Here is a 54377-nt window from a genome sequence, read left to right as displayed (position 1 = left end):
CCGGGCACGGCCTGTTGGGCGAGTTGATCCGGCATCCGGAACCGCTGATCCTCGCCGACCTCGCCACCCATCCGGCGTCGTCGGGGTTCCCGGCCCACCACCCGCCGATGCACTCCTTCCTCGGGGTGCCGATCAGGGTCCGCGACGAGGTCTTCGGGAACCTGTACATGACGGAGAAGCGGGGCGGGGGCCAGTTCGACGCCGAGGACGAGGCGGTCCTCTCGACGCTCGCCGTCGCCGCCGGGGTCGCGATCGAGAACGCCCGGCTCTACGAGGAGGTCCGGCTGCGCGAACGCTGGCTGGAGGCGGGCGCCGAGGTCACCAGCGGTCTGCTGTCCGGGGTGCCCGAGTCGCAGGTGCTCGACGTGATGGTGGCGCGGGCCCGCGAGATCACCTCCGCCGACCTCGGCGTCGTCAACCTCCTCGTCGAGGGCGGCAAGGAGCTCCGCGGAGCGCTGGCGCAGGGGTTCCACGCCGAGAGCCACCGGGGGATCGTGCTCCCCAGGGAGGGCACGCTGGTGGGGGCGGCGCTGCGCGCGGGCCGGCTCGTGTCCACCCCGGACGTGCGCAAGGACCCGCGGGTGACGTACGTGCCTGAGCGGTGGGACGGTCTCGGGCCCGCGGTGGCCGTGCCCATGGGGACCAGGGGAGGGCTGCGCGGCGTCCTGCTGCTGGCCCGCACGGAGGGCCGGGTGCCGTTCAGCGTGGCGGAGACGGCGCCGCTGCCCGGCTTCGCGGCGCAGGCCGCCGTCGCGCTCGAACTCGCCGACCGGCGGCGGGACGCCGAGCAGATGACCGTGCTGGAGGACCGCGACCGCATCGCCCGTGACCTGCACGACCTGGCGATCCAGCGGCTCTTCGCGACGGGCATGACGCTGCAGAGCGCCCAGAGGTTCGTGACGCATCCGCAGGCGGCCGAGCGCCTGGGCAGGGCCGTCGACGACCTCGACAGCACCATCAAGATCATTCGGTCGACCATCTTCGGCCTGCGCGCCCACGAGGCGACGCCCGCGGGGCCCGGGCTGCGGGTCCGGGCGGTGCGGGCCGTGGAGGACGCGGTGCCGGTGCTCGGTTTCACGCCCGCCCTGCGCATGGAGGGGCTGCTCGACGTCGACGTGCCGGCCGCCGTCGCCGACGACGTGGTGGCCGTCCTCGTCGAGGCGCTGGCCAATGTCGGGCGGCACGCGCGGGCCTCGTCCGCGGAGGCGGCCCTCGTGGTGCGCAAGGGCCGGCTGACGGTCAGCGTGGTGGACGACGGGGTCGGCATCGGCGAGGGGCGGCGCAGCGGGCTGCGCAATCTGGCCGACAGGGCCGAGCGCCTCGGCGGCGAACTGACCGTACGGACACGGGAGGTGGGCGGCACGTGCCTCGAGTGGCAGGTCCCGCTGTCGTGACGCGCGCGGTCCCAGGACGTTTCCGAAGGTCTCGGACAGGGGGAGGGCGATGGACAGGGTGGGGGCTGAGGCCTCGGACAGGGTGAGGGCTGAGGCCTCGGACAGGGTGAGGGCGTCCGTTTTTCCTCACCCTGTCCCTCAGTGGTGCTCGTTGCCCGGCAGCGGGAACTGGGCGGCGAGCACCGCGGCCTGGATCCGGCGCTCCACGCCGAGCTTGGCGAGGAGCCGGGAGATGTTGTTCTTGACCGTCTTCTCGGAGAGGTAGAGGCGCCGGCCGATCTGGCGGTTGGTGAAGCCCTCGCCGATGAGGGCGAGGATCTCGCGCTCGCGCGCGGACAGCGCGGCCAGACGCCGGTCCTCGGCCGGTTCGCCGTCGTCCTCCGGCCCGCGCAAGGTGGCCATCAGCCGGGCCGTCGTCGCCGGATCGAGCATCGAGCGGCCCGCGGCGACCGTGCGGACGGCCGAGACGAGGTCGGAGCCCCTGATCTGCTTCAGCACATAGCCCGCCGCGCCCGCCATGATCGCGTCGAGCAGGGCGTCGTCGTCATCGAAGGAGGTCAGCATGAGGCAGGCCACCTCCGGGAGGCGCGAGCGCAGTTCGCGGCAGACGGTGATGCCGTCGCCGTCCGGGAGGCGTACGTCGAGCACGGCGACGTCGGGGCGCAGCGCGGGCCCGCGGATCAGTGCCTCCTCGCCGGTCGCGGCCTCCCCGGCCACCTCGATGTCGGGTTCGGCGTCCAGCAGGTCGCGCAGACCCCGGCGTACGACCTCGTGGTCGTCCAGGAGAAAGACCCGGATCGGGCCACCGGCCGACGGTTCGCGCTGGTCCTCCTGCATGGCGGCTCCCTGGGGCTGGTCGCTCACGGACGTGCGGTCGTACGGCGCCGGGACGTGGACCCGGAATGGGCGGTGGTCGACAGGAAGACTCCCCTCCGGTGCTCCTGGCGGCCCCCGCCCGACGACGGGCCTCCTCCGGTCGGTCGCGTGGTCCGGTGCCGTGGTCCACGTACAGCATCAGGCCACGGGTGGCCCGTTGGGCAGGGGCCAAGTGGCCCTGTCCAAGGGCCTGTTCGGCTCTCCCGCGGGCGCTCGCGGGATGGCAGCGTCGAAGAGCGACGGACAGCGCGGAAACGAGCGGACAGTTCAGGAACGGCAGACAATTCGGGACCAGCGCACAGTTCAGGAACAGCGGACATCCGGGAACGGTGTGGCACGGAAAACGGAAAGGAGACGAGGAACCGTGGAGCTCCCTCTGATCGTGGGTGCCGACGGCTCGCCGGCGAGTCTGCGGGCCCTTGACTGGGCCGTCGACGAGGCCGTGCGGCGAAAGGCGCCGCTGCGCGTCGTGTACGCGTCGAGCTGGGAGTGGTACGAGGGGCACGAACCGTCCTTCGGGATCGGTGGGGAGTCCGTGCGTGCCGCGGCGGACCACGTGGTCGCCGGGGCCTTGGAGCACGCCCGCCGCCGTGCGCCCGGAGCCGAGGTGACCGGCGCCGTCCTGCCCGAGGATCCCGCGGCGGCGCTGATCCGCGAGAGCCGGCAGGCGGGCGCGGTCGTCGTCGGGAGCCGGGGGAGGGGGCAGTTCGCCGGGCTGCTGCTGGGGTCGGTGAGCCTGTCGGTGGCGGCGCACTCCGCGTCGCCGGTCGTCGTCGTACGGGACGGCGAGTCCGCAGGGGGCGCCGAAGCGGCGCCGGACCCCGAATCCGTACGGGGCACCGACGCGGCACGCCCCGTCGCCGAGGTCACCGTGGGAGTCGGTGACCCCGAGGAGTCCGCCGCGGCGGTGGCCTTCGCCTGCGACGCGGCGGAGCGGCGCGGGATCGCCCTGCGCGCCGTGCGGACCTGGCGGTGCCCGGCGCACGAGGTGCCCGACCGGCCACGGGCCGCCGCGCTCCCCGACCCCCATCAGGCGCGGGCCCAGGAGGAGTTGGACGAGGCCCTGCGCGAACCCCTCCGGGCCCACCGCACCCTCATGGTGCGCCGCGACGTGTTGGAGGGGCACGCCCGCACCGCGCTGCTCGACGCCGCCCGCACCTCCGAGCTGCTCGTGGTCGGGGCACGCCGCCGCAAGGGGCACCTCGGCATGCAGCTCGGCCCCGTCAACCACGCGGTGCTGCACCACGCGGCGTGCCCGGTGGCCGTCGTCCCGCACGACTGACCCGCGCCTCCCGTGGAACCCGTGCGGCACCCCCGCCCCTTGAGAGCAGACCGAGGAGATTCCATGGCACCTCCGTCGAAGGAGCACCTCGCGGCACTCGACGCCCACTGGCGTGCCGCCAACTACCTGGCCGTCGGCCAGATCTACCTGATGGACAACCCGCTGCTGACCGAGCCGCTGCGGCCCGAGCACATCAAACCGCGGCTGCTCGGCCACTGGGGCACGTCGCCCGGCCTCAACCTCGTCCACACCCACCTCAACCGCGTCGTCAAGGAGCGCGGGCAGGACGCCCTGTGCGTCTGGGGGCCGGGGCACGGCGGCCCCGCCGTGCTCGCCAACGCCTGGCTGGAGGGCTCGTACAGCGAGACGTACCCCGATGTCAGCCGTGACGTGGAAGGCATGGCCAAGCTGTTCCGGCAGTTCTCGTTCCCCGGCGGCGTGCCCAGCCACGTCGCTCCCGAGACGCCGGGATCGATCCACGAGGGCGGCGAGCTCGGCTACTCCCTCGCGCACGCCTACGGTGCCGCGTTCGACAACCCCGACCTCCTCGTGGCCTGCGTGATCGGCGACGGCGAGGCCGAGACGGGACCGCTGGCCGCCTCCTGGCACGCCAACAAGTTCCACGACCCCGCGCACGACGGCGCGGTCCTGCCGATCCTCCACCTCAACGGCTACAAGATCGCCAACCCGACGCTGCTCGCCCGGCTGCCCGAGGCCGAACTCGACGCGCTGCTCAAGGGGTTCGGGCACGAGCCGCTGTACGTGAGCGGCGACGATCCGCGCCGGGTCCACCTGGCGATGGCCAAGGCCATGGACCAGGCGCTCGACCGCATCGCCGCCCTCCGGAAGGCCGCCCGCGGCGGCGGCGCGCACAGCCGCCCCCGCCGGCCGATGATCGTGCTGCGCACGCCCAAGGGCTGGACCGGGCCCGCGACCGTGGACGGCCGGCAGGTCGAGGGCACCTGGCGCGCGCACCAGGTCCCGCTCGCCGGAGTGCGCGACAATCCGGACCACCTGGCCCAGCTGGAGGACTGGCTGCGGTCCTACCGCCCGCACGAGCTCTTCGACGCGCACGGCGGCCCGAGCCGGCAGGTCCTGGCCTGCGTCCCGGAAGGGCGCCGCCGTCTCGGCTCGACCCCGTACGCCAACGGCGGTGTCTTCACCCGCCCGCTCCCCGTGCCGCCGCTGGAGCGCTTCGCCGTCCCCGTCGACAAGCCGGGCACGACCCTGCACGAGCCGACGAGGGTCGCGGGCGGGCTGCTCGCCCAGGTCATGGCCGACACCGCGCGGCGCAGGGACTTCCGCGTCATGGGCCCGGACGAGACCGAGTCCAACCGGCTCGGCGCGCTCTTCGACGTCACCGGGAAGGCCTGGCAGGACCAGACCCTCGACACGGACGAGCACCTCTCGCGCGAGGGCCGCGTCATGGAGGTCCTGTCCGAACACCTCTGCCAGGGCTGGCTGGAGGGCTACACCCTGACCGGCAGGCACGGACTGTTCTCCTGTTACGAGGCGTTCGTGCACATCATCGACTCGATGGTCAACCAGCACATCAAGTGGCTGAAGACCGCCCGCTCGCTGCCCTGGCGCGCGCCCGTGCCGTCCCTCAACTACCTGCTGACGTCGCACGTGTGGCGCCAGGACCACAACGGCTTCTCGCACCAGGACCCCGGCTTCGTGGACCACGTGCTCAACAAGAGCCCGGATGTCGTACGCGTCTATCTGCCGCCGGACGCCAACACCCTGCTGTCGGTGACCGAGCACGTCCTGCACAGCCGCGACCACGTGAACGTCGTCGTGGCGGGGAAGCAGCCCTGTTTCGACTGGCTCTCCCTGGACGAGGCGCGGGCCCACTGCGCGCGCGGCGCGGGCGTGTGGGAGTGGGCGGGGACGGACGACGGCTCGCGTGACCCCGACGTGGTCCTGGCGTGCGCGGGCGACGTGCCCACCCAGGAAGTCCTCGCCGCGGCGGGGCTGTTGCGCGAGCACCTGCCCGAACTCGCCGTCCGGGTGGTCAACGTCGTCGACATCGCCCGTCTGATGCCGCGCGAGGAACACCCGCACGGCATGGCCGACTTCGAGTACGACGCCCTCTTCACCCGCGAGCGGCCGGTGATCTTCGCGTATCACGGCTATCCGTGGCTGATCCACCGCCTCGCCTACCGCCGCGCGGGCCACCCCCACCTCCATGTACGCGGCTACAAGGAGGCGGGCACGACGACCACGCCGTTCGACATGGTGGTCCGCAACGATCTGGACCGGTACCGCCTCGTCATGGACGTCGTCGACCGGGTCCCCGGCCTCGCCGTCCGCGCCACGGCCGTGCGCCAGGCGATGGCCGACGCCCGCACCCGCCACCACGCCTGGATCCGCGAGCACGGCACGGACCTGCCCGAGGTCGCCGCGTGGGCCTGGCCCTACTGAGGCCGTTGTCGGACCCCTGTGGCACGGTGTGAGGAGAGGTGGGACGAGCGAAGGGCGCGCAGGGCAGTGGCCGACGAGCTGTTTCCGCGGACCCGCTCCGCGCTCGGCCCCGGCGCGGTGCACGTGCCGGACTGGCTGACGCCCGGGGCGCAGCGGCGGCTGCTCGCCGCCTGCCGGGAGTGGGCGAGGCCGCCCGCCGGGCTGCGCCTCGTCAGGACACCGGGCGGTGGCGCCATGACCGCCCGGCAGTTCGGCCTGGGCTGGCACTGGTATCCGTACGGGTATGCGCGCAGCGCGGTCGACGGCGACGGCGCCCCGGTGAAGCCGATGCCGCCCTGGCTCGCGGATCTCGGGCGCACGGCGGCCGAAGCGGCCGGGTACGGGGGAGCGGAGGATGACGACCTCGACGACCTCGCGTACGACATCGCGCTCGTCAACTTCTACGACGCCGGCGCCCGCATGGGCATGCACCGCGACAGCGACGAGAAGTCCGGTGCGCCCGTGGTGTCCCTGAGCCTCGGGGACACCTGCGTCTTCCGCTTCGGCAACACGCGGACGCGCGCGAAGCCGTACACGGACGTCGAGCTGCGCAGCGGCGACCTCGTGGTCTTCGGCGGTGCCTCGCGGCTGGCCTTCCACGGGGTGCCGCGGGTGCTGCCGGACACCGCTCCGCCCGAGCTCGGTCTCACGGGGCGGCTGAACATCACGCTGCGGGTCAGCGGTCTGATCGACGGCGCGTGAGGGGAGCGCGGCGGCAGCGGTGGGCTAGGCGGCGTCGTGGAAGACCAGGCCCAGCGACCTGCGCAGCCCCGAGCGCACCGTGCTCACCCCGTGCCGCACAGGCCCCGCCGACCAGCCGCGCGCGGAGCGGACCGGGCGGTCGCGGGTGGTGAAGATCAGGCCGTGGCCCTGCCGCAGGACCGTCGACGTGCCCCGCGACTGGGCCCGTGGCCGCTGCTCGACCAGCAGGAACTCGCCGCCCGTGTAGTCGGTGCCCGGCTCGTCCAGGCCGATGACGACCTGGAGCGGGAAGACCATGTCCCCGAACAGGTCGCGGTGCAGGGCGTTCCAGTCGCCCTCCTCGTAGCGCAGCAGGATCTGCGCGGACCTGGCCTGGCCCGCCGCGTGGCACTGCTCCAACCACTCCTCCAGGGAGTCCGGCCAGGGTGCGGGACGGCCCAGGCGGGCCGCCCAGTCGCGGGCCACGGTCAGCAGGCGCGGGTAGAGGGCGGCGCGCAACTCCGCGACCGGGCGGGGGAGGTCATGCGTGAAGTAGCGGTACTGGCCGGAGCCGAAGCGGTGCCGTGCCATGTCGACGGTGGAGCGGAACAGCGCGTCGTCGCCGTACAGCCCCGCGATCTCGCGGCACTCGGCCGGGTCGATCAGACGGGGCGTGAGCGCGCAGCCGTGCGCGTCGAGCTCGGCGGCCAGCGCCGTCCAGTCCGCCGCGTCGACCGCCGCGCGCCGTGCCCGCGTGGTGGTGCTCATGCCGCCTCCAGGTCCAGGAGCCGTTGCTTGCGCTCCAGGCCGCCCGCGTACCCGGTCAGGGAGCCGTCGGCGCCGATCACCCGGTGGCAGGGGCGCACGACGAGCAGCGGGTTGCGGCCGATGGCGGTGCCCAGGGCGCGGACCGTGGCCCGGGAGAGTCCGAGCCGCTCGGCGAGCCGCCCGTAGGTGGTCGTGGTGCCGTAGGGGACCGAGTCGAGGGCGTCCCAGACCTTGCGCTGGAACGCGGTGCCGCTCCCGGCGGCGTACTCGATGTCGAATGCGGTGAGGCTCCCGGCGAAGTAGGCGCGCAGCTGCGCGGTGATCGCCTCGAACGCCCCGTCGTCGCGGACCCAGCCGTCCCGGACGACGGCGCCGCCCTTCTGGCCCGGCATGGAGAGCGAGGCCAGCGCGGTGCCGCCCTTGGCGGTGGCCGACTCCTCGCCCACCAGCAGCAGCTCGCCCAGCGGGCTGTCGATCGTCGTGCAGACGGTCATCGGACTCTCCTCAAGCGATCCAAGCGTTTGGTTGCTGCCTCAATTCTGCGTCTCGCGCGAGGGCGCGGCTGGCGGGATTCGGACATCGCGCTGAGCTCCGCGCCGCCGTCCACCGGCACGGCGGGAGACTCCGCTCACGCTTTATGCAACTAGTTGCACAACGGCTTCGGCCTGGTCTACAACTGTCCTGTGGACATCGCGTACGGAGGGGCCGCATGAGCCGATACCCGAACCTGCTGAACCCGCTCGACCTGGGCTTCACGACCCTGCCCAACCGGGTCCTGATGGGCTCCATGCACGTGGGCCTCGAAGAGGCGCCGAACGGCTTCGAGCGCATGGCGGAGTTCTACGCGACCCGCGCGCGCGGCGGCGTCGGCCTCATCGTCACCGGCGGCATCGCCCCGAACGAGCTCGGCCGCCCCTGGGACGGCGGCGCCAAGCTCACCACCGAGGCGGAGGCCAAGGAGCACGCCGGCATCACCGCGGCCGTGCACGCCGAGGGCGGGAAGATCGCGATGCAGATCCTCCACTTCGGGCGGTACGCCTACCACGACAAGCTGGTCGCGCCGAGCGCCCTGCAGGCGCCCATCAGCCCCTTCGTGCCGCGCGCCCTGGAGGACGACGAGGTCGAGCAGACCATCGAGGACTTCGTGCGCGCCGCCGAGCTGGCCAAGCTCGCCGGGTACGACGGCGTCGAGATCATGGGCTCCGAGGGCTACCTGATCAACGAGTTCATCGCGGCCCCCACCAACCAGCGAACCGACCGCTGGGGCGGCGCCTACGAGAACCGCATCCGCTTCCCCGTCGAGATCGTCCGCCGCACCCGCGAGCGCGTCGGCGCGGACTTCATCATCATCTACCGCCTCTCCATGCTGGACCTGGTCCCCGGCGGCTCCACCCTGGAAGAGGTCGTGCACCTCGCCAAGGAGATCGAGGCCGCGGGCGCCACCCTCATCAACACCGGCATCGGCTGGCACGAGGCCCGCATCCCCACCATCGCGACGTCGGTGCCGCGCGGCGCCTACACCTTCGTCACGAAGAAGGTCATGGGCGAGGTCTCCGTCCCGCTCGTCACCACCAACCGCATCAACACCCCGGAGATCGCCGAGCAGTTGCTGGCCGACGGCGCCGCCGACATGGTGTCCCTGGCCCGCCCGCTGCTCGCCGACCCCGACTTCGTCGCCAAGGCGAAGGCCGAGCAGGCGGACGCCATCAACACCTGCATCGGCTGCAACCAGGCCTGCCTGGACCACACCTTCAACCTGCAGATCACCTCCTGCCTGGTGAACCCGCGCGCCTGCCACGAGACCGAGCTCGTGCTCTCGCCCACCCGCACCAGGAAGCGCGTGGCCGTCGTCGGCGCGGGCCCCGCCGGGCTCGCCTTCGCCGTCTCGGCGGCCGAGCGCGGCCACGACGTCACGCTCTACGACGCCGCGTCCGAGATCGGCGGTCAGCTCAACGTCGCCCGCAGGGTCCCGGGCAAGGAGGAGTTCGACGAGACCCTGCGCTACTTCCGCACCCAGCTCGAACTGCGCGGCGTGCGCGTCGAGTTGAACACCGTCGTCACCGCCGAAGCGCTCAAGGGAGCGGCGTACGACGAGGTGGTCGTCGCCACCGGCGTCACGCCCCGCACCCCCGAGATCCCCGGCATCGACCACCCCAGCGTCGTCGGCTACCTCGACGTGCTGCGCGACGAAGCGCCCGTGGGCGAGCGCGTCGCGATCATCGGCGCGGGCGGCATCGGCTTCGACGTCGCCGAGTTCCTGACCGACGGCGGGGACAAGGCGAGCCTGGATGCGGCGACGTACTTCCGGCAGTGGGGCGTCGACATGGACTACCGGGGCCGCGGCGGCCTGACCGCGCCGCGGCGGCCGAAGCCGCCGCGCACCGTCCACCTGCTGCAGCGCAAGACGTCCAAGGTCGGCCAGGGGCTCGGCAAGACGACGGGCTGGATCCACCGCACCGAACTGCGCCACCGCGGCGTCACGATGGTCGCGGGCGCGCAGTACGACCTCATCGACGACGCGGGCCTGCACATCACCGTCGACGGCGAGTCCTCGGTCATCCCGGTCGACACCGTCGTCCTGTGCTCCGGGCAGGAACCGCGCCGCGGCCTGTACGAGGAGCTCGTCGCGGCCGGGGTCGACGCCCACCTCATCGGGGGCGCGGACGTCGCCGCCGAACTGGACGCCAAGCGCGCCATCAAGCAGGGCACGGAGCTGGCGGCCGCCCTGTGAGACCGGCGCCCGGCACCACCGCGTGCCGGGCGCCCTGTCCCTAGGATTGCCCCCATGTCACTCCCGCACGCGATCCTCACCGCCCTCCTGGAGAAGCCGTCGTCGGGCTTGGAACTGACCCGCAGGTTCGACAAGTCGATCGGCTACTTCTGGTCGGCCACGCACCAGCAGATCTACCGCGAGTTGGGCAAACTGGAGCGCGAGGGGGCGATCCGCGCGCTGCCCCGGCAGGGCGCGACGCGCGGACAGAAGAAGGAGTACGAGGTCCTGCCCGCGGGCCGCGCCGAACTGGCCCGCTGGACGGCCGCGAGCCAGGACCCCAGGCCGCCGCGCGACCCCCTCCTGCTGCGGCTGCGCGCCGCGGCGGTGGTCGGCACGGAGGGGATCCAGGAGGACCTGCACCGCCATCTCGCCCTGCATCGGCGCCAGTTGGCCGAGTACGAGGAGATCGAGCGGCGCGACTTCCCGCCCGGGAAGGACGCCGTCGAGGACCGCCTGCGGCATGTGGTGCTGCGGGCGGGCATCGACCTGGAGACGTTCTGGACGCAGTGGCTCACACGGGCGATCGAGGAGCTCGAGGCCCCGGACTAGCCGGTGTCCCCCTGGCCGCGGGTGGGGCTCAGCCGAGCGTCGCCTCCGTCGGATCCCATGCCACCGGCAGCGGCTGCGGGGTCACGAACTCCGCGGTGAGCGGGACGAACTCCGAGTGCCGGGCCGAGTGCTCGATGGCCGTCATGGTCTGCAGGACGTGCAGGGCGAGCGCGCCGGACGCCCGGTGGGCGCCGCCGCCGCGCAGGGCACGCGCCATGTCGACCACGCCGAGGCCGCGCCCGTCGGTCCGCCCCCGCACCGGAAGTTCACGCCATTCCGCCTCGCCGCTCGGCAGCAGCTTCAGCGGCCCGGTGAACGTGTTCGGGTCGGGCACCGCGAGGGTGCCCTCGGTCCCGGTGATCTCGAAGCGGACGCGGGGGAGCGCGGAGTCGAAGCTGAACGTCGACTCGGCCCGCACCCCGGAGGCGAACTCGACGAGCGCCGAGACATGCGTCGGCACGTCGACGGGGAAGGTGAGCCCCGCCTTGGGGCCGGATCCGACGGTGCGCCGCACGCGCGCGCGTGCGGCCGTCGCGGCCACCTGCGACACACCGCCGAACAGGGCGACGAGGGAGGTCAGATAGTAGGGGCCGAGGTCGAAGAGCGGTCCCGCGCCCGGCTGGTAGAAGAACGCCGGGTCGGGGTGCCAGGCCTCGGGGCCCAGGCCCTGCGTCACGGTCGTCACCGCCACCGGGGCGCCGATGTGCCCTGCCGCCACGGTCCGCAGCGCCGACTGCAGGCCCGCGCCGAGGAACGTGTCCGGGGCGTTGCCCACGAGCAGGCCCCGCTCCGACGCCTCGGCCAGCAGCTTCTCCGCCTCGGCGGGGGCGAGCGCGATGGGCTTCTCGCCGTAGACGTGCTTCCCGGCGCGCAGCGCGGCCGTCGCCACCTCCGCGTGCGCGGCGGGCACGGTGAGGTTGACGACGAGTTCGACGTCGGGCAGGGCGAGCACCGCCGCGGGACCGCCCGACATCGGTATGCCGTGGGCGCGGGCCACGGCGGCCGCCCGCGCCTCGTCGATGTCGGCGACGGCCACGACCCGGACGTCCGGGAAGCCGCTGAGCGTACGCAGGTACTGGGCGCTGATGACGCCCGCGCCGACGACGGCGACGCCGACGGGACCGGATCCCGCAGTGGCTTCCGCTTCCGTACTCATGCCGCCTCCGAACTCATGCCGTCTCCAAGGAAGTGAGGTAGGTGCGGCTCGCCGCGAGCTCGTCGAAGAGGGTGTCCGCGGAGCCCGCGCAGGAGTCGAACTCGACGATCCGCCAGGCGTCCGGCGCGGCGGCGAGGATCTCCGGCACCGGCATGGTGCCGCCGCCGACCGCCACGTTCGCGTCCTCCTTGGTGCCGGGCCCGTCCTTGAGGTGCAGGGCCCGCACACGGTCGCCGAGGCGGCCCAGCAGCCCGGGCACCTGGGCGCCCGCGACCGCCGCCCAGTAGGTGTCGACCTCCAGGAACACGGCGGGGTCCAGGAGCTCGGCGAGGACCTCGACGGCATGGCGGGCGCCGCCCCGGCCGTCCCCGTCGTCGAACCGGGGCTCGATCTCCCACCAGTGGTTGTGGTAGCCGATGCGGATGCCGTGCCGATCTGCCCGCTCCGCAAGGGAGTTGAGCCGCTCCGCGGTCCGTGCGAGCCCGTCGTGGGAGGTGAACTCCTCGGGCGGGATGCCCGCGGGGACGATCGCGAGGTCGGTGCCGAGCGCGGCCACCGCGTCGAGGACGGGTCCCGGCTCGGGGTCGAGGAGCTGGACGGCGTGCGTGCCGGACACGATGAGCCCGAGGTCGCGGGCGATCCGCCGCAGCCCCTCTGGGTCGCCCAGGACGTCGTACGCCTCCACCGCGCCGTACCCCAGACCGGCGAGGCGGCGCAGTGTCCCCTCCCGGTCGGCGGTGAACTGCTCGCGCACGCTGTAGAGCTGAACGCTGAGCGGTCGTGTCATGGGCGCGCCCTTCCCTGTCGGCTGGAAGGACGGTAAGTCGGTTCGGTGCGGTGGGACAAGAGTGCCTGGAGTGTTCACCGGTGCGTTCGGTGCGCTCGGTGCGTCCAGTGGTTCAGGTGGTGCCGCGCGACACTGCCGCCCACCGGCCGCACGACACTGCCGCCCACCCGCCGTGACGGCGGATGGGCGGCAGTGGTGGTGCTCTTGTCGCCGGTGCCCGGGATCAGGTCCGGCCCGCGGCGCCGCGGCGCCGCAGGTACCAGAAGCCGCCGCCCGCGGCCGCGGCCACCAGGGCCCCGCCGCCGACGAGGGTGAGCGTGCCCCGGTCCTCGGTTCCGCCCCCGAGTCCGCCGCGGACGCCGCGCGAGGGCGCCGTCGTGGAGGAAGCCGTCGGCGTGGTGCCGACGGTGACGGTCTGAGGTCCGACCTCCGACTTGTCCTGGCACATGACGAGCACGGTGTAGGTGCCGGCGCTGACGTTCCGCCAAGTGGCGCTGCCGTTCGCGAGCTCGGTCTGCCGGCCGCCGGCGAAGCTGGCGTCGGCGCCGCCCATCAGCGACGCCGTGCCGCCGTTGACGCACGCGGCGGTGGTGGCCTGCACGGTCGAACCGGTGGCGGTCACGCTGATCCCGCCGCCCGCGAACGCCGATGGAGCACCAAGGACCAGCGGCAGCGCGGCGATGGCCGTCGTCAGGCCGGCACGGACACATATCTGAGTAGTACGCATGAGTCTGCCCTCCGGTGGCACGGGAGGCGGTACAACCCATGCGCCGCCGAGAATCGGGGAACGCCCGTGCTACCTGACGAAGAGCCAACGTGCCCGCGCGGGGTCCCGCATGCGGACGACCGCCGGGCAGGTGACGGAATCCATCGTCCGGCGCAGCGGAGACCTGATTGACCGTCACCTCGCGTGCGTCAGGGGGCGGGGACGAGGCCGGCCGCGACGAGCCCGTCGTGCACCGCCTGACCGAGCGTCAGGACCGCGGACTGCGGGCGCACCATCACGGTGAACTCCTTGATCCGGTCGTCCTCGTCGAAGTGCAGCAGGTCGATGCCGTGGATCTCCTTGCCGTTCACCGTCGTACGGAAGAGCAGGACGTCCGACTCCGCCTCGCTGCCGTCGGCGCTCGTGCGTGCCCGTCCCGCGTACGAACCGACGTACCGGAAGTCCTCGAACGTCCGCAGCAGGACGCCGAAGAGCCCGAGCACCATCGGCCGGCCCTCGAAGGGCGTGAACTTCACCGGGCTGTAGAAGCGGATGTCCGGGGTGAACAGCTCCTCCAGGGCGTCGAGGTCGCCCTGCTCGACGGCGGTGCGGAAGCGTGCGGCGGTGGGGTGCGTCATGGTTCCTCCCGAGTGGCGCGGCGGAGGGCCGCGTCTCCGTGGTCTTCATAGTCAAGAATCTGAGTAGTCAGATCGATGACTATGATGGGGGTACGAGGCGGCGCAAGGGAAGGGGAGTCGGGCGATGGCTCTGCGGCACGCGGTGCTCGCGGCACTGCTGGACGGTGAGTACAGCGGCTATCAGCTGGCCAAGGGCTTCGACATCGGTGTGGCCAACTTCTGGCACGCGCTGCCCCAGCAGCTCTACGCCGAGCTGGCCAAGCTGGAGTCCGAAGGTCTGGTCGCGGGGCGGGAGGTGGTCCAGGAGGGGCGCCCGAACAAGCGCCTTTTCACGGTCACCGACGAGGGCCTCGCCGAGATGGAGCGCTTCGCCGCCCGCGCCGCGAAGCCGTCCTTCATCCGCGACGACCTGCTGGTGAAGGTGCAGGCCGTGGACGGCGTCGCCGCCGGTCCTGTGATCGAGCAGCTCACGGAGCGCGCCGCGGTCGCCGACGCGAAGATCGAGGTCCTGGAGAAGCTCCTCGTGAAGCTGCGCGGCGGCGCCGACGAGGGCGACTTCCTGCGCACCGGCGAGCGCGTCGGCCCCTATCTGACGTGTCTGCGCGGGCTCGCCTTCGAGCGCGAGTCCCGCGACTGGTGCCGGCGCGCGGCGGAGCTGCTGAGCGAGCGGGCCGCCGCCGCGGACCGGCGCGGCTGAGCCTCAGGGGCGGCCGGTGGTCACCGTCCGCTCGGGGGAGTAGCCGCCCCAGGTCCCGTCCGGCAGCTTGGGGCGGATCCGCACGCGGTGCCGCTCGCCGGACTGCCTGCCGATGTAGAAGCTGTGCTCGGCCTCGTCCTGCGGTGCCGTGCCGCCGAAGACGAGCGAGGTGGCGGTGCGGCCGTCCAGCTGGATCTGATACTCCGTCACCGCGCCGCCGGTGCGCGGCGGCGTCCAGGACAGGTCGATGTAGTACGCCCCGTCCTTGCTGTGCGTCCTCGCGCGGAAGCCGGTGGGTGCCGTGCCGCGCCCGGAGTCCTTGCCCGCCGCGGTCGTGACGCGGACCTCGGCGCTCGCGGGCGAGAAGTTGTCGGCGGCGTCGCGCGCCTTGACCGTGAAGGTGTAGTCGGTGCCGGGCCGCAGCCCCGTGACCAGCGTCGCGGTCTGCTGCCCGCCCACGCTGTGGATCTTCGAGCCGCCCTGGAAGATCTCGTACGAGGCCACGCCCCTGTTGTCCGACGACTTGCGCCACGAGAGCATCGCCGCCCGGCTGCCCTCGGCCTCGCCCTTCAGGTCCGCGGGCCGGGTCGGTGGCCTGTGGTCGGCGGCGGCCGCGGCGGGTGTGGTGACCGAGAGCTTCCTGCTGTCCTCGCTGACGTTCCCCTCGGCGTCGCGGGCGCGCACGGTGAAGGTGTACGTGGTGGACGGCTTGAGGCCGACGACGTCCACCATGTGCTCCGCGCCCGGCACTTCCTTGACCTTCTCGGCGTTCCGGTACACCTCGTAGCCGGTGACCTCGGTGTCGTCGGTGGCCTGGTTCCACATGACGTGCGCGGTGGTGGCGCTGCCCGCCTGCACGGTCAGGCCCCGGGGCGCCGCCGGGGGCCTGGTGTCCTTGCTGTCCCCGCCGCCCCACGCGCAGCCGCCGAGCACGGCCGTGGTCGCGGCCGTGGCGGCCAGCAGGGCCACGGGGGTGGACAGGTGGGGCATCCGGCGCACGGCGCTGCCTTCCACTCGACGGCATTGGTCCGGACCTATTTGACACGGGTGACGGGGGCACATCAAGAGGTGGGGCGTGCGCCGTACGGGCCCTGAACAGTGGACGGCGGGTACGACCGGGCACAGATTGGGATATCTGGCCTACAAGCCGTCAGTCGTCCCCTACGAAGGGTTTCTTCACGTGCGTACCAGAACGGTGGCCCTGGCCACCGCTGCCGGAGCCGCTCTCCTCGCCCCTGCCTCGTACCCTGCCGCGGCGCAGCCGCCGATGGTCGAACCGGTCGCCAAGTCGCCGGAGAGCAGGGTGGGTTCAGCGCCGGAGGGCAGGGCTGGTTCAGTGGCGGCTCCGGTCGGGGAGGGCTCGGTGCGGGCCGCCGACCTGCTGGCCGCGACGCGGTCCTGCAAGCAGATCTCCCACGGCAGGTTCCGCACCGACGACGGCGCCCGCGCCACGGTGCCCGTGTGCGGGGCGCGGGGCGCGGTCTTCTGGAAGGCCGACATGGACATCGACTGCGACGGGCAGCCGACCAAGGCCTGCAGCCGCCGCACCGACCCACTCTTCTTCCACGCCACGGCCTTCCAGCAGTCCGACGGCCGCCAGCTGAACGCGGAACGCCTGCCCTACGTCGTCGTGCCGGGCCCGAGCCGCCGCTGGAACCACGCCGAGCACGGGGTCACCGGCGGCACCGTCGCCGCCGTGATCCACCGCGGCAGGGTCCAGTACGCCGTGGTCGGCGACACCGGGCCCACCGACCTCGTCGGAGAGGCGTCCTACGCGACCGCCAAGGCGCTCGGCATCCGGCCCGACCCGAAGACGGGCGGCACGGGATCCGGCGTCACGTACATCCTCTTCAAGGGACCCGGGGCGAAGCCGATCGAGAGCCACCGGGCCGCGGTCGCGCGGGGCGACGCGCTGGCCCGGCAGTTCGTGCGACGGAACTAGCGCCCCTTCCTCGGGAGGGCTCACACCTTCCGGTAGGTGTACGCCTCTTCGGCCGCCGCCTCCACGGCGGCGAGGTCGGCTCCGGCCGACGCGGTGACCACGGCCGCCACCGCGCCCTCCACGAACGGGGCGTCCACCAGGCGTGCGCCGTCCGGGAGTTCGTCGCCCTCGGCGAGCAGCGCCTTCACGGTGAGGACCGCGCTGCCGAGGTCGGTGAGCAGGGCGACGCCCGCGCCGCGGTCGACCCGCGCGGCGGCCGCCGAGATCAGCCCGGCGCTCGTGCCGAGCCCGCCGTCCTCGGTGCCGCCCGCGGCCGCCACGGGCGCGGTGTCGCCGCCGCCGGCGAGCCCCGTGGCGAGGGCGGCCACGGCTTCGGCGACGGGGCCGCTGTGCGACACGAGGACGATGCCGACCAACTGGCCGTCAGCCATGGCCGTCCTCCCGCGCGGCGCGCTCCGCGGTCTCGGCGAGCGCCTCGAAGAGCAGGGCCGAGGAGGTCGCGCCGGGGTCCTGGTGCCCGACGCTGCGCTCGCCCAGATAGCTCGCGCGGCCCTTGCGGGCCTGCAGGGGGACGGTGGCGAGGGCGCCGTGGAGCGCGGCCTCCCGTGCCGCGCCGAAGGAGCCGGGGAGCGCGTCGATGCCGGGGACGAGCGCGTCCAGCATCGTCTTGTCGCCGGGCGCCGCGCCGCCGAGCGCGGCCACCGCGTCGACTCCGGCGCGCAGGGCCTCGGCGAACTCCGCCTCGCCGACCTCGCGGGCGTCGCCGAGCGCCTTGCCGGTGCGGCGCAGCAGCGTGCCGTACAGCGGGCCCGACGCCCCGCCGACCGTCGAGATCAACTGCCGCCCCGCCAGCGTCAGGACGGCCCCCGGCGTGTCGGGTTCCTCCTTCTCCAGCGCGGTCACGACGGCGGTGAAGCCGCGCCGCAGATTGCTGCCGTGGTCGGCGTCTCCGATGGGCGAGTCCAGCTCCGTGAGCCGGTCCGCCTCACGGTCGACGGCCGCCGCGGCGGCCGTCAGCCAGCGACGGAAGAAAGGGGCGTCGAGCACGGGGTCTCCTTGCGTCGGCGGTGATGTGATCGCGTACCGGACAGGGCCTCAGGTTCCCCAGCGCAGCGCGGGCGTGCGGACCGGCGCGTCCCACAACCTCAGTGTCTCCTCGTCGATCTGACACAGCGTCACGGAGGCTCCCGCCATGTCCAGTGACGTCACGTAGTTGCCGACGAGGGTGCGTGCCACGGCGACGCCGCGCTCGGCGAGGGCCCGCTCGACCTCGGCGTTGAAGCCGTACAGCTCCAACAGGGGAGTGGCCCCCATGCCGTTGACGAGCAGGAGCACCGGATTGCGCGGCCGGAGGTCGTCCACCACGGCGTTCACGGCGAAGTCGGCGATCTCACGCGCGGTCATCATGGGGCGACGCTCACGCCCCGGCTCGCCGTGGATGCCGATGCCCAACTCCAGCTCTCCGGAGGGAAGTTCGAAGGTCGGGCTGCCCTTGGCGGGCGTACTGCACGCGCTGAGCGCGACGCCGAAGCTGCGGGAGTTCTCGTTGACCCGCCGCGCGACGGCCTCGACCCGCTCCAACGGCATGCCCGCGTCGGCGGCGGCCCCCGCGATCTTCTCCACGAAGAGCGTGGCGCCGGTGCCGCGCCGCCCTGCGGTGTAGAGGCTGTCGGTCACCGCCACGTCGTCGTCGACGAGCACCTTGGCCACCTGGACGCCCTCGTCCTCGGCGAGCTCCGCGGCCATGTCGAAGTTGAGGACGTCGCCCGTGTAGTTCTTCACGACGAACAGCACGCCCGCACCGCTGTCCACGGCGGCCGCGGCCCGCACCATCTGGTCCGGCACGGGCGAGGTGAAGACCTCCCCGGGACAGGCGGCCGACAGCATGCCGGGCCCCACGAACCCGCCGTGCAGCGGCTCGTGCCCGGACCCGCCGCCCGACACGAGGGCGACCTTCCCCTCGACGGGGGCGTCCCTGCGGACGATCACGCGGTTCTCGACGTCGATCGTCAACTCGGGATGGGCGGCGGCCATCCCGCGCAGCGCGTCGGTGACGACGGTCTCGGCGACATTGATCAGCATCCTCATCGGTACCTCCTGCTGAGACAGGTGAACTGCTGAGCCGTGCGAACCTGAGGCCAGTATCGAGGCGTGCCGTCGTTCGGCGCAGGGGGTCGTGGCAGCGGCCCGCGCCCCGGATCCTGGACGGGTCCCGCTGATCATGGTCCTGCGGCCGACGGTGTCGCAGAGCGGGCCGAGGACGAGCGGCCCGAGCGGATGGCCGACGGCGAAGGCGCGCGGGCGGACCGTGCGCGACGTGACGGACCCGGCGGGCCGTGGCGGGCCTGGCGCGTGCCGGGGCGCACGGGGTCTCGAGTTGCCGTACGGCTGTGGGCGATGTGCTCTGGAAGGCGGGGATCAGTGAAGAAGGGACCTCCGCCATGGCAGTCTCCGCGCCCACGCGCCCGACCGTCCACCTCGGCTCCGTCCACTGGGCGGGCCCCGTCCTGCTCGGCCTGGCCTATGGCCTGTGGGCGACCAACATCCAGCGCCGTGGAGAGGCGGTCTCCGGCGGGGACGTGCTCCTGGGCGTCGTGACCGGCGTCGTCGTCGCCGTCGCGTACTACACGCTGCGGCGGATCCTCGCGCCCCGCCTGCCCCGCGGGCTGCGGGCGGCCGCCTGGGGCGCCTTCGCGGGCCTCGCCGTCGGCTATCTGCACAGCCTCGCCAACACCAGCGTCCTGTGGTCCGCGGTCCTGGGGCTGATCATCGCCGCGTGCACGGCCGTCTCGCTGTTCTACCGCTACTACACCACGGAGGGCTGACGCCGGGGTTTGTATCGGGCGAGTATCGAGGAGCGCTCTGTTGCCCATCAGAGGGTGCCCCGTCCCTCATTGGCTGCGCTGCCTCGTGCGATGTCTGGCATATCGTTCCTTCGCATGGAAGGCGACCTCGAACCGGATCCGGCCTCCCCGCGGCCCGTGCGCGTGCTGCTGGTGGAGGACGACGACCTGATGCGCCGGGCCTTCGGCGTCGCCCTCGAACGGTACGGATACGAGATGAGGACCGCGGCCGACGGGCTCGCGGGTCTCGACCTCTTCCGTGACGAGCGCTTCGACCTGCTGATCCTGGACGTGATGCTGCCCGGCCTCGACGGGATCGGCCTGTGCCGCAGGGTCCGGGAGACCAGCCTGGTGCCCGTCCTGATGATGTCCGCCCGCGGCGACGGGGTCGACGTCGTCGCCGGCCTGGAGGCGGGCGCGGACGACTACGTGGTCAAGCCCGTGGAGACCGGAGTGCTCGTGGCCCGTATCCGTTCGCTGCTGCGGCGGGCCTCCTACGCGCCCGCCCCGGGCCCCGGACGGGACACGGCCGACGGGACGCGGGCGGCCGACGCGGACGTGCTGGTCTTCGGCGACCTGACCATCGACACCGGCGGCATGGAGGTGTCCCTCTCCGGAAGCCCGGTGGCCCTGACCCCGACCGAGTTGAAGCTGCTCCTCGCGCTCGCCGCACGCCCGGGTGTCGTGCTGGAGCGGCACACCCTGCTGCGGGACGTGTGGGACTACGGCTGGGACGGCGACAGCCGCGTCGTGGACCTGTGCGTGCAGCGGCTGCGCAAGAAGCTGGGCCGCGACCGGATCGAGACGGTCCGCGGCTTCGGCTACAAGTTCAGGCGCTGAGGCCGGTGCGACGCCCGCCCCGGCCGCGGCAGGTCCGTGTGCCCCTGCGCTGGAAGATCGCCGCACTGGCCGCGACCACGGCCTGCCTGGTCGCCCTCGCGGTGGGCGTCATGGTGCACGTGTGGACCGCGTCCGACATCCGCTCCCGGGCCGAGATGCAGGTGACGAACACGCTGTACGAGGCCATGGACGTCTACCGGCGCACCGGCACCCTCGTCGGCGGCGCCGAACTCGACCCCGCCGACCTGCCCGCCACGCTGCGCGACCCGTCCGACGGCGAACGGCACACCGCCTACGACGACTCCGTCGACAGGTACGGGGTGGGCCCGACCGCCTGGGCCGCCCAGCGGGTCGCCGGGCCGGGCAGCCAGGTCCTCGCCGTGTCGCTCAACGCGGGCCCGATGCGCTCCACGCTGCGCAGGCTCGACGCGACCATGGCGGTCGCCTCGCTCGCCGCCCTCGCGGCGGCCGTGCCGCTCGCGGTCTACGGCGCCGGGCTGCTCGGCCGCAGGCTGCGGCAGGTGTCGCAGACCGCGGAGCGGATCTCCGCCGGGGACCTGGACGCGCGGACCGGTCCCACCAAGGGGCGCGACGAGGTGGCCGAGATCGCCGCCACCGTCGACCTCATGGCGGACAGCCTCGGCCGACGGCTGCGCACCGAGCGCCAGTTCACCGCGGACGTGGCCCATGAGCTGCGGACCCCCGTCGGCGGCCTGCTCGCCGCCGCCGACCTGCTGCCGCCCGGCGAGACCGAGGACCTGCTGCGGGCCCGGGTGCGCGACCTGCGCGGCCTGGTCGAGGACCTCCTGGAGATCTCCCGCCTCGACGCGGGCGCCGAACAGCCGGCCCACGCCCGGGTCCCGCTCGACGCGGTCGTCTCCGAGGCCGTGGCGCGCACCGGGCTCGACACCGACGTCACCGCCACCGACGCGCGGGTGGTGGAGACCGACCCGCGCCGTCTCGAACGGATCGTCGGCAACCTCGTCGTCAACGCCCATCGGCACGGGACCGCTCCGGTACGGGTCACCGTCGAGGGCGCGACGGTCGTCGTACGCGACCACGGCCCCGGCTACCCCCAGGACCTGCTGCGCGAGGGACCGCGCCGGTTCCACACGGGCGCGAAGGAGCGCGGCTCGGGGCACGGCCTCGGGCTGACCATCGCCCTGGGCCAGGCCCGGCTCCTCGGCGCCGAACTGCGCCTGGACAACGCACTGGACGGCGGCGCGGTCGCCACCGTGCGGCTGCCGGACTGACGGGTCGGCAGCCGCGTACGCGGAACCGATACGAGGCGAAGCGGCGGCCGATACATCGCAGCCGAGGTCCCGATACCTCCTGCGGACACCTTTGGTGTGCACCGTCCGCACCCGAAGAGGAGTCCTCGTGACCGCCCCACCCCTGGACACGTTCATGCCGCGCCCGAGCGGTATCGCGGCCGCCGTGACCGACCTCTCGAAGGTCTACGGCAGCGGCGACACCCGCGTCGTGGCCCTGGACCGCGTCAGCCTCGCCTTCCGGGAGGGCGAGTTCACCGCGATCATGGGCCCCTCCGGCTGCGGCAAGTCCACCCTGATGCACTGCGCCGCGGGCCTCGACTCCTTCAGCTCCGGTTCCGTGCGCATCGGTACCACCGAGCTGGGCACGCTCGACGACCGGCGGCTCACCGCGCTGCGCCGCGACCGGATCGGCTTCGTCTTCCAGGCGTTCAACCTGCTGCCGACGCTGACCGCCCTGGAGAACATCACGCTGCCGCTGACCATCGCGGGGCGCCGCCCCGACCGGCAGTGGCTCGACCACGTGGTGTCCATGGTCGGCCTCTCCCAGCGCCTCGGCCACCGGCCCGCACAGCTGTCCGGCGGGCAGCAGCAGCGCGTCGCCGTGGCCCGCGCCCTGGTCTCGCGCCCCGCGATCGTCTTCGGCGACGAGCCGACCGGCAACCTCGACTCCCGAGCGGGCGCCGAAGTCCTCGGCTTCCTGCGCGACTCGGTACGGGAGTTGGACCAGACGGTGGTCATGGTCACCCACGACCCGGTCGCCGCCGGCTACGCCGACCGCGTCGTCTTCCTCTCCGACGGCCGCCTGGTCGACGAGATGGCGAGGCCCACGCCGGACCGGGTCCTGGACCGGATGAAGGAGTACGACGCCGCGGCGCGCACGAGCTGACCCGCCGCCCGCGCCGGCCGAGCCCCGTCCCGGCTGCCCGCCCGCACCCATCGAGCCCACCACCCCAGGACCCGCATCCCATGTTCCGTACCGCCCTGCGCAACGTCATCGCGCACAAGGCCCGCCTGGTCATGACCGTCCTCGCGGTCTGCCTGGGGGTCGCCTTCGTGTCCGGCACCCTCGTCTTCATGGACTCCGCCGCGGCCGCCCAGCGCGCCGCCGCGTCGAAGAGCTTCGCGGACATCGCCGTCACCGTGACCCCCAAGGCCCCTCCCGCGGGAACCGCCCCCGACCGACGCGCCGGAGCGGTCGACGACGCGCTCGCGAGGAAGCTCGCCGGGGTGCCCGGCGTCGCCGCCGTGCGCCCGACCGCCGACGGCTCGGCCGTCCTGAACGACGCGGACGGCACCCCGATGCGGGCCGACGCCGCATGGGCGCACCAGGGATCCGCGTACGTACCCGGCAAGGACGGCAAGGACAGCCGCTACCCGCTGCTCGAGGGCCGCGCCCCGCGCGACGGCGGCGAGATCGCCGTGGACGGCGGCACCGCGGACGCCGGCGGCTTCCGCCTCGGTGACAAGGTCACGGTGGCCACCGAAGGGCCGGTCATGACCAAGCGGCTCGTGGGCATCGTCTCCACCCAGGACACCCGGGTGACCGCGGGCGGCACCCTCGTCCTGTTCGACAAGGCCACGGCCCAGCGGCTCTTCGCGTCCCCCGGGCACTACACCGGGATCGACCTGTCCGCCGCGCCCGGCATCGCGGAGCCCGAGCTCGCCGAGCGCGTCGCCGCGGTGCTCCCGGCGGGCCGGGCCGAGGCCACGACCGGGACCGCCCAGGCCGCGCAGCAGTCCGTCCTCGTCGACACCCTGACCCGGGGCAGCGCCAAGACGGCGACGGTCTTCGCCGGAGTCGCCCTGTTCATCGGCTCGTTCCTCATCATCAACACCTTCACGATGCTCGTGACGCGGCGCACCCGCGAGATCGCCCTGCTGCGGGCGATCGGCGCCTCGCGCCGCCAGGTGGTCCGCTCCGTCCTCCTGGAGGCCCTCCTCGTCGGCCTCGCCGCGTCGGCGGCAGGGTTCCTGCTCGGCCTCGGCGTCGCCTCCGTCCTGCCCGACGTCCTTGGCACCGACGCCGATCCGCAGCCCGACGGGCCGCTGGTGATCGGCCCGGGCCCCGTCGTGGCGGCGCTCGCCGTGGGCGTGGGCGTCACCGTGCTCGCCGCGTGGCTGCCGTCCCGCAAGGCGGCCGGGATCGCGCCGATCGAGGCGCTGCGCACGGCCGAACAGCCGCCCTCCGCCGGCCGGTCCAGGATCCGTGGCGCGGTGGGATGCGTCCTGCTCGCGCTCGGCGCCGGTCTGCTGGTGTCCCTCACCGGGGCGAAGGACGCCTCGGAGGAGAACCTGCGGAGCGCGATGGCAGGCTGCGCCCTCCTCGTCGTCGCCGTGATCGTCCTCGCGCCGCTGCTCGCCTCCCCGGTGATCCGGCTGACCGGGCGCCTCACGGACCGCTTCGGCGTCCCAGGACGCCTCGCGCGGGAGAACGCGCTGCGCGACCCGCGGCGCACGGCGGCCACCGCCGCCACCCTGCTGATCAGCACGGCCCTGGTCGCCGGGCTCGCCGTCATCGGCCACTCCACCGGGCAGGCGCTCGACCGTCAGGCCGCGGCCGGCCTCGGCGCGGACTACGTCATCGGCACCCGCTCCACCACGACCGGCGTCGACCCCGCCGCCGTGCGCCGGGTCGCCGAGACCCCGGGGGTACGGACCGCGGCCGCCGTCACGGACACCACGCTGTTCACCGGCGGCAAGGTGCGGGACCTCACCGGCGTCGATCCCGGCACCGCGGGCGCCACCATGAAGCTCGACTTCGTCAGCGGCTCCCTCAAGGACCTCGGGCCGGGCCGGATCGCCCTGTCCAGCACCGTCGCCCGGGAACAGGGAGTGGGCACGGGCGACAAGCTCAACGCCCGTATGGGAGCGGGCGGGGACGAGGACTTCACGCGGTACACCGTCGTGGGCGTCTACGAGGACAACCCCACCGCCCATGACGCGCTGGGTGCCCGCAGCGAGGTCCAGCGGCACAGCTTCATGCCGGGCTCGGTCCAGAGGATCCTCGTCCGCACCGACCACGGATCGATCTCGGCGGCCACCGAGGAGCGACTGCGTACGGCCGTGGGCAGGAGCCCGCTGCTCACGGTGCAGGACCGCGAGGAGCTCGTCCGCGAGGCCGCGGGCACCATGGGCGACCTGCTGACGCTGATGTACGGGCTGCTCGCCATCGGCGCCGTGATCAGCGTGCTCGGCATCGTGAACACCCTGGCCATGTCGGTCTCGGAGCGGACCCGTGAGCTCGGCATGCTGCGCGCCGTCGGCATGGACCGCGCCGGAATCCGGCGGATGATCCGCGCGGAGGCGGTGACCGTCGCAGCCTTCGGCACCCTTCTCGGCCTGGCGGTCGGGCTGTTCGGGGCCTGGGCGGTCGGCGCGCTCGCGGGCGGGGCCGTGGAGCAGTACGCGTTCGCGCTGCCCTGGGGGACGCTGCTCGCCGTGTGCCTGGGGTCCTTGGCGGCCGGCGTGGTCGCCGCGGCGCTGCCGGCCCGCCGGGCGGCGGCGATGAAGCCGCTGGAGGCCGTCGCGCAGGTGTGAGGCACAAGCCCCCTCGGTGGGCCCTGACGGGCTCGCCGAGGGGGCTCGACGGAGCTTCGGCCGGTGGACGGCGGCGGTCGTGAAGAGTCCAAGTCCGCCCGCGCGTTCGTCCATGGCGGGGCTCCTTCGGGATGCGTACAACCGGTCCTGAGGCACCCCCCCCCAGAGAGGAACGGCACATGTCCTTCCCGGTCCTTCGTCGATGCGCCGCGGTCGCCGCGGCCGCAGGATTTGTCATGGTCACGTCGCAAGCCGCGTCCGCGGACGTGGGAGGCGGCAACGTCTCGGTGAGCTGGCAGGTGGCGGGCGCCCCGTCGGCCGGGCTGACCGACATCACCTTCCCCATCACCGTGAACCACGCGACCGCCCACAGGAGCGGGATCTACTTCGCCCAGCAGTTCGGCTTCACCAACGCCCCGGACGTCGGGTACACCGGACTCCAGCCCCGTGCGAACAGCGGAGGAAAGGAGCGGCTGTCCGCCCGCTTCTCCAGCTTCGTCGCGGGGACCACGACCTCCGACCCGCTCTGCCACGAGGGCGCGGACGGAGGGCCGGGCGTGACCTGTGCCGTGGACTTCGACGCCGTGTACGGCCACCGCTACGACATCACGGTGGAGCGCGGCGGCAGCGACACCTGGACCGGGACGGCGCGGGACACGGTCAGCGGCAAGGAGACCCACCTGGGGACCTGGACGCTGCCGGCGGGCAGCGGCAACATGCGGGGTTCCCAGGGCGGGTTCGTGGAGTACTACGCGGGCATTCCCGGCTGCGCCGAGATGCCTCGCTCCGACGTCGTCTTCGGCGGCCCCACCTCCACCGACGCGGGCGGCCTCACCGGCACGTCACGGGCCAACCACGAGTACAGCGACTGCGTGGGGGAGTCCGGCTACCGCGCCGAGAACGCCGGGGCGGGGACGCACATCACCCGCGGGTTCGTGTCGTAACGGGCGAGGCCGCGGCCCCTGGCTCCGCCGCGACCGCCCAACTCCCCCTCACGGCAAGGGGTTTGCCGGAGGCCTGACTGGGCGACAGAAGAGGAATGTGACATATTACTGCTCCACGAGTACTCCGGCCGCCGCTCCACGAGCGCTCCGGACGACCCCTTTCCCGGAGGGTTCCTGCTGTGAGCACCACCGCGACGACCCCCGCCGCCACCGGCACCACCGCCCCCGCCGCCCCCGCCGTCACGACCGTGCGCACCGTCGACTACCACGCCGGAGGCGAACCCTTCCGCATCGTCGACGCGGCGGCCGCCGGGCTGCCGCCACTCCCCGGGGACAGCGTGGCCGAGCGGCGCGCCACCGTCATCGGTCCCGGTGGGTCCGGCACGGCTCCGCGCCCGGGGCCCCTCGACGACGTACGCAGGTTCCTGGTCCAGGAGCCGCGCGGGCATGCGGGCATGTACGGCGGATTCGTCGTCCCGCCGGACGACGACGGGGCGCATCTGGGCGTGCTGTTCTGGCACAAGGACGGCTACTCGACCGCCTGCGGCCACGGCACGATGGCGCTCGGCGCCTGGGCGGTCGACTCCGGACTCGTCGCCGCCCGCGACGATGGGGAGGTCCAGGTCCGCGTCGACGTGCCGTCGGGGCGCGTCACCGCGACCGCGCACCGCACCGCGGGCCGCACCACCGGCGTGACCTTCCGCAACGTCCCGGCCCGGGTCACCGCCCGCCGGGTGCCCGTGACCACCGGTCTCGGCGCGGTGGACGTCGACATCGCGTACGCCGGCGCCTGCTACGCCTCGGTCGCCGCGCGCGATCTGGGGGCGGCCGTCGACCGGGCCTCGCTGCCCGCGCTGCTCGCGGCGGGCAGGGAGATCCGAGCCGCCCTGGACACCCACCCCGCCACCCGGCATCCCGACGGGCCCCTCCTCTCCGGCGTCTACGGCGTGATCTTCCACGAAGATCTCCCCGACGCCCCCGAAGGGCCGCGCCAGCGCAACGTCACGGTGTTCGCCGACGGGCAGATCGACCGCTCGCCCTGCGGCTCCGGCACCTCGGCGCGGATCGCGCTGCTCGCCGACGAGGGGCGCCTGGGTGCGGACAGCCGCCTGACACTGACTCACGAGTCCCTCGTGGGAACGGTGTTCACCGGGCGGGCCGTGCCCGAGGCGAGCACGGCGGAGGGCCTGGTCACCGACGTCACGGGCAACGCCCACCGCACCGGCGAGCACCTCTTCGCCCTGGACCCGTACGACACCCTCGGCACGGGGTTCCCGCTCTGAGCGCTGAAGTCCCACCCTTGAGTCATGCATACCCCCAAGGGGTATGGTGAGGCTCATGGAACTCACGGTCAAGCAGACGGCTTCCAGTGGCGTGTCCGGCTCCTGCTCCAAGGTCTGCGGGCTCGGCTCCGCCGAGCTGGTGCTGCTGCGTCAGGTGCTCGGGCTCTGCCTTCGGCTGAGTGTTCGTATCTCCGGTGACTGCCCTGCGGGTAAGGGGAGTTGAGGGGCGTGACGTGACGAGGGGGTGCGTGGGTGGCTTGATCACGCTGTGTTCTTGTGGGTCGGGATGTCGGGGTCCGCGAGATCGGGTTAGGATCACGGCGTGATTACGGCCTGGTCTCCTCCCGGTGCACGTCGGAGCCGCTCGACAGCGGTTCTGTGCCGGGTTGTGGGGTTGGGTCTGTTCCTCTTCAGCCTGGTGTTCACGCACGTGGCCGACCCGGATGTCACGGGCCGTCACCTCGCGGCAGGGAAGGCCGTGGTCGGGAACGCCGTCGTGGGGAACGCCGTGGCCGGGGCGCCGGAGGCGCTTAAGGCACCGCAAGGGCTTCGAATGGCGCAAGGGCTTCAAGCGCCGAACGGGCTTCACTCGACGGACGGGCTTCACTCGACGGACGGGCTTCACGCGCCGGGCGGGCATCACCGCGACCACCGGCAGCACGCCGTCGAGGAGTGCGCCCTCGGGCAGCCTCCGCAGAGCCCCGGCGTGGACACGCCCTGCCTCTCCCCGCTCGACTCGGACCGGCGCGACGGTGCCCCCGCGCTGACGGGCGCCCCGCATCGGGCCGGACGGGACTTCGTGGTCCCGATAGCGCACGCGGCGGACTCCGCGATCCTGCGCATCTAGGTCGACGCCTCATCTGAACGTGCCCGATTCCAACGGTGGTTGACCGCCCCGGATCCACGTCCGGGCCCGGCTCCGCGCCGTCGGCCGGTTCATCGCGTCCGACCTCCCGCGCACGGCGCCACGCATGAGCGTCGCGTATGGGCGCCGCGCGGGGACGGTTGGCGGCATCGCACTGCTCACCACACCCCCACCGCGCGGAGGTTCTGTGCTGCCTCGCCTGTGTCTTCATGCCGCGTCGCACGTCTTGCTGCTCATGCTCCTCACCTGCTTCGGCGGTGGCCTGCACGCCCCCGCCGAGATCCACGAGGGGCAGCGCGTGGTGCTCGACGCGCCCGCCTCCCCGGACCACTGCCATGAGCCCGCTCCCGGGGCCGCCGTCCAGTCGTCGGCCCGTGTCCTCCCGCTCGTGGCCGCCGTGACGTCGCAGTCACCGGCGGACCCGGTGGGCGCCCCCGTGCTCCGCGCACCGGGCGTCGTGCCGCGGGCGGTCGCGGGCGGAGGGCGGTCGGCTCTCAACTCCCTGTGTCGGTGGCGCATATAGGAGCCGCACCGTGACCGGCGTCTTTGCCGGTCCGCCGCGCGCCGCGCACTCGCGGCGGCGCGCGAGACGAGCCTCCCGTATGCGCCCACACCGACCGAGAGCGAAGAAGCGAAAGAGATGAACTCTCCCACCGCGCACGACCTCACCCCTGCCGGGTCCACCCTTCCCGGCCTCGTCGGCAACACCCCCGTGCTGCATGTCTCCCGGCCCTTCACCCCGCAAGGACGGGGCTTCTGGGCCAAGCTGGAGGGCTTCAACCCCGGCGGCATCAAGGACCGCCCCGCACTGCACATGGTCGAACGCGCCCGCGCCCGGGGCGACGTGCGGCCCGGCTGCCGCATCGTCGAGTCGACGAGCGGCACCCTCGGCCTCGGCCTCGCACTGGCAGGGACGGTCCACCGGCACCCGGTCACCCTGGTCACCGACCCCGGCCTGGAGGCCTCGATGATCCGGCTGCTCGCCGCCTACGGCGCCACCGTGGAGACGGTGCCCGAGCCGCACCCGACGGGAGGCTGGCAGCAGGCCCGCCGCGACCGCGTCGCCGAACTCCTCGCGGAACACCCCGGATCGTGGTGCCCCGACCAGTACAACAACCCCGACAACGTCACCGCCTACACCCCGCTCGCCCTCGAACTCGCCGCGCAGCTCGGCCACATCGACGTCCTCGTGTGCAGCGTCGGCACCGGCGGGCACTCCGCGGGCATCTCCCGCGTCCTGCGGCAGCTCTACCCCGGACTGAGCCTGGTCGGCGTGGACACCGTCGGCTCGACCATCTTCGGCCAGCCGGCCAGGGCCAGGCTCATGCGCGGCCTGGGGTCGAGCATCTATCCGCGCAACGTCGCGTACGAGAACTTCAGCGAGGTGCACTGGGTCTCGCCCGCCGAATCCGTCTGGGCCTGCAGGCAGTTGGCGACCTCCCACTACGCGACCGGCGGCTGGAGTGTCGGCGCGGTCGCGCTCGTGGCGGGCTGGCTCGCCAGGACCCTGCCCGGGGACACGCGCGTCGTCGCGGTCTTCCCCGACGGGCCCCAGCGCTATCTGGAGACCGTGTACGACGACGAGTTCTGCGCCCGGCACGGCCTGTTGGACCTGCCTCCGGCACCCGAGCCGGACGTGGTGGGCCGCCCCGACGAGAAGGAGGTCACCCGCTGGACCCGCTGCTCCACCGTCCGCGACCCGATGTCCGGCCCGCACGAGCCGACGTCCGCCGCCGGTGACCCGCTGCTCGCCCTGCCCGAGGGCGCGGGCACGGAGGGTGAGGCACGGTGAAGACGACCCTCGCGCAGCTGCGGTCCTACGACCGGAGCGTCCAGCTGCTCCTCATCAACCAGTTCACCATCAACCTCGGCTTCTACATGCTGATGCCGTATCTGGCGCAGCACCTGTCCGGCACGCTCGGCATGGCGGGCTGGCTCGTCGGACTCGTCCTCGGCGTGCGGAACTTCAGCCAGCAGGGCATGTTCCTGGTCGGCGGCACCCTCGCGGACCGGTTCGGCTACAAGCCGCTGATCGTCGCCGGATGCGTCCTGCGCACCGTCGGCTTCGCGACGCTCGGACTCGTCGACTCCGTCCTCGCGCTGATCCTCGCGTCGGCGGCCGCCGGCTTCGCGGGGGCGCTGTTCAACCCCGCGGTCCGGGCCTATCTCGCCGCCGACGCGGGGGAGCGCCGCGTGGAGGCCTTCGCGCTGTTCAACGTCTTCTACCAGGCGGGCATCCTGCTCGGCCCGCTGGTCGGCATGCTCCTGACGGGGGTCGACTTCAGGATCACCTGCGTCGTCGCGGCGGCCGTCTTCGCGCTGCTGAGCGTCGTGCAGATCCGGTCGCTGCCCGCCCGCAGAGGGAACGACGCGCAGGACCGCGGCAAGGGCGCGGGGCAGGGGATCCTCGCGCAGTGGCGAAGCGTCGTGCGCAACCGGCCGTTCCTGCTCTTCTCGACGGCCATGATCGGTTCGTACGTGCTGACCTTCCAGGTCTATCTGGCGCTGCCGCTGGAGGTGAAACGCCTGGGCGGCGACGGACAGTCCGGCACCGTGGCCGTCGCCCTGCTCTTCGCCGTGTCGGGGCTCACCACGATCCTCGCGCAGACCCGTGTGACCGCCCGCTGCAAGGAACGTCTCACGGCGGGATCGGCCCTGGCCTGGGGGCTGTTGACGATGGGGCTCGCGTTCGTGCCGCTGCTCGCGGCGACGGCGGTGCCGGTGCCCGACGGGGGAGCGGGGCGCTGGCTGCTCGCCGCGGTCCCGCCGATGCTGGCGGCGCTGCTGCTCGCCCTGGGCACGATGATCGCGTACCCCTTCGAGATGGACACCATCGTCCAGCTCTCGGGGGACCGGCTCGTCGCCACGCACTACGGCTTCTACAACACCGTCTGCGGTGTCGGCATCACCTTGGGCAACCTGCTCACGGGCGCCTCCCTCGACGCGGCGCGCGAGGCCGGCATGTCGGCGCTGCCCTGGCTCGCGCTGCTCGTCCTCGGCCTGGCCTGCTCGGGAGCCCTCTACGCACTGCACCGTGCGGGACGCCTGAGCGGCACGGCCCCTGCGGCCGAACCCGCCGTGGCCTGAGGGAAATGACGCGACCGGCGCGCGAGTGGTCTTCCGTGTGCCGGTCGTCCGCGGCCCTCAGGCACCGGCGTCCCGTGCCGCGCGCTCCACCCGGTCGCGATGCTCGCGCCACCACGCCGCGTCGCGGGACGGCATGTTGTCGCCGCCGTCCCGCAACCCGGCGGTCCCGTCGGTCAACTCCCGTACGACATCGGCATGTCCGGCATGGCGCTGGGTCTCGGCGATCATGTGGACGAGGATGCGGTGCAGGGTGAACTCGGGTCGTTCCTCCGTCGGCAGGTGGCCGACAGCGTCGAGCTCCAGGGCGTCGATCGTGGCGTCCGAGTGGACCCACACCGACCGGTAGAGCCCGACGATCCGCTCCCGGGATTCGTCGGCCCTCGCCCACAGGTCGGAGTTCGTCTCCGCGTCCCCCGTGATCCACAGGCCCGGCGCGTCGAAGGGCCGCCCGAAGGCGGCGCCGAAGTACAGCGCCTCCGCGCTGGTCACGTGCTTGACCAGGCCGAGCAGATTGGTGCCTGTCGGTGTCAGGGGGCGGCGCACGTCGTACTCGGAGAGGCCCTGGAGCTTCCAGAGCAGTACGTCGCGTGCGTCCTGCAGGTAGGTCCGGAGGTCGGCCTTGAAGTCTGATCGGGTCATGGGCGGAGTCTGCCGCTCCAGCGATCTTCGTTCACCGCATTTGTGGGCGGCCCCGATGCGCGGGCGGAGCTAGCGCGGCCGGACGGCGGTCACCAGCAGGGCCGTGCTGCGCAGCCGCAGCACGCCGTCCGCCTCGTGAGGACGCAGCTGGTCCGTCAGGCGCCGGCGGGCGCGGTCCTTGACCTCCGGTGCGACCCGGCCGGTCAGATGGTGTCCGGGGCCGGAGCCGAGGAGGAAGCCGGCGGCGTCGGCCGCGTCCCGCCCCCACACTCCGTACGTCTCCACGCGCGCCGCCTCGATGTCGCCGAACCCGGCGGCGGCGAGCACCCCGCGGGTTCTGTCGACGTCCGCGAGCGAGAACATGCCGGGCCCGCCGGGCTCGCCGAAGCCGCCGACGGGAAGGATGTCGCGCAGCGCCCTGAAGGCCCGGAGCCATTCGTTGTCCTCGGGGTACGCGCCGCAGACGAACGCCGCCCGCCCGCCGGGCCGCAGCGCCCGCAGGATGTTCGAGAAGCCGGCCACGGGATCCGCGAAGAACAGCACGCCGTAGCGGCTGATCGCCACGTCGCGCGAGGCCGGTGCCAGGGCGTGGACCTGGGCGTCGCCCTGTTCGAAGGAGACGTTGCGCAGGCCCTCCTCCTCGGCGGTCGCGCGGGCGCGCGCCAGCATGGGGGCGGACAGGTCCAGTCCCAGGGCGTGGCCGCCGGCCGCCCGGCGCGCGGCGAGCCTGGTGGTCTGTCCCGCCCCGCAGCCGACGTCCAGGACGCGGTCGTTCTCCCCGATCGAGGCGGCGTCCAGGAGCGGGGAGTTGAAGCCGGCGTTGACCGCGTCCCAGCGGTCCTGGTTGTCGGCCCAGTGCTCTCCCTCGTAACCGTTCCATGCCTGGGCCTGCTCGGTGTTGACGATGTTCAGCACGCTGTACCCCCTGAATGGCCGGGCGCCTCCGGATAGAATGGGCGCTCGCCCAAACAGTATGGGCGGGCGCCCATTCTGGCAATGGCAGAATGCGCGAACCCGTGAACTCGCCCCAGGAGAAGCCGATGTCACCGCGTGGAGTTGCCATCCCTGACCTGCGCGAGCGGCTCTTCGGGGCCGCGGAGCGGATCGTCGCCCGCGACGGGGCCGCGGCCCTGACCAGCCGGGCGGTCACCGCGGAGGCGGACTGCGCCAAGGGCGTGCTGCACACGCACTTCGGGGGCGTCGACGCGTTCGTCGCCGAGCTGGTGCTCGACCGGTTCGCGCGCGCCGCGGCCGACGCCCAGGGGCTGCCCGGACGGGCGGGCCGCGGCACCGTGGCGGAGAACCTGACCGCGGTCGCGCTCGGCCTCCTGAACTCCCTCGACCCGCGGATCGTCGGCCTCGCCATGACGAGCAACGGCACCTCCCAGCGCATCCGCGACGCGATGGCGCAGGGCGCGCCGGGCTTCGGCGCGATCCAGGGCGCGCTCACCGCCTACCTGGACGCCGAGGTGGAGCTCGGGCGCCTCGCCCAGGGCACCGACACCGCGGCGACGGCGCTCGCGCTGGTCGGCACCGTCCACCACCTCCTGATGACCGGCTGGGCCGGTGCCCCGGACCCGCGCGAGCAGACGGAGCGGCTCGTGGCGCTGCTCGTGTCGCGATGAACCGGCGTACCGGCGGCCCTCAGTCGTCGCAGTGCGCGGCCACCGAGGACGTCAGGCGCGGCGACGCGAACCGCGTGCCGCAGACGAAGCGCAGCAGGGGCCCGAAGGTCGCGGCCGCCGAGGCGCCGGTGAAGTACAGGCCCGGCACGCTGGAGGCGAACCCCCTGTCCAGGAGCGGGAATCCACCGGTCCTGGACAGCGACGCCTGGAGCTCGGGGGAGAGGAAGTCCAGGGCTTCGACGTCGACGCGGTAGCCCGTGGCGGCAAGGACGTGGTCGGTCTCGACGGAGTCCTGGCTCCCGTCCGCCGCCGTGGTCCGCAGGGTGACACCGTCCGCGTACGCCTGAGCCGCGGCGATGGACCGCCGCGCGAGCACGGGCACCCGGTCCTCGAACCGGTCCTTGAGCCACCACGCGCCGCGCGCCCCCAACGTCCTGTGCGTGAGCCGGAGCCGGGCGGCCGCGGGCAGGTGGCGGAAGGCGGCGGCATGGCGGGCGACGGCGTACAGCCCTCGGGGCCGGTCCTCCGGGAGGCCGGGGTTCCGGCGCGCACGGGCCGGCGGCGCGGCCCCGAACCGTACGCCCGCGCCGCGTGCGAGCACCTGGACGTCGGCACCCGCCTCGCGCAGCAGCGCGGCGCTCTCCAGAGCGGACTGCCCCGCCCCGACGACGGTCACGCGGCGCCCGGCGAACCGCGCCGGATCGGTGTGCTGCGAGCTGTGCGAGATCGGCCCCAGCGCGGACGGGCCCCCGGGCGCGGCCGCGGCGAGCGGTGCCGGGAGGTGGGCGAAGCCGGTGAGCCCGGTGGCCACGACCACGGCGGCGGCCCGGAACTCCTCGCCCGAGGAGAGCTTGACGCGGAAGCCGTCCGGCACCCGGTCGACCACGGCGACCTCCTCGTCCTCGACGCGGGGCACGAGCTGCTCCTGGAACCACTTGCCGTAGCGGACGAACAGGCCCACGGGCACCGGGTCGTGGGCGCCGAGCCGGGGCTCGCCGCCCACCTCGCGGCAGTAGGCGTCGAGCGTGAAGCCCTCGCGCGGCGCGGCCAGCGCGCAGGCGGCGGACGGCGACTTGAGGAGCGTACCGACGGGCGTGCGACGGGCCCAGCTCGCCATGGGCGAGCCGAAGACCCGGACGGACAGACCGCGCGCCCGCAGGTGCGCGGCGGTGGACAGGCCGTACGGGCCCGCCCCGATGACGACGGTCTTGGACAGGGTGGCCATGGGGGTCCCTCCTGGGCGCCGACGTCCCTCGTGCTCCCTCAGGGGCGGGGCACGGGTGCGGCGCATGCATCGGCTGGGGTGGCGAACGCGCGGAAGCGGGCATGCCGCGGCCGCTCACGTCCCCGTGCCTGGGCACGGTTCAGACGGCGAGCGGCAGATGTGCGGGAGGACCCCGCCGTACGAGCGCGTCCGCGAGGAGGAGACGAGGGAGCGGTGACGCGTGGGCCCGGCCCGCGGGAAGGGGCGGGGCAGGGCGCGGCGGCGGGAGCGCGAACGGCTCGCGCACCGGACGGAACAGGCGCGCCAAGGCGCCGCAGGCCAGCCGGAGTTCGCGGCCGACGCGGCGCAGCACGTCGTGGCGGGCGGTGTCGACCGGGACGCCGTGGGCCAGTTGGATCCGCCACCACCGGCGGGCGACGGCGAGGAGGGTGCCCGCCAGGAAGAGCACCGCGGTCCGTGCCGCCGTCGGCGACGCAGCCCGCACCCGGCCGCCGCGCGGCCGAGGACGAAGCACCGGACCCGAAGTCTCCATGACGCACCCATGATGGTGTCTGCGCCCGCCGCTGTCGACCTCGGTGCGCGCGGTGGAGGTCGGCAATCCGGCCGATGGGCAAGGGAGTTGCGCGGTCTCGCCGAAGTGCCGCGGGGTGCCGCGCCCCCAACGGGGCGCGGGCGGCTGCGTGTCCGGCCCGCGGATGCGGCACTGTTCTTCCTGCGGAGTCTTCCGGCGGAGCGCTCAGTGCTTGAGGACCGCCTCCATGACCGCCTTCGCGATCGGCGCCCCGAGCCGCCCGCCCGCGATCTCCGAGCGGGAGATGTCCATGTCCTCGGGGTCGACCAGGACGGCGACCGCGACGGGCGAGGTGCCGTCGGCCTGCTTGGCGTACGACACGAACCAGGCGTACGGGCGCTCGTCGCGGACGTCGGCGCCGTGCTGCGCGGTGCCGGGCTTGCCGCCGACCGTGACGCCCTCCATCTTCACCTTGTCCGCGGTGCCGTCGGTCACCGTGTGCTCCATCATGGCCTGCACCTTCTTCGCGGTGTCCGCGGAGACGGCCTGGTTCAGGACCTCGGGCTCGGCCTTCTCGATCAACCCCAGGTCGGGACCGCGCAGTTCGTCGACCATGTACGGCTTCATCACCTTGCCGTCGTTGGCGAGCCCGGCGACGGTCATCGCCATCTGCAGCGGCGTGCTCGTCACGCTGCCCTGCCCCATGCCGGTCAGCGCGGTCTGCGGCTTGTCCAGCCGCTCCGGGTAGGTGCTTGCCGCCGAACGCACGGGCGTGAACTGCTCCTTGTTGAAGCCGAACTTCTCCGCCGTCTCCCGCATCCTGTCCTTGCCGGTCCTCAGCGCCGCGTCGAGGAAGACGTTGTTGCACGACCACTGCATGGCGGTCTTCAAGGACACCTTGTCGCACATGGAGTTCGGGACGACGTTGCCGATCTCGGTGGTGCTGAGCGGCAGCCGGTAGGGGGCGCGGGCACCGGACTTGGCGTCGATGTCGGTGACGGTGCCGTGCTCCAGGGCGGCGGCCGCGGTGAGGATCTTGAAGGTCGACCCCGGCGGGTAGGTCTCGCGCGTCGCCCGGTTGTTGAGCGGCTTGTCCTTCCGCTTGTCCAGCTTCTGGAAGGCCTCGCTCTCCTTGCGGGAGATGCCGGCGAACACGGACGGGTCGTACGAGGGCGTGCTCGCCATCGCGAGGATCTTGCCGCTGCGCGGATCGAGCGCGACCACCGCGCCCTTGGCGTCCAGGTCGGTGAGGCCCTTGTACGCGGCCTTCTGCGCCTTGGGGTCGATGGTGGTGATGACGTCGCCGGGCCGCGGCTTCGCACCGGTCAGCACGTCCAGGGGGCCGCCCAGGAGCCTGCGGTCCTTGCCGCTGAGCACGTCGTTCTCGACGCCTTCGAGGAACGTCGAGCCCATGGCCTGCGAGAAGTAGCCGGTGACCGGCGCGTACATCGGGCCGTTCTTGAAGGTGCGCTTGTACTTGAAGTTCGAACCCGGTGTGGCCACGGACCCGGTGATCGGGTCGCCGCCGACGATGATGTCGCCCCGCGGCTGGGAGAACGCGTCGATCTTGACGCGCAGGTTGCGCTCGTGCGTGGCCAGGTCCTCGCTCCGGGCGAACTGCACCCAGGTGGCGCGCACCAGCAGGGACATCACCAGGACCCCGCAGAAGACGGCTATGTGCCTCATTGTCCTGTTCATCGCCTGATGAGAGCAGTTCCCTCTTGCTCATGTCCAAGATGGATATGGACACCGCAATCATCAAACTGGGATATCGTTCCTGCTCGTGGACCTGATACTGCACCTGAGGTGCTTTGTGGCTGTTGCAGAAGAGTCACATTTCGGTCGTGCCGCGGCCCGTCTCGGCACGGCCCAGCCACCCCTGTCGCAGCGCATCCAGCGCCTTGAGCGCGAGCTGGGAGTGCGGCTCTTCGAGCGCAACAGCCGCCAGGTGACCATCACCAAGGGCGGCACGCTCCTCCTGGACGAGGCCCGTGAACTCCTCGCGCGCGCCGAGGCGCTGATGGCCACGAGCCGCCGCATCAGGGACGGCGACGCGGGACTGCTGCGCGCCGCGCTGCCGCCCGACATCGCGGGCGAGACCGTCGCCGAGATCCTCGCGGAGTTCCAGCGGCGTCACGAGGGCGTGGAGCTGGAGCTGCACGAACTGTCCACCGCCGAACAGCTCGCCCGCTTCGCCTCGCACGACCTGGACGTCGGACTCATCCACCACCCCTGCGACGTCACGGGCCTCGGGCTCGGCCCGGTCCTGCGCCGCGAGCTCGGCGTGCTGCTGCCGCGCGAGGCGCCCGCCGCGGCCCTGGCGGAGGTCCCGCTCACCGCGCTGCGCGACCACGACCTGATCCTCTTCCCGCGCGCGGGCGCCCCCGCCCTCCACGACGACCTCCTGACCACCTGCGCGCGCAACGGCTACACCCCCGCGGCCATCCGGCACGGCCAGGGCACCAGCTTCATCCGCGGCCTGATCCGCTCCACGGGCTCCGTCGCCTTCCGGCCGCGCGAGGCCCGCCCCGCGGACGCGGCGGGCGACGACCCGGACATCGTGTGGCGCCCCCTGGCCGGCGCGCCCCTGGCTCTGCGCCACTCGGTGGCCTGGCCGCAGGGGCGCAGCGACGCCGCCGTCACCGCCTACGCCGAGGCGACCACGCACGCCATGTGGAAAACTGCCGCGGTGACCACCGACGTGCCGGCGAACTCCCGCCCGGTCCATCTGCGCCCGGCGGCGGAGTACTACCTGTGACCAACACCCTCGGCCTCCTGCGCGAGGCCTTCGCCGCAGCCGGCGTCACGGGCCGGCTGCACGCCCTGGACATCGACTCCGGGGCCGAGCTCGACGACGGCGCGGACCAGCCGGTCGTCACCGCGAGCGTGCACAAGCTCTGCCTGCTCGTCGCGCTCCACCAGCAGGCCGCGGCCGGGCAGTTGGACCTCACCGAGCAGATCGAGTGCCCCGCCGACGGGCGCACCCCCGGCCCCACCGGGCTCGCGGCGATGCTCGACCCCGTGCGCATGTCCCTGCGCGACATCGCCTTCCTGATGATGGCCGTCAGCGACAACACCGCGGCCGACGTCCTCCTGGAACGCGTCGGCCTCGACGCCGTGAACGCCACCACGGCCCGGCTCGGCCTCGACCGCACCCACGCCACGCACGGCTTCAGCGAACTCCTCGCCACCGTGAAGGAGGACGCGGGCCCCGGCGGCGCACAGGCCCTCGCCGATCCGCACGTCATCGCGCGGCTGCGGGCGCTCGACCCGGCCCGCACCAACCACAGCACACCGCGCGACATGACCCGCCTGCTCGGCGCCGTCTGGCGCGACGAGGCCTGCGCACCCGAGCACGGCGCCGCCATGCGCCGCCTGCTCGGCCTGCAGGTCTGGCCGCACCGGATGGCCTCCGGCTTCCCCTTCGACGACGTCCACGTCGCGGGCAAGACCGGCAGCCTGCCCACGCTGCGCAACGAGGTCGGCGTCATCGAATACCCCGACGGCGGGCGCTACGCCGTCGCGGTCTTCACCCGCTCCGCCGCCACCGCGGCCGTCCTGCCCGCGGCCGACGCCGTCATCGGCACCGCCGCCCGCATCGCCGTCGACGCGCTGCGCGCGCAGCCCGCGCGCACCACGAGCGAAGGGCCCGGCTGACGCCGGCCCCTCCACGCGGACCGCGCCGACGAGGCCGAGCGGGCGTGAGGAGTTGACGTCGTCGTGAGGACCTGCCGTGGTGCGGGGACGGTGGGTCCGGGACGTGCGTCCCGGATCGCGGGCGGGCTATTCGATCTCGCGCATCATCTTCTCCATCGAGCCGATCGAGTACCGGGTCTGCGCCAGCTCCTCGCGGGTCTGCCGCAGCTCCTCCAGAGAGCGCCGGTGCAGTTCCACGTCGTCCTCCAGGAGCTGCGCGTACTTCGCCGCCAGGGCCTTGTACTGCTCCTCGCGGGCGGCCAGCATCCTGGCGCGCCAGGTCGCGGCGATCTGCCAGACGATCACGATCAGCAGGAGGAAGAACCCGGCGGCGCCGACCGCTCCGGCCCAGTCGCCCACGTCACCGCCTGCGGCGAGCGTCACCAGTTGTCCGTTCACTTCGCTTCCTCTTTCGCGGATTTCCTTCGGGTCTCGGTGAGGGTGGGGATCGCGCGGTGCACGAGATGAGGTGTCAACTCGTAGAAGAAAGGCGCCACTTCGTAGTACTTCATGGTCTTTCCGTCCTCTCCCGCCTCCAGCGAACCGATGACGAGGCCCGCCCCCTCCAGCAGCTTCAGGTGCATGTGCAGCAGCGGACGGCCCATCCCCAGCTCGCGGGCGAGTGCGCTGACGTAGTTGCGGCGCTCCGTGAGCGCCGCGACGATCCGCAGGCGGTGCGGATTGCCCAGGGCGGTGAGCATCTTCAGCAACTCGTCGCCGGTCGGCTCCGGAGCCGGTTCCTCGGCCATCGCCGCCTCTCCTTCACGCCTGTCAAGAAACGCTGACATGCCTCCCTGATGCTGTCAAAGATTCCTGACACATATCCGGGACAGATGGGGGATGTCTCAGGGTCGGACCCGTACGGGTCACCAGAACGCGCCGTCCCCCGCCTCCCGAGCCTTGAATGGACGGGTGACCGCGCCCCCCGACGACTGCCTCGCGCGCAACGAGTGGATCTGCGGTGAGTATCTGAGCACCCGCCGCCAGATCCTGATCGACGCGGTCGTCCAGCACCTTCAGCTGACCGCCGTCTCCGTCCTGATCGCGCTCGTCGTCGCCGTGCCGCTGGCCGTGCTCGCCCGCCGCTGGGGCTGGGCCGCGGGCCCCGTCCTCGCGCTCACCACCGTGCTGTACACCATCCCCTCGCTCGCGATGTTCTCGCTGCTGCTCCCGGTGTACGGACTCTCGGCGTCCCTCGTCGTCGCGGGCCTGGTCCTGTACTCGCTCACCCTGCTCGTGCGGAACATCCTCGCCGGCCTGCGCGCCGTCCCCGAGGAGACCCGGCAGGCCGCCCGCGGCATGGGCTACGGCCCGATCCGGCTGCTGCTCACCGTCGAACTGCCGCTCGCGCTGCCCGCCGCCATGGCCGGGCTGCGCATCGCCATGGTCTCCGCCGTCTCGCTGGTCACCGTCGGGGCGATCGTCGGCTTCGGCGGCCTCGGCAACCTCATCTACGCGGGCATGAACACCTACTTCAAGGCGCAGGTGCTCACGGCCTCGGTCCTGTGCGTGGTCATCGCCGTCGCCGCCGACCTGCTGCTCCTCGGCGTCCAACGGATCCTGACCCCCTGGGAGCGGGCGTCGAGGGCGGTGAGCCCATGAAGACGCTCGGCGACGCCTGGGCCTGGCTCACCGACTCCGCGCACTGGGCGGGCGACGACGGCATCTGGCACCGGCTCACCCAGCACCTCCTCCTCACCGTCGTCTGCCTGCTGATCAGCTGCCTCATCGCGCTGCCGATCGCGCTCGTCCTCGGCCACCTCGGCAAGGGCGGCGCGCTCGCGGTGAACATCTCCAACGTCGGGCGCGCGGTGCCGACGTTCGCGGTGCTCGTCCTGCTGCTCCTCACCCCGATCGGCACGTGGGGCGAGGGGCCGACCGTCGTCGCCCTCGTCCTGTTCGCCGTGCCGCCGCTGCTCACCAACGCGTACGTGGGGATGCGCGCCGTCGACCGCGACGTGGTGCGGGCGGCGCGGGGGATGGGCATGACCGGGCGGCAGATGCTGTGGAAGGTCGAACTGCCGCTCGCCCTGCCGCTGGTGCTCAGCGGGGTCCGCATCGCCGCCGTGCAGCTCGTCGCCACCGCCACCATCGCCGCGCTCGCGGGCGGCGGCGGGCTCGGCCGGATCATCACGGCGGGCTTCAACCTGGCCAGCACCCCGCAGGTCGTCGCGGGTGCCGTCCTCGTGGCGGTGTTCGCGCTGCTCGTCGAGGGTGTCTTCGAGCTGGCCGAACGGTTCGCGCCCGGCTGGGCGCGGGGGCGGGGGAGGGCCGGATGAGGCGGCGCGCGGCGTCGGCGGCGCTCCTTCTCGCCCTGCTCACCGGCTGTGCCGGCGGGCCCTCGCTGGAGAACCGGGGCGAGGTCACCGCGCCCCCGGGCGACAGCAAGCACCTCGTCGTCGGCTCCGCGGGCTTCACCGAGTCCGACCTGCTCGCCCAGATGTACGCGCTGCTCCTGAGGAAGGCCGGATACGGCGCGGAGATCCTCTCCGTGGCCAACCGCGAACTCTACGAACCCGCCCTGGAGTCCGGCCAGATCGACGTCGTCCCCGAGTACGCGGCGACCTTCGCGGACTGGCTGAACGCCAAGAAGAACGGCGCCGACGCGACGCCCGTCGGCTCACCCGACCTCGACACCACCATGAAGGCCCTGCGCCGCCTCGCGACCCCGCGCGGCCTCCGCGTCCTCGACCCCGGCAAGGCCGTCGACCAGAACGCCTTCGCGGTCGCCGCGTCGTACGCCGAGCAGCACGGGCTCAAGACGCTGAGCGACCTCGGCACGTCGGGCCTGAAGGTGCGGCTCGCCGCGGGCGACGAGTGCGTACAACGCCCGTACTGCGCCCCGGGGTTGAAGAAGGTGTACGGGATCGACGTCACCGGGGTCGATCCCAAGGGCGTCGGGACGACGCAGGCCAAGAAGGCCGTGCAGAGCGGTCAGGACCAGATGGTCCTGACCACCTCGACGGACGCGACTCTGGACGACTTCGGGCTCGTGCTGCTGGAGGACGATCGCCATCTCCAGAACGCCGACTACATCGTGCCGGTGGTCAATCGCTCCCGGGCGGGCAGCGAGGGCGTCGCGGCCGCGCTCGGGCGGCTCAACCCCGTGCTGACGACGGAGGACCTGGCGTCCATGAACGAGCAGGTGGACAGCTGGCGGCGGCTGCCCGAGGACGTTGCGCGGGCCTATCTGGACAGCAAGGGTTTGCTCTGAGTGCTGTCTGAGGGGCGGCCTTTTTGTCTGCGGGTTCGTCCTGGCTGGTCGCGCAGTTCCCCGCGCCCCTTACGGGGGCGCCTGCCGACGGGGGCTGCTACGCGTCTGCCACTGAGTCGAACTCCACCTGATCCCGCGTCACGCCCAACGCGTCCGCGTCCACCGAGCGCCGCAAGGCCTCGTGCAGCTTCGCCGGGGTCAGGACCCCGAGGAAGCGCGCGCCGTCCAGGACCGCCACCCAGCCCGCATCGTGCTGCAGCATCACGCCGAACGCCTGCTTGAGCGGGGCGCCGACCGGGACCCAGGAGTTCATGCGGTGGGCCAGGTCGCCCACCGTGCCGCCGGTGCCGGCGAGGGCCACCTCGTCGACCCCGACCCAGCCGTGCAGATCGCCGTCCGCGTCCAGGACCACCGCCCAGCGCGCCTCCTCCTCGCGCAGCCGTGCCGCGGCCTGCGCGGCGGGCTCTTCGAGGCGGGCGATCGGCGGCTCCTCCAGGTCGTCCGTCTGGATCTCGGTGACCGAGAGACGCTTGAGGCCCCGGTCGGCGCCCACGAACTCGGCGACGTACGGCGTCTCGGGCGCCCCGAGCACCGCCCCCGGGGTGTCGAACTGCTCGATGCGCCCCTGCCCGTACACCGCGATGCGGTCGCCGAGGCGGACCGCCTCCTCGATGTCGTGGGTGACGAGCAGGACCGTCTTGCGCACGGCCGCCTGCATCCGCAGGAACTCGTCCTGCAACTGCTCGCGCACCACCGGGTCGACCGCGCCGAACGGCTCGTCCATCAGGAGGACGGGCGGGTCGGCGGCGAGCGCCCGTGCCACGCCGACGCGCTGGCGCTGGCCGCCCGACAGCTGCTCGGGGTAGCGCGAGCCGTACGTCTTGGGGTCCAGGCCCACCAGGTCGAGGAGCTCCGCCGCGCGGGCCCGCGCCTTCGCCTTCTTCCAGCCGACGAGGGCGGGGACGGTCGCCGTGTTGTCGAGGATCGTGCGGTGCGGGAAGAGGCCGACCTGCTGGATGACGTAGCCGATGCGGCGGCGCAGGCGCACCGGGTCGACGTCGGCGATGTTCTCGTCGTTCACGAAGATGCGGCCCGAGGTGGGCTCGATGAGGCGGTTCACCATCATCATCGTGGTGGTCTTGCCGCAGCCGGAGGGGCCGACGAGCGTGACCAGTTCGCCCTCGGCGACCTCGAAGGAGAGGTCGTCCACGGCCGTCGTGCCGTCCGGGTAGCGCTTGGTCACCTGCTCGAACCGGATCATTCCCTCACGCTAGCCGCGCCCGTCACTCTCCGCTCATCAGCACCACCTCCAGGGTGCGCGGTCCGTGCACCCCCTCGACCCGGTCCAGCTCGATGTCGCTGGTCGCGGAGGGTCCCGAGATCCAGGTGAGCGGACGGGCCGGGTCCAGCCGTTCGAGGGCCCGCGGCACGGAACCGACGACCTGGTCGGGCACGCGTACGACACAGATGTGGTGGTCCGGGACCAGGGTGATGCGCCGGCGGCCCTGGTCGGGGGAGCCGTCCAGGACGATCGTGCCGGTCTCGGCGACGGCGAGGGCGCAGCCGGTGACGACGCTGTCGACCTCGTCGAGCTGGTGCGGGGTACTGGCGGCGCGGTCGTGGACGCGGACCGGGTCCGCCGCCTCGAGCCAGTACGGCGGCAGGCCGGGCGGCACGAGGACGGTCCGCGCGCCACGTTCCGCCAGCAGGCGCATCAGGAGCTCCGACAGCTCGTCGGCCGTACAGCGATGCACGAGCGCGCGGTAGTCCGCGAGGTTCTCCGCGAGCAGGTCGACGGTCTGCTCGGTGGTGCGGGCGCCGTGCTCGCGGGCGTACCCGCGGTCCACCGCCGTCTCGTACGTGTCGTACGCGGCTTCGTCGTCCGGCAGGTCGGCGAGTGCCCGGCGCACCCGGCCGAGGATCCGGTCCCTGCTGCTCACTTGGCTCACTCGGCGCCGTCCCTTCCGCTGTCCTTGCCGCCGTCCGTCCGCTGCCACCAGTCGCGGAACGGCTCCGGGGGGAGCTTCGGCAGCGCTCGTGTCGCGCTCCACGCCCGGCCGGGACCCGGCAGCGTGCGCGGGTGGAGCCGCCGGGTGCGCGAGGCGAGGCGCTGGCCCGCGCGCAGCGCACCGGGGCGGGCGAACGCCAGACCCGCCGCGCGCATCGCCGCCCGCTCCGCCGCGTGCCCCTTCGCCGGCTTCAGCGTCACCTTCACGCCGCGCCGCGTGACCTCGCCGCCCTGCACCACGCGCTCCCGCAGGTGCACGAGGACCTCGGGGATGTCGATGGCGACCGGACACACCTCGTAGCAGGCGCCGCAGAGCGAGGAGGCGTACGGCAAGGAGGCGTCGATCTCGCTCTGCGTGCCCCGCAGTTGGGGGCTGAGGATCGCGCCGATCGGGCCCGGGTAGACCGAGCCGTAGGCGTGCCCGCCCGCGCGCTCGTACACCGGGCACACGTTCAGGCACGCCGAGCAGCGGATGCAGCGCAGGGCCTGGCGGCCGACCTCGTCGGCGAGGGTGTCGGTGCGGCCGTTGTCCAGGAGGACGAGGTGGAAGGTGCTCGGTCCGTCGGCTGTCTCGCCGTCGGTCGTGCCCGTCCACATCGACGTGTACGGGTTCATGCGCTCGGCCGTCGACGAGCGGGGCAGGGTCTGGAGGAAGACCTCCAGGTCGCGCCAGGTCGGGACGAGCTTCTCGATGCCGACCACGGAGATCAGCGTCTCGGGCAGGGTGAGGCACATGCGGCCGTTGCCCTCCGACTCCACGACGACGAGCGTGCCCGTCTCGGCCACCATGAAGTTCGCCCCCGAGATGCCGACCTTGGCGCGCAGGAACTTCTCGCGCAGGTGGAGGCGGGCGGCCTCGGCGAGCTCGGCGGGGCTGTCGGTGAGTCCCTCCGGGGCCGGGCGGCCCCAACTGCCCATCTCCTTCTCGAAGATGTCGCGGATCTCGCCGCGGTTGCGGTGGATGGCCGGTACGAGGATGTGTGAGGGCCGGTCGTGGCCCAGCTGCACGATCAGCTCGGCGAGGTCGGTCTCGTAGGCGTGGATGCCCTCCGCCTCCAGGGCTTCGTTGAGGCCGATCTCCTGCGTGGCCATCGACTTGACCTTGACGACCTCGGTCTCGCCGGTGGCCTTGACTAGGTCGGCGACGATGCGGTTGGCCTCGGCGGCGTCGGCCGCCCAGTGCACGGTGCCGCCGGCCCGCTCCACCGACTCCTCCAACCGCACCAGGTAACGGTCGAGATGGCGCAGCGTGTGGTCCTTGATGCGGCGTCCCGCCTCGCGCAGCTCGGCCCAGTCGTCGAGTTCGGCGACCGCGCGGGCCCGCTTGTCGCGGATGGTGCGGGTGGCGTGGCGGAGGTTCGCGCGCAGGGTCGTGTCGCCGACCGCCTCGTGCGCCGCCGCGGGAAACGCGGGCATGCCGACGAACGTGCCGCCGCTCATGACAGGGGCTCCTCTTCCGTGCTCGCCAGGATCTCCGCGATGTGGACGGGCCGCACGGCCGTGCGCAGCCGGGTCATCGTGCCGCCGATGTGCATCAGACAGGAGTTGTCCGCCGCGCACAGCACGTCGGCGCCCGTCGACTCGGCGTGGCGCACCTTGTCCGCGCCCATGGCTGCCGAGACATCGGAGTTCTTCACGGCGAAGGTGCCGCCGAAGCCGCAGCACTCCTCGGCCCCCGGCAGCTCCACGAGCTCAAGTCCCCTGACCGCCCTCAGGAGTCGGGTGGGCCGCTCGCCGAGGCCGAGGGAGCGCAGGCCGTGGCAGGTCGGGTGGTAGGTGACCTTGTGCGGGTAGTACGCGCCGACGTCGGTGACGCCGAGGACGTCCACCAGGAACTCCGTGAGTTCGTACGTCTTGGGGACGACCGGGGCGAGGGTGCGTGCGAGGCCGTCGCCGCGGCCCTCGGCGCGCGCCCGTTCGCCCATGCGCGGATACAGCTCGCGCACCATGGCCCCGCACGACCCGGAGGGCGTCACGATCGCGTCGTAGGAATCCGAACCGAAGACATCGGAGAAATGCCGCGCGAGGGGCTCCGCCTGGTGGCGGTAGCCCGTGTTGTAGTGGGCCTGCCCGCAGCAGGTCTGGTCCATCGGGAAGTCGACGTCAACTCCCAGCCTGGTCAGGAGTTTCACCACCGCGCGGCCCGTGTCCGGATAGAGCGTGTCGTTGACGCAGGTCAGGAACAGGGCGACACGCATCGCGGGTTCCTCCTTGTCGATCATCGGATGGATGCAGCGTACGCGGGCGAGGAGCGTTGCGGGAGTCGTCCGGGCGTACGGGGCCCGCGGTGCCGTGGCCCCGGGGACGGCCGGATCGGCGGATGTGCTGGACTGGAGGACAAGGATCCGCACACCACCGCTCGGGAGCAGCCTTGTCCGACACGTACCGCCAGCCCGGAGTCGTCCTCACCGACCGCCGCTTCGACGTGCCGCTCGACCACGACGATCCGGCGGGGGAGCGGATCGAGGTCTTCGCCCGCGAGGTGGTCTCCGCGTCCCGGGGCGGCGCCGACCTGCCCTGGCTCGTCTACCTCCAGGGCGGCCCCGGCTTCGGGGCGACCCGCTTCAGCGGCACGGAGTCCTGGCTCGGCCGCGCCCTGCGGGACTTCCGTGTGCTGCTCGTCGACCAGCGCGGCACCGGCAGCTCCACACCGGCCAACCGCCAGACGCTCCCGTTGCGCGGCGGCCCCCGCGAACAGGCCGACTATCTGGTCCACTTCCGCGCCGACTCCATCGTCCGCGACTGCGAGGCGATCCGCCGCGAGGTGACGGGCGGCGCCCCCTGGAGCGTCCTCGGGCAGAGCTTCGGCGGATTCTGCGCCACGCACTACCTGTCGGCGGCGCCCGAGGGCCTGGAGACCGCGCTGATCACCGGCGGCCTGCCCTCGCTCGACGGCCACGCCGACGACGTGTACCGGGCGACCTACCCCCGCATGGAGCGCAAGACCGCCGCGCACTACGCCCGTTACCCCCAGGACGTCGAGCGGGCCCGCCGCGTCGCCGCGTACCTCGCCGAGCACGAGCCGGTGCTCCCCAACGGCTACCGGCTGACCGTGCCGGCCTTCCAGTCGCTCGGCATGCTGCTCGGCACGGGCGACGGCAGCCACCGCCTGCACTACCTCCTGGAGGACGCCTTCGTGCGCACCCCTGCGGGCAGCGTGCTCTCCGACGCGTTCCAGGAGAACGTCGCGACCCAGCTCTCGTACGCGGCCAACCCGCTCTTCGCCGTCCTGCACGAGGCGATCTACGGCCAGGGCGAGCGGCCCACCGCATGGGCGGCCGAGCGGGTGCGCACCGAATTCCCGCAGTTCGACACGGAGAAGGCCCTGACGGGCGACGCTCCGCTGCTGTTCACCGGTGAGGCCGTGCAGCGCTGGATGTTCGACAGCGACCCGGCGCTGCGCCCGCTGCGCGAGACCGCCGAACTGCTCGCCGCGCGCACCGACTGGCCGCGCCTGTACGACCTGGACCGCCTCGCCGCGAACGAGGTGCCCGCGGCCGCGTCGGTCTACCACGACGACATGTACGTCGACGTCGAGTACTCCCTGCGCACCGCCCGCGCCATCCGGGGCCTGCGGACCTGGGTCACCGACGAGTTCGAGCACGACGGGCTGCGCGTGGGCGGGCCGCGCGTGCTCGACCGGCTCATCGCGATGACGCGGGGCGAGGCGTAGCTCCGGGGTATCGGGCCCAACTCGTCGTCGGACCCCGGCGATAGAGTGGGGATCATGACCGAGCCGCAGACCACAGCCGCGCCCGCCGACCAGCTCGCGCCCATGCCCGAGGACTGGCGGCGCGCGCTCGCCGTCGTCGCCCACCCGGACGACCTGGAGTACGGCTGCGCGGCGGCCATCGCGTCCTGGACGGACGGCGGCCGCGAGGTCGCCTATCTCCTCGCGACCCGCGGCGAGGCGGGCATCGACACGATCGACCCCGCCACCTGCGGCCCGCTGCGCGAGCGGGAGCAGCGGGCCTCCGCGGCCGTCGTCGGCGTGGACACCGTCGAGTTCCTCGACCACAAGGACGGCGTGATCGAGTACGGCATCGCGCTGCGCCGCGACATCGCCGCCGCGATCCGCAGGCACCGCCCCGAGCTCGTCATCACCCTCAACCACCGCGACACCTGGGGCGGCGTCGCCTGGAACACCCCCGACCACGTGGCGGTCGGCCGCGCCACGCTGGACGCCGCGGCCGACGCGGGCAACCGCTGGATCTTCCCGGAACTCATCGAGGAGCAGGGCCTCGAGCCCTGGAACGGCGTGCGGTGGGTCGCCGTCGCCGGTTCGTCGACGCCCACGCACGCGGCGGACGCGTCGGCGGGCCTTGACCGCTCGGTGGCCTCGCTCCTCGAACACCGCAGCTACATCGAGGCGTTGACGGACGAGGACCCCGAGAAGTACTGCCGTACGTTCCTCACGGGCAACGCGCAGGCGCTGGCCCCGCGCTTCGGAGGGAAGCCCGCGGTGGGGTTCGAGGTGTTCAGCCGGTAGGTGCCCTCAGCCGGTGGGCGTCCTCTGCCGACATCCGGCAGGCGTCTTCTGCCGACGGGCCCGCGCCCTTAGCCTGACGGGTCATCAGGTCCGTCGGCGCAGGGGAGCGCGCGCATGATCGACACCATCGGCACGGACATCCCGGAGGGCGAGGAGCGGCTGCGCCTCGACGTCGAGGACGGGCTCGGCGTCCTCACCCTCTGCCGCCCGCGCAAGCTGAACGCGTGGAGCTGGGAATCCACCCGGCAGTTGGGCCTCTTCGCCGACCGGATCCGCTTCGACGACTCCGTCAGGGCGGTGCTGCTGCGCGCCGAGGGCCGGGCGTTCTGCGCGGGCATCGACATCACGGCGCCGGGCGGCGCGATCACGGGCCGCTCCGGCGCCGAGCACGCCCGCAACTACTACGAGGCGATGCGCTGGGTCCACGAGCGCTTCCGCGTCTTCGCCGAGCTGCCGCAGCCGGTCGTCGCGGCCGTGCAGGGGTACTGCCTGGGGTTCGGCTTCGAACTGGCCCTGATGGCGGACGTGCGGATCGCGGCGGACGACGCGGTGTTCGCGCTGCCCGAGGCGCGGCTCGGCGTGGCCGTGGACGCGGGCGGCGATCTGCGCATCGCCCGCGAGGCCGGGGCCGGCTGGGCGAAGCTGCTCGCGCTCACGGGCCGCCGGATCGACGCCGCAACGGCCGAGCGGCTCCGGCTGCTCCAACAGGTCGTCCCGGTCGGCGACTTGGCGAAGACGGCCCGCGCGCTGGCGGCCGAGATCGTGGCGAACGGGCCGCTGGCCGTGCAGGGCATCAAACGCGGCATCGACGCGTACGCCGACGCGGGGATGGCCGGGGCGCTGGACCGCGTGGCGATGAACGCGGCGATCACGCTCACGTCGGAGGACTCGCGTGAGGGGTACGGGGCGCAGGCGGCGGGGCGGGGAGCTTCGTTCGAGGGGAAGTGAGAGCGGGCCGTCGGTTCAGGGCGCGGAGCGGGGGGAGGGGGGCTCAGGGCGTGAACTCGCCCCGCCCCAGCTGCTCGCGCACCGTCGTCACCGGCGGGCTCACCACGGCGCGCCGCTGCCAGTTCGCGCCGTCCACCACCAAGGTGTGCCCCGTGATGAAGCGGGCGTAAGGGGAGGCCAGGAACGTGGCCGCCCAGCCCAGTTCACGGGGCAGGCCGACGCGGAGTGCGGGCTGGCGGGCGGCCGTGTCGCGGGCCCGGTCGAGGTTGCCGCGGATGTCCGCGGTCATGTCGCCGTGCGGCATCAGGCCCGGCACGAGGCCGTTGACCTGGATGCCGTACGGCCCCCACTCCACGGCGAGGGTCTCCACCAGGCTCTTGACGCCCGCCTTGGCCGCCGCGCTGTGGGCGAAGCCGGGGCCGCCCGTCCAGGCGTACGAAGCGCCGACGTCGATGACCGAACCCGGGGTGCCCGCGGCCAGGTGGCGGCGGCCGAACTCGCGCGTCATCAGGAACGTGCCGGTGAGGGTGATGTCCACGACCGAGCGCCAGGCGTTCGGCGACATGTCCTCGGCCGGTACGGGGAAGTTGGCGGCGGCGTTGTTCACCAGGACGCCGGGCAGGCCGTATGCCTCCTGCGCCGCGTCGAAGACCTCCGCGACGCGCTCGGCGTCCCGGACGTCGCAGACCGCGGCCGTCACCCGCCCGCCCAGCGCCGCCAGTTCGTCCCTGGCCGCCTTGAGCCGCTCCTCCTTGCGGCTCGCGATCACCAGGTCGGCGCCGAGCCGCGCGAACTCCGCGGCGACGGCCTTGCCGAGGCCCGTGCCGCCGCCGGTGACGAGGACGACCGTCCCGTCGTACGTGCCGGGCGGCAGCGCGCTCGCGCCCGGCGGGGGAGGAGCGGGCAGACCGGGCAGCGCGCGGCCGGGCGCGGAGGGCCGTGGGGCTTCGTCGTCCGTCATGCGCGCATCGATACCGCGTACGGGACGAAACCTCCATGCCCGATATCCGATTCCGTGCGCCGCGGGGCTGTGGCAGCATGCCGCGATGATCTCCAACTTGCCCGTACCGCCGGTCGTTCCCGCGGGTCGCATGGCTGGTGTCCGGCAGCCCGTGCTCGACCTCCCCTGCGGACTCGAACTCCGTCCCTGGCACGTGGACGACGCCGACGCGGCCGCGCTGGGGGCCGCGGGGCAGGATCCCGGGATCAGCCGGTGGAACCTCCTGCCCGTGGAGTCGCGGGAGGAGGCGGCCGGCAGGATCGAGCGCATGCACGAGCGCTGGCGGGCCGAGACGGGGGCGATCTGGGCGGTCGCGCGGCCGGAGGGCGGCGCGGCGATCGGGCTCATCGGGTGGGGGGACATCGACCTGGAGGGCGGCAGCGCCGAGATCGTGTACTGGCTGCTTCCGGCTGCGCGCGGCGGCGGTGTCGCCGTGGAGGCGGTGCGGCGGGTGAGCCGCTGGGCGCTGGACCTCGGCCTGCACCGGCTGCGGCTGTGTCACTCCGTGGCCAACGCGGCGTCGTGCCGGGTGGCGGCCAAGGCCGGGTACGGGTTCGAAGGCACGATGCGGGGGGCGTTGTTGCATGCGGACGGGTGGCATGACCAGCACCTGCATGCCCTGGTTCAGGGCGATGCCTGTTGAGGGGGTGGTGGGGGTGCCGGGAGTGCCGGGAGTGCGTTTGGGGGTGGTGTTCGGGTGCGGGTTTGATGTGGCTGGTCGCGCAGTTCCCGCGCCCCTTACAGGGCGCAGTTCCCCGCGCCCCTTACAGGGCGCAGTTCCCCGCGCGCTTTACGGCGCGCTGGTCCGGCCCGCCCTCCGCCGGGCCGCCTCCGCTTCGATGCCCGTCATCACCAGCTCGGCATTGATCACCGTGCCCGCCCGGTAGCCGGCGCTCGCCGCGTTGATCACTTGCTCCATGGGGCCCGCGGCGTTGCCCACCGCCCAGACGCCGGGGACCGTGGTGCGGAAGGCCTCGTCCACCGCCGGGTACGGGCCGAACGGGGTGTCCCGGAACTCCGCGCCGAGCGTGTCCAGGAGGTCCTCCCGCGGAACCGGCTTCGAGGCGACGAACAGCACCGAGCGGGGGACGACCCGGCCGTCGGCCAGCCGCACGCCCGTCAGGCGGCCGTCCACGACCTCCAGGCCCGCGACCTCGCCCTCCACCACCTGGACCCCGGCCGCCGCGAGGCGCTCCCACTCCGCGTCGGGCAGCTCCCGCACGGCGTCCAGGAACAGCGTCACGTCCTTGGACCACTGGGTGACGAGCAGCGCCTGGTGACTGCTGAAGGGCTCCGAGGCGAGCACGCCGAAGGCCTGGTCCCGCACCTCCCAGCCGTGGCAGTACGGGCAGTGCAGCACGTCGCGGCCCCACAGCTCGGCGAGCCCCGGCACGCCCGGCAGTTCGTCCACGACGCCCGTCGCCAGGACGACCCGCCGCGCGCGCACCGCCCCGCCGTCCGCGAGCCCGACCTCGAACCCCCCTTCGCCGTCCGGGTCCGGGGACAGCGCCGTCACGCGGTTGCGCACGATCTCCACGTCGTAGCGCTCCAGTTCCCCGCGCCCCTCGGCGAGGAACTCGGCGGGGGGCATGCCGTCCCGCGACAGGTAGCCCTGCATGTGCGCGGCGGGCGCGTTGCGCGGATCGCCCGCGTCGACCACCAGGACGCGCCGCCGGGACCGGCCGAGCACGAGGGCCGCGCTCAGGCCCGCCGCGCCGCCTCCGACGACCACCACGTCGTACGCCGTCTCCTTCTCCACAGCGTCCTCCGCAGCCTTCTCCGCAGCGTTCCGCGTCGCGTTCTTCAGAACGTTCCTCATGGCCTTCTCCTTCGGGTTCTCGTTCCGGGCGCGGTGACCGCCTCTGTCAGGACCATCGCCCCATGGATGCGATTTCGACAAGCTCCTTTGCCGATAGTGCAAAAGATGCGCCATAGTGGAGCCATGAGCGAAGAGACGGAAGCGCCGGAGGAGGTGGATCAGGTCCTCACCGAGGTCGGCCCCAGGCTGCGCCGCATCCGCAAGGAGCGCGGCGCCACCCTCGCGGGCCTGTCCACCGCCACCGGCATCTCGGTCAGCACCCTGTCCCGCCTGGAGTCGGGCCACCGCAAGCCCAGCCTCGAACTGCTGCTGCCCATCGCCCGCGCCCACCAGGTCCCGCTGGACGAGCTGGTCGGCGCCCCGCCCGTGGGCGACCCTCGGGTCCGCGCCAAGCCGATCGTCCGGCACGGCCGCACCATGCTGCCCCTGACCCGCCAGCCCGGCGGCCTCCAGGCGTACAAGGTGGTCGAGCCGGCCCGCACGGCGGCGGCCCCGGACCCGCAGACCCACGAGGGGTACGAGTGGCTGTACGTGCTCTCGGGAAAGCTGCGGCTGATCCTCGGTGACCACGACGTGGTGCTCGGCCCCGGCGAGGCCGCCGAGTTCGACACCCGCGTGCCGCACTGGTTCGGGGCCACGAGCGAGGGAGGGGCGGAGTTCATCAGCCTGTTCGGGCCGCAGGGCGAGCGGATGCACGTCCGGGCGCGCCCCGCGAAGAAGGGCGGCGAGGGGAGCGCGGACTGACCTTCCCCGCACTGTTCCCCTAGGGGCAAGCGACCGCTTAGTATGCGGTCGAGCACGGTCTACGACAGCCCCGTGGAGGCCCCGCATGCAGGCATGGCAAGTGCACGAGAACGGCGAGCCGGGCGAGGTGATGCGCCTCGCGGAGGTGGGCCGCCCCGAGCCCGGTGAGGGCCAGGTCCTGTTGAAGGTCCGCGCCGCGAACATCAACTTCCCGGACGCGCTGCTCTGCCGTGGCCAGTACCAGGTCAGGCCCCCGCTGCCGTTCACGCCCGGCGTGGAGATCTGCGGCGAGACCGAGGACGGCCGCCGCGTGATCGCCAACCCCGCGCTGCCGTACGGAGGTTTCGCCGAGTACGCCGTCGCGGACGCCGCGGCCCTGCTGCCCGCCCCCGACGCGCTGGACGACGCGGAGGCCGCCGCGCTGCACATCGGCTACCAGACGGGATGGTTCGCCCTGCACCGCCGCGCGCACCTCCAGGCGGGCGAGACCCTCCTGGTGCACGCGGCCGCGGGCGGTGTCGGCAGCGCCGCGGTCCAGCTCGGCAAGGCGGCCGGAGCCAAGGTCATCGGTGTCGTCGGCGGCCGGGACAAGGCGGAGGTCGCGCGCGAACTCGGCTGCGACGTCGTCCTGGACCGGCGCGCGGACGACGTGATCGCGGCCGTCAAGGAAGCCACCGGCGGCCGCGGCGCCGACGTGGTCTACGACCCCGTGGGCGGCGACGCGTACGCCAAGTCCGCGAAGTGCGTGGCCTTCGAGGGCCGCATCGTCGTCGTCGGCTTCGCCAGCGGCGCGATCCCCTCGCCCGCCCTGAACCACGCCCTGGTGAAGAACTACTCGATCGTGGGCCTGCACTGGGGCCTGTACAACACCAAGGACCCGCAGGCCGTCCTGCGCTGCCACGAGGCGCTGACCGAGCTCGCCGCCAAGGGGGCCGTCAAGCCGCTGGTGAGCGAGCGGGTGTCGATGGCCGAGGCCGCGGCCGCCGTGCAGCGCGTCGCGGACGGCGTCACGACCGGCCGCGTGGCGGTCCTTCCGCACGGGGGTGCCGCGTGACGGACGCCGCCGAACTGCGC

At 73.1% G+C, this 54377-nt stretch carries 57 protein-coding genes (2 of these 57 only partly in view); 33 read left to right on the top strand and 24 right to left on the bottom strand.

Going from position 1 to position 54377, the window contains the following annotated elements; genetic code table 11:
• Positions 1-1394: the 3' portion of a sensor histidine kinase gene (locus tag ACZ4D5_RS15580; protein ID WP_467772887.1), read on the top strand. It extends 316 nt beyond the left edge of the window; the window shows 1394 of its 1710 coding nt (coding positions 317-1710); the start codon falls outside the window, past its left edge; the stop codon is at positions 1392-1394.
• Between the two features lie 138 nt (positions 1395-1532).
• Here ACZ4D5_RS15580 and ACZ4D5_RS15575 read toward each other — a convergent pair whose 3' ends face one another.
• Entirely contained in the window at positions 1533-2231 is a 699-nt protein-coding gene (locus tag ACZ4D5_RS15575; protein ID WP_467772886.1) for a response regulator, read from the bottom strand.
• A 403-nt stretch (positions 2232-2634) separates the two neighbouring features.
• On the opposite strand from ACZ4D5_RS15575, the gene ACZ4D5_RS15570 reads away from it, so the two are divergent.
• The 3 genes from ACZ4D5_RS15570 (at position 2635) to ACZ4D5_RS15560 (ending at position 6717) form a co-directional block, all read left to right on the top strand.
• A complete protein-coding gene (locus tag ACZ4D5_RS15570; protein WP_467772885.1) occupies positions 2635-3552 on the top strand; it encodes a universal stress protein in 918 nt (305 codons plus the stop codon).
• A 63-nt stretch (positions 3553-3615) separates the two neighbouring features.
• Positions 3616-5976, top strand: a complete 2361-nt coding sequence (locus tag ACZ4D5_RS15565) for a phosphoketolase family protein (protein WP_467772884.1) — start codon at positions 3616-3618, stop codon at positions 5974-5976.
• A 66-nt stretch (positions 5977-6042) separates the two neighbouring features.
• Positions 6043-6717, top strand: coding sequence for an alpha-ketoglutarate-dependent dioxygenase AlkB family protein (locus ACZ4D5_RS15560; protein ID WP_467772883.1), 675 nt, complete (start codon positions 6043-6045; stop codon positions 6715-6717).
• Positions 6718-6741: 24 nt separating this feature from the next.
• Here ACZ4D5_RS15560 and ACZ4D5_RS15555 read toward each other — a convergent pair whose 3' ends face one another.
• A complete protein-coding gene (locus tag ACZ4D5_RS15555) occupies positions 6742-7464 on the bottom strand; it encodes a 2OG-Fe(II) oxygenase (RefSeq protein WP_467772882.1) in 723 nt (240 codons plus the stop codon).
• On the bottom strand, positions 7461-7958 hold the full coding sequence (locus ACZ4D5_RS15550; protein WP_467772881.1) for a methylated-DNA--[protein]-cysteine S-methyltransferase: 498 nt from the start codon (positions 7956-7958) through the stop codon (positions 7461-7463). The genes ACZ4D5_RS15555 and ACZ4D5_RS15550 overlap by 4 nt, the downstream gene beginning before the upstream one ends.
• A gap of 215 nt (positions 7959-8173) precedes the next feature.
• On the opposite strand from ACZ4D5_RS15550, the gene ACZ4D5_RS15545 reads away from it, so the two are divergent.
• A complete protein-coding gene (locus tag ACZ4D5_RS15545; protein ID WP_467772880.1) occupies positions 8174-10195 on the top strand; it encodes an oxidoreductase in 2022 nt (673 codons plus the stop codon).
• A gap of 54 nt (positions 10196-10249) precedes the next feature.
• Complete coding sequence (locus tag ACZ4D5_RS15540) at positions 10250-10786, top strand: PadR family transcriptional regulator (RefSeq protein ID WP_467772879.1); 537 nt, start codon at positions 10250-10252, stop codon at positions 10784-10786.
• A gap of 28 nt (positions 10787-10814) precedes the next feature.
• Here ACZ4D5_RS15540 and ACZ4D5_RS15535 read toward each other — a convergent pair whose 3' ends face one another.
• The 4 genes from ACZ4D5_RS15535 to ACZ4D5_RS15520 all read right to left on the bottom strand — a co-directional run bounded on the left by ACZ4D5_RS15535 (position 10815) and on the right by ACZ4D5_RS15520 (position 14073).
• Positions 10815-11942, bottom strand: coding sequence for a Gfo/Idh/MocA family protein (locus tag ACZ4D5_RS15535; protein WP_467772878.1), 1128 nt, complete (start codon positions 11940-11942; stop codon positions 10815-10817).
• 13 nt (positions 11943-11955) lie between these two features.
• Positions 11956-12729, bottom strand: a complete 774-nt coding sequence (locus ACZ4D5_RS15530; RefSeq protein ID WP_467772877.1) for a sugar phosphate isomerase/epimerase family protein — start codon at positions 12727-12729, stop codon at positions 11956-11958.
• Between the two features lie 223 nt (positions 12730-12952).
• Complete coding sequence (locus tag ACZ4D5_RS15525; RefSeq protein WP_467772876.1) at positions 12953-13456, bottom strand: hypothetical protein; 504 nt, start codon at positions 13454-13456, stop codon at positions 12953-12955.
• A gap of 188 nt (positions 13457-13644) precedes the next feature.
• Complete coding sequence (locus tag ACZ4D5_RS15520) at positions 13645-14073, bottom strand: nuclear transport factor 2 family protein (protein ID WP_467772875.1); 429 nt, start codon at positions 14071-14073, stop codon at positions 13645-13647.
• Between the two features lie 124 nt (positions 14074-14197).
• Between ACZ4D5_RS15520 and ACZ4D5_RS15515 the strand changes: the two genes are divergently transcribed.
• Entirely contained in the window at positions 14198-14770 is a 573-nt protein-coding gene (locus tag ACZ4D5_RS15515) for a PadR family transcriptional regulator (protein ID WP_467772874.1), read from the top strand.
• A 3-nt stretch (positions 14771-14773) separates the two neighbouring features.
• On the opposite strand, the gene ACZ4D5_RS15510 is transcribed toward ACZ4D5_RS15515, so the two are convergent.
• A complete protein-coding gene (locus ACZ4D5_RS15510) occupies positions 14774-15760 on the bottom strand; it encodes a fibronectin type III domain-containing protein (RefSeq protein WP_467772873.1) in 987 nt (328 codons plus the stop codon).
• A 190-nt stretch (positions 15761-15950) separates the two neighbouring features.
• Between ACZ4D5_RS15510 and ACZ4D5_RS15505 the strand changes: the two genes are divergently transcribed.
• Entirely contained in the window at positions 15951-16712 is a 762-nt protein-coding gene (locus tag ACZ4D5_RS15505; RefSeq protein ID WP_467772872.1) for a glycoside hydrolase family 75 protein, read from the top strand.
• Between the two features lie 20 nt (positions 16713-16732).
• Here the strand turns inward: ACZ4D5_RS15505 and ACZ4D5_RS15500 are convergent, their stop codons facing one another.
• From ACZ4D5_RS15500 to dhaK, 3 genes are read right to left on the bottom strand one after another with little or no spacing between them, the layout of a single operon-like run.
• A complete protein-coding gene (locus ACZ4D5_RS15500; RefSeq protein WP_467772871.1) occupies positions 16733-17143 on the bottom strand; it encodes a PTS-dependent dihydroxyacetone kinase phosphotransferase subunit DhaM in 411 nt (136 codons plus the stop codon).
• Positions 17136-17759, bottom strand: a complete 624-nt coding sequence (gene dhaL / locus ACZ4D5_RS15495) for a dihydroxyacetone kinase subunit DhaL (RefSeq protein WP_467772870.1) — start codon at positions 17757-17759, stop codon at positions 17136-17138. The genes ACZ4D5_RS15500 and dhaL overlap by 8 nt, the downstream gene beginning before the upstream one ends.
• A 48-nt stretch (positions 17760-17807) precedes the next feature.
• The gene (dhaK, locus tag ACZ4D5_RS15490) at positions 17808-18800 is read right to left on the bottom strand and encodes a dihydroxyacetone kinase subunit DhaK (RefSeq protein ID WP_467772869.1); all 993 of its coding nucleotides are present in this window, start codon (positions 18798-18800) and stop codon (positions 17808-17810) included.
• 353 nt (positions 18801-19153) lie between these two features.
• On the opposite strand from dhaK, the gene ACZ4D5_RS15485 reads away from it, so the two are divergent.
• The 12 genes from ACZ4D5_RS15485 to ACZ4D5_RS15430 all read left to right on the top strand — a co-directional run bounded on the left by ACZ4D5_RS15485 (position 19154) and on the right by ACZ4D5_RS15430 (position 31385).
• Entirely contained in the window at positions 19154-19537 is a 384-nt protein-coding gene (locus tag ACZ4D5_RS15485) for a hypothetical protein (RefSeq protein ID WP_467772868.1), read from the top strand.
• Positions 19538-19651: 114 nt separating this feature from the next.
• On the top strand, positions 19652-20395 hold the full coding sequence (gene cseB, locus ACZ4D5_RS15480) for a two-component system response regulator CseB (protein ID WP_467772867.1): 744 nt from the start codon (positions 19652-19654) through the stop codon (positions 20393-20395).
• Entirely contained in the window at positions 20392-21648 is a 1257-nt protein-coding gene (locus tag ACZ4D5_RS15475; RefSeq protein WP_467773033.1) for a sensor histidine kinase, read from the top strand. The genes cseB and ACZ4D5_RS15475 overlap by 4 nt, the downstream gene beginning before the upstream one ends.
• Before the next feature lie 154 nt (positions 21649-21802).
• Positions 21803-22555, top strand: a complete 753-nt coding sequence (locus tag ACZ4D5_RS15470; protein WP_467773032.1) for an ABC transporter ATP-binding protein — start codon at positions 21803-21805, stop codon at positions 22553-22555.
• A gap of 80 nt (positions 22556-22635) precedes the next feature.
• Positions 22636-25206, top strand: coding sequence for an ABC transporter permease (locus ACZ4D5_RS15465; RefSeq protein WP_467772866.1), 2571 nt, complete (start codon positions 22636-22638; stop codon positions 25204-25206).
• Between the two features lie 236 nt (positions 25207-25442).
• Positions 25443-26150, top strand: a complete 708-nt coding sequence (locus tag ACZ4D5_RS15460; RefSeq protein ID WP_467772865.1) for a hypothetical protein — start codon at positions 25443-25445, stop codon at positions 26148-26150.
• Positions 26151-26329: 179 nt separating this feature from the next.
• Positions 26330-27433 (top strand): proline racemase family protein, encoded by a 1104-nt coding sequence (locus ACZ4D5_RS15455; RefSeq protein ID WP_467772864.1) that lies wholly within the window; start codon positions 26330-26332, stop codon positions 27431-27433.
• Positions 27434-27488: 55 nt separating this feature from the next.
• Complete coding sequence (locus tag ACZ4D5_RS15450) at positions 27489-27656, top strand: hypothetical protein (protein WP_467772863.1); 168 nt, start codon at positions 27489-27491, stop codon at positions 27654-27656.
• A 483-nt stretch (positions 27657-28139) separates the two neighbouring features.
• Positions 28140-28280 (top strand): hypothetical protein, encoded by a 141-nt coding sequence (locus tag ACZ4D5_RS15445; protein ID WP_467772862.1) that lies wholly within the window; start codon positions 28140-28142, stop codon positions 28278-28280.
• A 253-nt stretch (positions 28281-28533) separates the two neighbouring features.
• Positions 28534-28821 carry a hypothetical protein gene (locus tag ACZ4D5_RS15440; RefSeq protein WP_467772861.1) on the top strand — a complete coding sequence of 96 codons (288 nt, stop codon included), beginning with the start codon at positions 28534-28536 and terminating at the stop codon, positions 28819-28821.
• Between the two features lie 117 nt (positions 28822-28938).
• Entirely contained in the window at positions 28939-30090 is a 1152-nt protein-coding gene (locus ACZ4D5_RS15435; RefSeq protein WP_467772860.1) for a PLP-dependent cysteine synthase family protein, read from the top strand.
• Positions 30087-31385: an MFS transporter gene (locus tag ACZ4D5_RS15430; RefSeq protein WP_467772859.1), complete on the top strand. Its 1299-nt coding sequence runs from the start codon at positions 30087-30089 to the stop codon at positions 31383-31385. Before ACZ4D5_RS15435 ends, ACZ4D5_RS15430 begins: the two co-directional genes overlap by 4 nt.
• 57 nt (positions 31386-31442) lie before the next feature.
• On the opposite strand, the gene ACZ4D5_RS15425 is transcribed toward ACZ4D5_RS15430, so the two are convergent.
• Positions 31443-32024, bottom strand: a complete 582-nt coding sequence (locus ACZ4D5_RS15425) for a DinB family protein (RefSeq protein WP_467772858.1) — start codon at positions 32022-32024, stop codon at positions 31443-31445.
• A gap of 69 nt (positions 32025-32093) precedes the next feature.
• The gene (locus ACZ4D5_RS15420) at positions 32094-32939 is read right to left on the bottom strand and encodes a class I SAM-dependent methyltransferase (protein ID WP_467772857.1); all 846 of its coding nucleotides are present in this window, start codon (positions 32937-32939) and stop codon (positions 32094-32096) included.
• 125 nt (positions 32940-33064) lie between these two features.
• On the opposite strand from ACZ4D5_RS15420, the gene ACZ4D5_RS15415 reads away from it, so the two are divergent.
• Positions 33065-33649 carry a TetR/AcrR family transcriptional regulator gene (locus ACZ4D5_RS15415; protein WP_467772856.1) on the top strand — a complete coding sequence of 195 codons (585 nt, stop codon included), beginning with the start codon at positions 33065-33067 and terminating at the stop codon, positions 33647-33649.
• A gap of 19 nt (positions 33650-33668) precedes the next feature.
• On the opposite strand, the gene ACZ4D5_RS15410 is transcribed toward ACZ4D5_RS15415, so the two are convergent.
• From ACZ4D5_RS15410 to ACZ4D5_RS15400, 3 genes are all read right to left on the bottom strand, one after another.
• Positions 33669-34874: an NAD(P)-binding domain-containing protein gene (locus ACZ4D5_RS15410; protein WP_467772855.1), complete on the bottom strand. Its 1206-nt coding sequence runs from the start codon at positions 34872-34874 to the stop codon at positions 33669-33671.
• 139 nt (positions 34875-35013) lie between these two features.
• Positions 35014-35406: a hypothetical protein gene (locus ACZ4D5_RS15405; protein ID WP_467772854.1), complete on the bottom strand. Its 393-nt coding sequence runs from the start codon at positions 35404-35406 to the stop codon at positions 35014-35016.
• Between the two features lie 204 nt (positions 35407-35610).
• Entirely contained in the window at positions 35611-37083 is a 1473-nt protein-coding gene (locus ACZ4D5_RS15400) for a peptidoglycan D,D-transpeptidase FtsI family protein (protein ID WP_467772853.1), read from the bottom strand.
• Positions 37084-37198: 115 nt separating this feature from the next.
• On the opposite strand from ACZ4D5_RS15400, the gene ACZ4D5_RS15395 reads away from it, so the two are divergent.
• Together ACZ4D5_RS15395 and ACZ4D5_RS15390 are read left to right on the top strand one after the other, a co-directional pair.
• Entirely contained in the window at positions 37199-38143 is a 945-nt protein-coding gene (locus tag ACZ4D5_RS15395) for a LysR family transcriptional regulator (RefSeq protein ID WP_467772852.1), read from the top strand.
• Positions 38140-39042 (top strand): serine hydrolase, encoded by a 903-nt coding sequence (locus tag ACZ4D5_RS15390; protein WP_467772851.1) that lies wholly within the window; start codon positions 38140-38142, stop codon positions 39040-39042. The genes ACZ4D5_RS15395 and ACZ4D5_RS15390 overlap by 4 nt, the downstream gene beginning before the upstream one ends.
• Positions 39043-39168: 126 nt before the next feature.
• Here ACZ4D5_RS15390 and ACZ4D5_RS15385 read toward each other — a convergent pair whose 3' ends face one another.
• Together ACZ4D5_RS15385 and ACZ4D5_RS15380 are read right to left on the bottom strand one after the other, a co-directional pair.
• Positions 39169-39480, bottom strand: coding sequence for a hypothetical protein (locus ACZ4D5_RS15385; RefSeq protein WP_467772850.1), 312 nt, complete (start codon positions 39478-39480; stop codon positions 39169-39171).
• Positions 39477-39830, bottom strand: a complete 354-nt coding sequence (locus ACZ4D5_RS15380; RefSeq protein WP_467772849.1) for an ArsR/SmtB family transcription factor — start codon at positions 39828-39830, stop codon at positions 39477-39479. Before ACZ4D5_RS15380 ends, ACZ4D5_RS15385 begins: the two co-directional genes overlap by 4 nt.
• Positions 39831-39993: 163 nt before the next feature.
• Here ACZ4D5_RS15380 and ACZ4D5_RS15375 point away from each other — a divergent pair, with 163 nt between their 5' ends.
• From ACZ4D5_RS15375 to ACZ4D5_RS15365, 3 genes are read left to right on the top strand one after another with little or no spacing between them, the layout of a single operon-like run.
• Positions 39994-40683 carry an ABC transporter permease gene (locus tag ACZ4D5_RS15375; protein WP_467772848.1) on the top strand — a complete coding sequence of 230 codons (690 nt, stop codon included), beginning with the start codon at positions 39994-39996 and terminating at the stop codon, positions 40681-40683.
• A complete protein-coding gene (locus ACZ4D5_RS15370) occupies positions 40680-41360 on the top strand; it encodes an ABC transporter permease (RefSeq protein ID WP_467772847.1) in 681 nt (226 codons plus the stop codon). Before ACZ4D5_RS15375 ends, ACZ4D5_RS15370 begins: the two co-directional genes overlap by 4 nt.
• Positions 41357-42295, top strand: a complete 939-nt coding sequence (locus ACZ4D5_RS15365) for an ABC transporter substrate-binding protein (protein ID WP_467772846.1) — start codon at positions 41357-41359, stop codon at positions 42293-42295. Before ACZ4D5_RS15370 ends, ACZ4D5_RS15365 begins: the two co-directional genes overlap by 4 nt.
• 97 nt (positions 42296-42392) lie before the next feature.
• Here the strand turns inward: ACZ4D5_RS15365 and ACZ4D5_RS15360 are convergent, their stop codons facing one another.
• The 4 genes from ACZ4D5_RS15360 to ACZ4D5_RS15345 are packed head-to-tail and all read right to left on the bottom strand — an operon-like array spanning position 42393 to position 46501.
• Positions 42393-43556 (bottom strand): ABC transporter ATP-binding protein, encoded by a 1164-nt coding sequence (locus ACZ4D5_RS15360; RefSeq protein ID WP_467772845.1) that lies wholly within the window; start codon positions 43554-43556, stop codon positions 42393-42395.
• A gap of 22 nt (positions 43557-43578) precedes the next feature.
• Positions 43579-44235, bottom strand: a complete 657-nt coding sequence (locus ACZ4D5_RS15355; RefSeq protein WP_467772844.1) for a LutC/YkgG family protein — start codon at positions 44233-44235, stop codon at positions 43579-43581.
• 5 nt (positions 44236-44240) lie between these two features.
• The gene (locus ACZ4D5_RS15350) at positions 44241-45743 is read right to left on the bottom strand and encodes a LutB/LldF family L-lactate oxidation iron-sulfur protein (protein WP_467772843.1); all 1503 of its coding nucleotides are present in this window, start codon (positions 45741-45743) and stop codon (positions 44241-44243) included.
• On the bottom strand, positions 45740-46501 hold the full coding sequence (locus tag ACZ4D5_RS15345; protein ID WP_467772842.1) for a (Fe-S)-binding protein: 762 nt from the start codon (positions 46499-46501) through the stop codon (positions 45740-45742). The genes ACZ4D5_RS15350 and ACZ4D5_RS15345 overlap by 4 nt, the downstream gene beginning before the upstream one ends.
• Positions 46502-46674: 173 nt before the next feature.
• On the opposite strand from ACZ4D5_RS15345, the gene ACZ4D5_RS15340 reads away from it, so the two are divergent.
• The 3 genes from ACZ4D5_RS15340 to ACZ4D5_RS15330 all read left to right on the top strand — a co-directional run bounded on the left by ACZ4D5_RS15340 (position 46675) and on the right by ACZ4D5_RS15330 (position 49740).
• Positions 46675-47976, top strand: a complete 1302-nt coding sequence (locus ACZ4D5_RS15340; protein WP_467772841.1) for an alpha/beta fold hydrolase — start codon at positions 46675-46677, stop codon at positions 47974-47976.
• A gap of 54 nt (positions 47977-48030) precedes the next feature.
• Entirely contained in the window at positions 48031-48792 is a 762-nt protein-coding gene (locus ACZ4D5_RS15335; RefSeq protein ID WP_467772840.1) for a PIG-L deacetylase family protein, read from the top strand.
• Positions 48793-48906: 114 nt separating this feature from the next.
• Positions 48907-49740 carry an enoyl-CoA hydratase/isomerase family protein gene (locus ACZ4D5_RS15330; protein WP_467772839.1) on the top strand — a complete coding sequence of 278 codons (834 nt, stop codon included), beginning with the start codon at positions 48907-48909 and terminating at the stop codon, positions 49738-49740.
• A 43-nt stretch (positions 49741-49783) separates the two neighbouring features.
• Here the strand turns inward: ACZ4D5_RS15330 and ACZ4D5_RS15325 are convergent, their stop codons facing one another.
• The gene (locus ACZ4D5_RS15325; RefSeq protein WP_467772838.1) at positions 49784-50701 is read right to left on the bottom strand and encodes an SDR family oxidoreductase; all 918 of its coding nucleotides are present in this window, start codon (positions 50699-50701) and stop codon (positions 49784-49786) included.
• An 85-nt stretch (positions 50702-50786) separates the two neighbouring features.
• Here ACZ4D5_RS15325 and ACZ4D5_RS15320 point away from each other — a divergent pair, with 85 nt between their 5' ends.
• Positions 50787-51383: a GNAT family N-acetyltransferase gene (locus tag ACZ4D5_RS15320; RefSeq protein WP_467772837.1), complete on the top strand. Its 597-nt coding sequence runs from the start codon at positions 50787-50789 to the stop codon at positions 51381-51383.
• Positions 51384-51530: 147 nt separating this feature from the next.
• Here ACZ4D5_RS15320 and ACZ4D5_RS15315 read toward each other — a convergent pair whose 3' ends face one another.
• Complete coding sequence (locus ACZ4D5_RS15315; protein ID WP_467772836.1) at positions 51531-52559, bottom strand: NAD(P)/FAD-dependent oxidoreductase; 1029 nt, start codon at positions 52557-52559, stop codon at positions 51531-51533.
• A gap of 123 nt (positions 52560-52682) precedes the next feature.
• Here ACZ4D5_RS15315 and ACZ4D5_RS15310 point away from each other — a divergent pair, with 123 nt between their 5' ends.
• The 3 genes from ACZ4D5_RS15310 to ACZ4D5_RS15300 all read left to right on the top strand — a co-directional run.
• Complete coding sequence (locus tag ACZ4D5_RS15310; RefSeq protein ID WP_467772835.1) at positions 52683-53303, top strand: helix-turn-helix domain-containing protein; 621 nt, start codon at positions 52683-52685, stop codon at positions 53301-53303.
• 85 nt (positions 53304-53388) lie between these two features.
• The gene (locus tag ACZ4D5_RS15305; RefSeq protein ID WP_467772834.1) at positions 53389-54357 is read left to right on the top strand and encodes an NADPH:quinone oxidoreductase family protein; all 969 of its coding nucleotides are present in this window, start codon (positions 53389-53391) and stop codon (positions 54355-54357) included.
• Positions 54354-54377: the 5' portion of an acyl-CoA dehydrogenase family protein gene (locus ACZ4D5_RS15300; RefSeq protein ID WP_467772833.1), read on the top strand. Its footprint extends 1158 nt past the window's final position; only the first 24 of its 1182 coding nucleotides appear in the window; the start codon lies at positions 54354-54356; the stop codon falls past the right edge of the window. Before ACZ4D5_RS15305 ends, ACZ4D5_RS15300 begins: the two co-directional genes overlap by 4 nt.

The organism is Streptomyces sp. NPDC025651 (assembly GCF_055558735.1).
Note: the sequence above shows the minus strand (reverse complement) of the source record. Positions and strands in the feature narration are given on the sequence as shown.

Bases quoted from the DNA above. Each gene is read 5' to 3' on its own strand.
- ACZ4D5_RS15345 (WP_467772842.1), bottom strand. From the start codon at position 46,501: ATGCGTGTCGCCCTGTTCCTGACCTGCGTCAACGACACGCTCTATCCG.
- cseB (WP_467772867.1), top strand. From the start codon at position 19,652: ATGGAAGGCGACCTCGAACCGGATCCGGCCTCCCCGCGGCCCGTGCGC.
- ACZ4D5_RS15510 (WP_467772873.1), bottom strand. From the start codon at position 15,760: ATGCCCCACCTGTCCACCCCCGTGGCCCTGCTGGCCGCCACGGCCGCG.
- ACZ4D5_RS15515 (WP_467772874.1), top strand. From the start codon at position 14,198: ATGGCTCTGCGGCACGCGGTGCTCGCGGCACTGCTGGACGGTGAGTAC.
- ACZ4D5_RS15315 (WP_467772836.1), bottom strand. From the start codon at position 52,559: ATGAGGAACGTTCTGAAGAACGCGACGCGGAACGCTGCGGAGAAGGCT.
- ACZ4D5_RS15470 (WP_467773032.1), top strand. From the start codon at position 21,803: ATGCCGCGCCCGAGCGGTATCGCGGCCGCCGTGACCGACCTCTCGAAG.
- ACZ4D5_RS15310 (WP_467772835.1), top strand. From the start codon at position 52,683: ATGAGCGAAGAGACGGAAGCGCCGGAGGAGGTGGATCAGGTCCTCACC.
- ACZ4D5_RS15305 (WP_467772834.1), top strand. From the start codon at position 53,389: ATGCAGGCATGGCAAGTGCACGAGAACGGCGAGCCGGGCGAGGTGATG.
- ACZ4D5_RS15410 (WP_467772855.1), bottom strand. From the start codon at position 34,874: ATGGCCACCCTGTCCAAGACCGTCGTCATCGGGGCGGGCCCGTACGGC.
- dhaK (WP_467772869.1), bottom strand. From the start codon at position 18,800: ATGAGGATGCTGATCAATGTCGCCGAGACCGTCGTCACCGACGCGCTG.
- ACZ4D5_RS15350 (WP_467772843.1), bottom strand. From the start codon at position 45,743: ATGAGCGGCGGCACGTTCGTCGGCATGCCCGCGTTTCCCGCGGCGGCG.
- ACZ4D5_RS15370 (WP_467772847.1), top strand. From the start codon at position 40,680: ATGAAGACGCTCGGCGACGCCTGGGCCTGGCTCACCGACTCCGCGCAC.
- ACZ4D5_RS15575 (WP_467772886.1), bottom strand. From the start codon at position 2,231: ATGCAGGAGGACCAGCGCGAACCGTCGGCCGGTGGCCCGATCCGGGTC.
- ACZ4D5_RS15555 (WP_467772882.1), bottom strand. From the start codon at position 7,464: ATGAGCACCACCACGCGGGCACGGCGCGCGGCGGTCGACGCGGCGGAC.
- ACZ4D5_RS15425 (WP_467772858.1), bottom strand. From the start codon at position 32,024: ATGACCCGATCAGACTTCAAGGCCGACCTCCGGACCTACCTGCAGGAC.
- ACZ4D5_RS15545 (WP_467772880.1), top strand. From the start codon at position 8,174: ATGAGCCGATACCCGAACCTGCTGAACCCGCTCGACCTGGGCTTCACG.
- ACZ4D5_RS15485 (WP_467772868.1), top strand. From the start codon at position 19,154: ATGGCAGTCTCCGCGCCCACGCGCCCGACCGTCCACCTCGGCTCCGTC.
- ACZ4D5_RS15435 (WP_467772860.1), top strand. From the start codon at position 28,939: ATGAACTCTCCCACCGCGCACGACCTCACCCCTGCCGGGTCCACCCTT.
- ACZ4D5_RS15415 (WP_467772856.1), top strand. From the start codon at position 33,065: ATGTCACCGCGTGGAGTTGCCATCCCTGACCTGCGCGAGCGGCTCTTC.
- ACZ4D5_RS15330 (WP_467772839.1), top strand. From the start codon at position 48,907: ATGATCGACACCATCGGCACGGACATCCCGGAGGGCGAGGAGCGGCTG.
- ACZ4D5_RS15540 (WP_467772879.1), top strand. From the start codon at position 10,250: ATGTCACTCCCGCACGCGATCCTCACCGCCCTCCTGGAGAAGCCGTCG.
- ACZ4D5_RS15440 (WP_467772861.1), top strand. From the start codon at position 28,534: ATGCTCCTCACCTGCTTCGGCGGTGGCCTGCACGCCCCCGCCGAGATC.
- ACZ4D5_RS15520 (WP_467772875.1), bottom strand. From the start codon at position 14,073: ATGACGCACCCCACCGCCGCACGCTTCCGCACCGCCGTCGAGCAGGGC.
- ACZ4D5_RS15400 (WP_467772853.1), bottom strand. From the start codon at position 37,083: ATGAACAGGACAATGAGGCACATAGCCGTCTTCTGCGGGGTCCTGGTG.
- ACZ4D5_RS15535 (WP_467772878.1), bottom strand. From the start codon at position 11,942: ATGAGTACGGAAGCGGAAGCCACTGCGGGATCCGGTCCCGTCGGCGTC.
- ACZ4D5_RS15325 (WP_467772838.1), bottom strand. From the start codon at position 50,701: ATGACGGACGACGAAGCCCCACGGCCCTCCGCGCCCGGCCGCGCGCTG.
- ACZ4D5_RS15530 (WP_467772877.1), bottom strand. From the start codon at position 12,729: ATGACACGACCGCTCAGCGTTCAGCTCTACAGCGTGCGCGAGCAGTTC.
- ACZ4D5_RS15380 (WP_467772849.1), bottom strand. From the start codon at position 39,830: ATGGCCGAGGAACCGGCTCCGGAGCCGACCGGCGACGAGTTGCTGAAG.
- ACZ4D5_RS15550 (WP_467772881.1), bottom strand. From the start codon at position 7,958: ATGACCGTCTGCACGACGATCGACAGCCCGCTGGGCGAGCTGCTGCTG.
- ACZ4D5_RS15320 (WP_467772837.1), top strand. From the start codon at position 50,787: ATGATCTCCAACTTGCCCGTACCGCCGGTCGTTCCCGCGGGTCGCATG.
- ACZ4D5_RS15450 (WP_467772863.1), top strand. From the start codon at position 27,489: ATGGAACTCACGGTCAAGCAGACGGCTTCCAGTGGCGTGTCCGGCTCC.
- ACZ4D5_RS15405 (WP_467772854.1), bottom strand. From the start codon at position 35,406: ATGGAGACTTCGGGTCCGGTGCTTCGTCCTCGGCCGCGCGGCGGCCGG.
- ACZ4D5_RS15460 (WP_467772865.1), top strand. From the start codon at position 25,443: ATGGTCACGTCGCAAGCCGCGTCCGCGGACGTGGGAGGCGGCAACGTC.
- ACZ4D5_RS15360 (WP_467772845.1), bottom strand. From the start codon at position 43,556: ATGATCCGGTTCGAGCAGGTGACCAAGCGCTACCCGGACGGCACGACG.
- ACZ4D5_RS15500 (WP_467772871.1), bottom strand. From the start codon at position 17,143: ATGGCTGACGGCCAGTTGGTCGGCATCGTCCTCGTGTCGCACAGCGGC.
- ACZ4D5_RS15525 (WP_467772876.1), bottom strand. From the start codon at position 13,456: ATGCGTACTACTCAGATATGTGTCCGTGCCGGCCTGACGACGGCCATC.
- ACZ4D5_RS15335 (WP_467772840.1), top strand. From the start codon at position 48,031: ATGACCGAGCCGCAGACCACAGCCGCGCCCGCCGACCAGCTCGCGCCC.
- ACZ4D5_RS15465 (WP_467772866.1), top strand. From the start codon at position 22,636: ATGTTCCGTACCGCCCTGCGCAACGTCATCGCGCACAAGGCCCGCCTG.
- ACZ4D5_RS15365 (WP_467772846.1), top strand. From the start codon at position 41,357: ATGAGGCGGCGCGCGGCGTCGGCGGCGCTCCTTCTCGCCCTGCTCACC.
- ACZ4D5_RS15565 (WP_467772884.1), top strand. From the start codon at position 3,616: ATGGCACCTCCGTCGAAGGAGCACCTCGCGGCACTCGACGCCCACTGG.